This window comes from Saccharopolyspora rhizosphaerae (assembly GCF_003931915.1).
Taxonomy (GTDB): Bacteria; Actinomycetota; Actinomycetes; order Mycobacteriales; family Pseudonocardiaceae; genus Saccharopolyspora; species Saccharopolyspora rhizosphaerae.
In genome coordinates this window covers 398,655-454,809 of the sequence record NZ_RSAA01000015.1, presented here as the reverse complement: position 1 = coordinate 454,809, position 56,155 = coordinate 398,655, and the positions used below count along the sequence as shown (strand labels likewise).

Sequence of the window (56,155 nt, the reverse complement as noted above, 5' to 3'; positions counted from 1 at the left end):
CGGTGAAGGCGTCGTCGTAGGCGCGGGACCGGATCGTGGCGTCGGTGCCGATGACGCCCACGCGCCGGTTCCGGGTGGTGGCCACGGCGCGTCGGGTGGCCGGCAGCACGACCTCCACGACGGGGAGGGAGTAGCGCTCGCGGGCATCGCGCAAGCAGGCCGAAGAGGCGGTGTTGCAGGCGATGACCAGCATCTTCACACCTTCGTCGACCATCGCGTCGGTGATCGCCAGGGTACGGGAGCGGATTTCCGCCAACGGCATCGGCCCGTACGGGGCGTTGGCGGTGTCACCGACGTAGTGGACGGTCTCGCCGGGCAGCTGGTCCATGATCGCGCGGCTCACGGTCAGCCCGCCGACACCCGAATCGAAGATCCCGATCGGAGCGTTGGTCACCGGGCCAGTGTGCCAGGCTCGGCCCGCGACACCTTCCGCCGAGTGCTGCGCGCCACCAGCCAGGTGGCGACCACCCCACCGATCGCGCCGAAGAGGTGGCCCTCCCAAGAGATGCCGGGTTGTCCGGGCACCACGCCCCAGAGCATCCCGCCCCAGTAGAAGAACAGCACCACGGCCAGCAGGACCTGGGCGACGCTGCGCTGGGCGAACCCGCGCAGCAGCAGGAACACCATCCAGCCGAAGATGACGCCGGAGGCCCCGACGTGGAACCCGGGCGCGCCGATCAGCCAGGTCCCGGCTCCGGCGACGACCCACACCACGGCGGTGACGCCGACGAACTGCCGGAGCCCGCCGGCGAGCAGCAGCCAGCCGAGCACGAACAGCGGCAGCGAGTTGCTGATCAGGTGCGGCCAGCCGAAGTGCAGCAGCGGCGCCCAGAGGATGCCGTCGAGCCCGTCGACGGTGCGCGGCTGGATGCCGTTGGCGTCGAGGTCCATCGCCGGGGTGGGCGCCGGAGTGGCCACGTCGTAGAACTCGATCGCGAACAGCACCACGACGCAGAGGAGCATGCCGAGCGCCGCCCTCAACGGGTTCGCGGGCAGCACTCGCGGGCGAGGACGTTCCAACGGACGTGTCACACCACCGAGCCTAGCTGGCGGCACGGGGTGCGGGATCGGGGAACGACCCTGATTCCGGGTGCGCATCGCCCCGGTGTCGAGCAGGTTGCGGATCAGCGAGGTTTCCGCCATCTGGCCCTGTGCGGTGATCCTCGCGGTAAGGTCCCGGCCCGTTGGGTCGTGTGGTGGGAAGGTGGAGCATGCACCCTCAGGTCGACATCGCAGTTGCGGCTACGGCACGTTCCGGACAGGCGCCCACCTGGGACTTCGGCACTGAGACCCTGCTGTGGACGGATCCGCTCGCGGGCGGTGTGCACCGCTTCCGGCCGGGCGGCACCAACGCGACGATGACGCTCCAGCAGCGGCCCGGCGGCGCGAAGCCCCGCACCCGGGGCGGCCTGGTGCTCCACCTGGAGGAGGGCGTGGCGCTGTTCGACGCCCACGGTGAGCAGCGCACCTGGCTCGTCTACTGGGCCCGCGAGGGGATGACCGCGGCCGCCACGATGGTCGACCGCCGGGGCCGGATGTGGGCCACGACGATGCGCGAGGACGAGTCCGGCGACGGCTGGCTGGTCAGGGTTGGAGCGGACGGTTCAGCGGGCGTGGTCATCAAGGACCTCGAAGCCGGTCTCGGCTTGGCGACCAGCCCGGACGACGCGTGCTTCTACGTCGCCGACGCCGGCACCCACCGCATCGAGGTCCTCGACTTCGACGTGGAGGCGGGACTGCTGAGCAACCGGCGGACCCTCTGCGAGGTGGGCGGTCAGCCCTCGGGGCTCGCCGTGGACACCGAGGGCACGCTGTGGACGGCGGTCCGCGACAAGGGCGAGCTGCACCGCTACGCGCCGAGCGGAGAGCTCACCGGCACGATCCCGCTCCCGGCCCAACGCCCGACCAACCTCTGCTTCGGCGGCCAGGACCTCCGGGACCTCTACATCACCACGGCCCGCGACGGCCTCCCGTCGCCGACCGACCAGGACGGCAGCGTGCTCACCTTCCGCGCCCCGGCCGAAGGCCTCAGGACCTACGCCTTCACGGGTTGACCCCGGCCCCGAGCGCTGGTCGAGGCGGTTCCGCCACCTCTGGCGCCCGAACTGCCCGCAGCGAGCACCACACCCACTGCGGGCGACCCGAACCAGGTGCCCTGACACCGAGGTCGTCCGACGTCCAACCCGGGCTGCGGCGGGTCCACACCACACCACCACCCACAACGGCGTGTTTCGCCGTCGCGGCCGCGAGCAGAGGACCCGCGGGTGCGGACGCGAAGAACCCCGCCTCCTGAGCGGAGGCGGGGTTCTCCCGAGTACCGATCAGGCCCAGAGCTGGCCTTCGAGGCGTTGGGCGGCCTCGTCGAGGGAACCGCTGTAGGCGCCGGTGGAGAGGTACTTCCAGCCAGCGTCGGCGACCACGAACGCGATGTCCGCGGATTCCCCCGCGGCAGCGGCCTTCTCGCCGATCGTGAGGGCCGCGTGCAGGACGCCGCCGGTCGAGATCCCGGCGAAGATGCCTTCGCTCTCCAGCAGCTGGCGGGTCCGGCGCAGCGCGTCGTAGGACCCGACGGAGAACCGCCGCGTCAGCACGTCGGGGTCGTAGAGCTCCGGCACGAAGCCCTCGTCGAGGTTGCGCAGGCCGTAGACGAGCTCGCCGTAGCGGGGCTCGGCCGCCACGATCTGCACCCCGGGCTTCTTCTCGTGCAGGTACCGGCCCACACCCACGAGGGTGCCGGTGGTGCCCAGCCCGGCCACGAAGTGCGTGATCGTGGGCAGGTCGCGCAGGATCTCCGGCCCGGTGCCGTGCTGGTGCGCCTCGGCGTTGGCCGGGTTGCCGTACTGGTAGAGCATGACCCAGTCGGGGTTCTGCTCGGCGAGCTCCTTGGCCATCGCGACGGCCTGGTTCGACCCGCCGGCCGCGGGCGAGGAGATGATCCGCGCCCCGTAGGCCTGCAGCAGCTGGCGACGCTCCTCGGAGGTGTTCTCCGGCATGACGCACACCAGGCCGTAGCCCTTGAGCTTGGCGGCCATGGCCAGTGAGATGCCGGTGTTGCCCGAGGTGGGCTCCAGGATGGTGCAGCCGGCGAAGAGCCGGCCTTCCTTCTCGGCGGCCTCGATCATGTTCAACGCCGCCCGGTCCTTGATGGAGCCGGTCGGGTTGCGGTCCTCCAGCTTCGCCCACAGCCGCACGTCGGGCGCGGGCGACAGGCGCGGCAGCCCGACGAGCGGGGTCTCACCCAGCGCGTCGAGCAGCGAGTCGAAACGTGCCACGGGTTCCTCCCGCGTCAGCGCATGCCGCCGGCGACGGCCGGCAGGATGGTGACGTTGTCGCCGTCGGAGACCTCGGCTTCCAGCCCACCCGCGAAGCGGACGTCCTCGTCGTTGACGTAGACGTTGACGAACCGGTGCAGGTTGCCCTCCTTGACCAGCCGGTCCTTGAGGCCGTTGTAGTTGGCGTCGAGGTCGTCGATCACCGCGGCGAGGTTGTCGCCCTTGGCCTCCACGGACTTCTGACCACCGGTGTGGGTCCGCAGGATGGTGGGGATGGAAACGTTGACTGCCATGGGGAATCCTCCTGTCCACAAAGGACTACTTGGGGAACGCGAACAACGGTGTGCGGTCGAGCCGCGGATCAGTCGCGGTCAGGAACCTCGTCGCTACCGGTGTGGGCGAACATGTACGACTCCACGACCTCCACCGGCTCCTCGGTGACCTCGCCATCGAGGATGCGGTAGGAACGCAGCTCATGGGTCTGCGGGTCCCGCGTGGACACGAGCACGTAGTGCGCGTTGGGCTCCGAGGCGTAGGAGACGTCCGTGCGCGACGGGTAAGCCTCGGTCGAGGTGTGCGAGTGGTAGATGACCACCGGTTCTTCGTCGGCGGCGTCCATGGCCCGCCACACCTGCAACTGCTCGGCGGAGTCGAACCGGTAGAAGGTGGGCGAACGCTCGGCGTTGATCATCTCGATCAAGCGTTCCGGACGGTCGGACCCTTCCGGTCCGGCAATCACGCCGCACGCCTCGTCCGGGTGGTCCCGTCGGGCATGCGCGACCATCGCGTCCACGAGGTCGCGTCGGATCACCAGCACAGCAACCATCCTAGTAGGTGGGGCACCGGCCTCCCATCATGTGGAAGTCCTGCTCTCACCGGTGCGGCTTCGTCGTTACGGAGAACGACGCTCCACGATGATTCATTCCTGCGCGGAGGGGTAGAGGCGCGTGTAGCACGTCACCTCTCCGACCGGCTCCGCCGCGAGCACGCCGCGCACGACAGCCCGTTCGACGACCTCCGCCGCAGCGGCGCTGACCTGGTCCAACCGGCTCGACCAGCCCGGCTCGCCCGGCTCCGGCAGAGCCGCTCCGGTGCCCGTGGCCAGCGCGAACATGGTGTCGCCGTCGACCAGCTGGTGGGCGGGCCGGACGGCGCGGGCCAGCGCGTCGTGGGCGGCCACGGCCAGGCGCCGGCACTCGGCCTTGCTGAGCCGCAGGTCGGTGCCCACCACGCCGAGCGTGGTGTTGAGCGGCCGGTCCACCGCTCCGTGACGCCCAGGTCTCCCCGCGTAACGCGGACGTGCGGCTTCCACCTCCTCAGAGGTGGGTGCGCGGAGCCCGGGCGTGGGAGTCCAGGGCAGCCCGGTGTCGGGGTCGACGGGCGACCCGGCCGCGTTGACCACGACCAGCGCGCCGAGGGTGGTGCCGTCGGCCAGCACGGCGCTGGCGGTGCCGACACCGCCCTTGACCGGTCCGACCACCGCTCCGGTCCCGGCCCCCACGTTGCCCTGCCGGACCTCGGTGCTGGTGGCGTTCTCGCAGGCCCGGTAGCCGAAGTCGGCGTCGGGGCGGTTGCCCCAGTCGTTCATCGGCACGTCGAAGATGACCGCCGCGGGCACCACCGGCACGACCTCGCCGGGCCCACCCACCGGGACCCCGTGGCCGCGCTCACCCAACCAGCGCACCGCCCCGTCGGCGGCGGCCAGCCCGTAGGCGCTGCCGCCCGCCAGCACCACGCCGTTGACCGCCTGCACGAGGTGGTCGGGTTCGAGCACGTCGGTCTCCCGAGTGCCCGGCCCGCCGCCGCGCACGTCGACCGCTCCGGCGGCACCACCGGGGGCGAGCACGGCGGTCGCACCGGTCGCCCAGTGCTCGTCGAGCCGCTGGTCGTGGCCCACGAGCAGGCCCTCCACGTCGACCAGCGCGTCCAGGTCACCCGGCTGCAACGGCATCGCGCACCTCCTGCCGATCACGTTAGCCGCATGTAAAGGCGGACCGCCGGGTGTTGTCCACGCCACCCGGCCTGTTCATCGTCTTCTCCACTGGCACGACCTGGAGGCGTGAATGACGATCGCAGACCGCGATGTGGCGGTTCGCTCCGAACGCCGAGTGATCGGCAACGTGGTGCGAGGATCCATCGGGAACCTCATCGAGTGGTACGACTGGTACGCCTACACGGCGTTCAGCGTCTACTTCGCCGCGACCTTCTTCCCGAAGGGCGACTCGACGGCACAGCTGCTCAACACCGCCGCCGTGTTCGCCGTCGGCTTCCTGATGCGCCCGCTGGGCGGCTGGATGCTCGGCCGCTACGCCGACCGCTTCGGCAGGCGCGCCGCGCTGACCCTGTCGGTGACGCTGATGGCGTTCGGGTCCCTGGTCATCGCCCTGACCCCGGGCTACGACTCGATCGGCCTGGCCGCGCCCGCGCTGCTGGTGGCCGCACGGCTGCTGCAGGGCATCTCCGTCGGTGGCGAGTACTCGACCTCGGCCACCTACCTGTCGGAGGTCGCCTCCGAGGGCAAGCGCGGCTTCTACTCCAGCTTCCAGTACGTGACGCTGGTGTCCGGCCAGCTGGTCGCGCTGGGCGTGCAGATCGTCCTGCAGCAGGTCCTCACCAGCGACCAGATGGACGCCTGGGGCTGGCGGGTCCCGTTCGTCATCGGTGCGGTCGGCGCGCTCATCGTGATGTGGCTGCGCCGCGGCATGGACGAGAGCGAGAGCTACGAGTCCACCTCGAAGTCCGGTGCCGAGCAGGGCACGATCAAGGCGCTGCTGCAGTACCCGAAGGAATGCCTGCTGGTGGTCGGCCTGACCCTCGGCGGCACGGTGGCGTTCTACACGTACACCACCTACCTGCAGAAGTACATGGTCAACACCGGCGGCATCGACAAGCCCACGGCCGCCTGGATCAACTTCGCGGCGCTGCTGGTCTTCGGCGTCCTGCAGCCGCTCGCCGGAGCGCTGTCCGACCGGATCGGCCGCCGCAAGCTGCTGATGTTCTTCGGCGTCTCCGGCACCCTGCTCACCGTCCCGCTGATGACGGTGCTGGGCGGCACGCAGAACCCGATCGCCGCGTTCCTGCTGATGCTCGGCGGCCTGGTGATCGTCACCGGCTACACCTCGATCAACGCGATCGTGAAGGCCGAGCTGTTCCCGACGAACATCCGCGCCCTGGGCGTCGGCCTGCCCTACGCGCTGACCGTGGCGATCTTCGGCGGTACGTCCGAATACGTCGCGCTGTGGCTGAAGAAGGCCGGGATGGAGCAGGTGTTCTTCTACTACGTCTCCGGCTGCGTGCTGGTCTCGCTGCTGGTCTACCTGCGGATGCGGGAGACGTCGAAGGATTCCCGGATGGGAGGTTGATGGACGGCACCGGCCATACTCTCGGTCCGGAGGTGTGGCCGGTGCGGGTTCTGCTCGTCGAGGACGACGACGGCGTCGCGGAGGCGCTCGTCGACGTCCTCGACGCCCACGGGCACCGGACGACGCGCGTCAGCCGCGGCGCGGACGCCCTGCTGCGGCACCGGGAGCACGACCTGGTGCTGCTCGACCTCGGCCTGCCGGACACCGACGGCCTGGAGGTCCTGCGCAAGCTGCGGCGCATCGGCCCGATCCCGGTCGTGGTGCTCACCGCGCGCGGCGAGGAACGCGCGGTCGTGCGCGGGCTGCGCTCCGGCGCCGACGACTACCTGGTCAAACCCGTTCGGATGGCCGAGCTGATGGCCCGCATCGAGGCCGTCGTGCGGCGCGGGCGCCACCCCTCCCCCGGCTCCGAGCAGGTCGAGGTCGGGGACGTGCGGATCGACCTGCGGACCCGCCGGGTGCAGGTCGCCGAGCGCGAGGTGGAGCTCACGCCGAAGGAGTTCGACGTGCTGGCGGTCCTCGCCGCCGAGAGCGGCACGGCGGTGAGCAGGCAGCGGCTGATGGACGAGGTGTGGGGTGACGCCTACCTGGCGGTGTCGCGGTCGCTGGACGTGCACATCGCGCAGCTGCGCGCCAAGCTCGGCCGCCCGGACCTGCTGGTGACCATCCGAGGCTTCGGCTACCGGCTGGGCGGCGATGCGTAAGCGGCTGCTGCTGGTCCTGCTGACGTTCTCGGTGCTGGCCGTGGCCGGGTTCGCCGCTCCCCTGCTGCGCGCCACCGCCGCCGAGCGCACCCAGCAGCTGGTGCTGGCCCGCAACGCCGACCTGGACCACTTCGCGGGCCTGGCCGACCACGCCTTCAGCACCGGCGACGCGACCGTGCTGCGCGCCGAAGCCGGCCGGTACACCGACCTCTACGGCGAACCCCTCGTCGTGGTCGACGCGACCCGCTCGCCGGTGGTGGAGACCGGCGGGGTGCGCGCCGCCGACCTCGCCGGAGCGATCGACCAGGCCCTGCGCAACGAGCTCGCCGGATCCGTGCCGTGGCTGCGGCCGTGGTCCCAGGAGGAGCTGGTGCGCTACCGGCCGGTCGGCGATGGCACCCGGGTGACCGGCGCCGTGGTCCTGCAGGCCTCGGTCCGGCGGGCCACCGCCGACATCGCCGCGCACTGGGCGCTGATCGGTGCGGGCGCGCTGACCGCGCTGGTGGTGTGCGGGTTGGTGGCGCTGGTGCTGGCGCGCTGGGTGTTGCGGCCGCTGGCCGACCTGGGCGCCGGGGTGCGCGCGATCAGCGCCGGCTCGCGGCGCTCCCGGGTTCCGGTCGACGCCGGTCCCCCCGAGCTGCGCGAGCTCGCCGCGTCGTTCAACCGCATGTCGGAGGCGGTGGCCGAAGCCGACGAGCGGCAGCGGCGGCTGGTCGCCGACGCCTCGCACCAGCTGCGCAACCCGATGGCCGCGCTGCGGTTGCGGGTCGACGCGCTGGAGCGGCGCATCACCCCCGACGGCGAGCGCACCTACCGCTCCACCGTCGGCGAGGTCGACCGGCTGGAGGCGCTGCTGGACCGGCTCCTGGCGCTGGCGACCGCCGACCGGGCCGCGTCTCCCGGCGAACCGGGAGACGTGGCGGCGGTGGTCGCCGACCGGGTGCGGGCGTGGCGTCCGGCGGCCGAGGACGCCGGGATCTCGTTGTCCGCGCCCGAGATCGCTCCGGCCCGCGTCGCCCTGTCCACTGAGGAACTCGCGCAGGTCCTGGACGTGCTGCTGGACAACGCGGTGAAGTACGCGCCCGGCGCGTCGGTCGAGATCGGCTGGGACGAGCGCACCTTGAGCGTGGCCGACACCGGCCCGGGGTTGTCGGAGGAGGAGATCTCGTTGGCGGCGCAGCGCTTCTGGCGGGCCGATCACCACCGGGGCAGCCGGGGCAGCGGTCTCGGCCTGGCCATCGTCGGGCAGCTGCTCGCCGCGCACGGCGGTGCACTGCGCATCACCCGCACCGAACCGCACGGCCTGACCGCTCACCTCGACCTGCCGGAGGCGCGCTGATGCGGCGCCGGGCGTTCCTCGGGCTGGGGTTGCTGACCGCGTGCGGGAAGACCGAGCCGGTGCGCGAGCTGCGCATCGCCGCCGGTGAACCAGGCGGTTTCTACACGGCGTTCGGCGCGCTGCTGGGGGCGGAGATCGCCGCCGCCGAGCCGGGGGTGCACCCGGTGGTGCTGCCCAGCCAGGGCAGCGTGGACAACCTGGAGATGTTGCGCGACGGCCGCGCCGACCTGGGCATGGTGCTGGCCGATGCCGCCCACGCGGCGCTGGCCGGTGAGCTGCGGCCGATGGCGGGACTGCAAGCGGTCGGCCGCGTGTACGAGAACTACACCCAGCTCGTGGTGCCCGCCGACTCGCCCGCCCGGTCCGTGGACGACCTGCGCTCGGTGGCGATCGGTGCGCCGAAGTCCGGCACCGCGCTGATGGGCGCGCGCCTGTTCGCCGGTCGCCCGGGGCTGCGCACTGAGATGCTCCCGCTGGCCGAGGCCGTCACCGCGCTGGAGCAGGGCCGCATCGAGGCGTTCCTGTGGTCGGGCGGACTTCCGACGCCGGTGCTGAAGGTCCTCGACGACCGCATCGGGATCCGCCTGCTGCCGGTGAACGCGGCGAGCGCGCGCTGTACCCCGGTCTGCGACCAGCTCCCGGTGCCTCCGGGGGCCTACCGGCACACCGGCGGCATCCCGACCATCGGCGTGCCCAACCTGCTCGCCTGCTCCCCACAGCTTCCCGACGAGCTCGCCTCGGCGGTGGTCCGGGTGCTGGTGCGGCGCGCGCCGTTCCTGGTGCCGCGGGAGACCGTCGGCACCCAGTTCTTGGACGTGCGCACCCTGATCGGCACCGGCGACGTCCCCCTGCACCCCGGTGCCGCGGCCACCTACCGCGACCTGCACGGCTGACCGGCCTGGTCAGCCGAGCACCGCCCCCACGAGGGAGTCCTGGACCCAGGTGAGCCACTGGTAAACGCCGAGGTGCTCGCGGCGGAGGTCGTCCTCCGGGAGCTCGTCGGGCATGTCGTCCTCGACGTCCAGCGCCGTGCCCAGCGCCAGGCGCACGTCGTTGAGGGCCGTCAGCCAGTTGTCGGCCTGCTCGCTGGTGAGCTTGACCTTGCCGCCCATCGGCGGGCAGGTCTCCAGGACCAGCTGGGCCGCGGCGGTCTTGGCCTCCAGCAACTCCGGTTCGTGCAGGGACCGCATCGCGCCGGCGGCGTCGGTCTCCTCCTCGTCGGTGTCGCCGGTGACCGGGTCGCGCCGGTAGAAGTCCGGCAGCAGCCGCGCGACCACCCGGTCCTCCGGAGGGGTGGTCGGGCCGGTGCGGATCCCGGTCAGCTGCGCGAGCTCATCCTCGGGCGCTTCGTCCGCGCGGGCGGTGAGCATGTCCTTGATCTGCCCGACCAGGCCGCGGATGACGGCCGCCTCCTGCTGGGAGAGCTCGGCCTGCACGTGACCGTTCTTGCGGGTCCAGCCGTCCACTCACGAATCCTTCTGCATCGTCGCCCACAAGCCGGCGGCGTGCAGCTTCGCCACATCGCCCTCGACCTTCTCCTTCGAGCCCGAGGAAACCACCGCCTTGCCCTTGTGGTGCACGTCCAGCATCAACTTCGTCGCGTGATCCCGGGAATAGCCGAAGATCTTCTGGAGCACGTAGGTCACGTAGGACATCAGGTTGACCGGGTCGTTCCAGACCACGGTCACCCACGGCGTGTCCGCGGTGCCCTCGGCGTCCTGCTCGAGTTGCGCGCGCTCGATTTCAGCGGGCGAGGTCATGCCCCCATGGTCGCACGACCCCATAACAGGTGTGCCCACCGCACGAGCAATTCCGAACAACGCTCGGGAACACCGGAGGTTCCGGCGCACGGGCGTGGTCGTGGCGCGCCAGGGAGGACGCTGGTTCCCCCACAGGCACCACGTAATCTCTGCCCATGAGCTCTAGCACAGCGCTGCTGACCGACCACTACGAGCTGACGATGTTGGCCAGCGCACTGCGTGACGGAACAGCACACCGCGAGTGCGCGTTCGAGGTGTTCACGCGGCGGCTGCCGCACGGCCGCCGCTACGGCGTCACCGGTGGCATCGGCCGCGTGCTGGACGCGGTGGAGAACTTCCGGTTCGGCGAAGCCGAGCTCGCCCAGCTCGCCGAGCACCAGGTCGTGGACGACAGGACCCTGGAGTGGTTGCGCGACTACCGCTTCAGCGGGCAGATCGACGGCTACCCGGAAGGGGAGCTGTTCTTCCCCGGCTCGCCGTTGCTGACCGTGCGCGCCACCTTCGCCGAGGCGATCCTGCTCGAGACCGTGGTGCTGTCGATCCTCAACCACGACAGCGCCATCGCCGCCGCGGCCGCCCGCATGGTCTCGGCCGCCAACGGCCGCCGGATCATAGAGATGGGTTCGCGCCGCACCCACGAGGAGTCGGCCGTCGCCGCCGCCCGCATCGCCTACCTGGCCGGGTTCACCGCCACCTCGAACCTGGAAGCCGGGCGCCGCTACGGCATCCCCACCACCGGCACCGCCGCGCACGCCTTCACCCTGCTGCACGACTCGGAGGCCTCGGCGTTCGAGTCGCAGATCGCCGCGCTGGGCACCGGGACCACGCTGCTGGTCGACACCTACGACATCACCCGGGGCATCGACCTCGCCGTGCAGGCCGCGGGGGCCGGGCTGGGCGCGGTGCGCATCGACTCCGGTGACGTCGGCGTGCTGGCCCGCCAGGCCCGCGAACAGCTCGACAGGCTGGGCGCCACCGGCACCCGCGTGGTCGTCTCCGGCGACCTCGACGAGTACGCCATCGCCTCGCTGCGCGCCGAACCCGTCGACGGCTACGGCGTCGGGACGTCGCTGGTCACCGGTTCAGGCGCGCCCACGGCGGAGATGGTCTACAAGCTGGTGGAGGTCGAGGGCCGGCCGGTCGCCAAGCGCAGCTCGCACAAGGAGTCGCGCGGGGGCCGCAAGGCCGCGGTCCGCCGGTGCAAGGAGACCGGCACCGCCGTGGAGGAGGTCGTCCACGCGGTCGGCGCCGAGCCCGACCTCGGCCCGAACGACCGGCCGCTGCAGATCCCGCTGATCCGGGACGGCAAGCGGGTCGACGACCTGCCGACGCTGGAGCAGGACCGCGAACGGCTGCGCCGGGCGCTGGTGACCCTTCCGTGGGAAGGCTTGAAGCTCTCGCAGGGAGAACCGGCGATCCCCACGGTCTTCCTGGGAACCTGAACCTGCGGAAGAATCGGGCCGAACCCTCTGGTGGAGGTGAGGCGTGATGAGCAAGGCGCTGATCATCGTCGACGTGCAGAACGACTTCTGCGAGGGCGGGGCGCTCGCCGTTCCCGGGGCCAACGGGGTCGTCACGGCGATCTCGGAGTACCTGGCCGACTCCACCTACGACCACGTCGTGGCCACCCGCGATTACCACATCGATCCGGGCGCCCACTTCAGCGACGAACCGGACTTCGTGCGCTCCTGGCCGAGGCACTGCGTGGCGGGCACGGCGGGTGCGGGGTTCCACCCGGACCTGGACATCACGCCGATCATGGCGGTGTTCTCCGCGGGCCAGTACAACGACGGCTACTCGAGCTTCGAGGGCGTGGACCGCGCAGGCGTCGACCTCGGGAGCTGGCTGCGGGATCGGAACGTGCGCGCGGTCGACCTCGTGGGCATCGCCACCGACCACTGCGTGCGCGCCACCGCCCTCGACGCCGCGAAGGCCGGGCTGGAGACCACGGTCCGCCTCCCGCTCACCGCCGGCGTGTCGCGCACGACCGTCGACCAGGCCCTCGACGAGCTCAACGCAGCGGGGGTCACCCTCCTCGGTGAACCCGTCGTGCTCTCCTGACCACCGCGCGGCAGGGTTCCCGGCCCCGGGTGGGGGACCTGCCGCGCGAGCCCGGCGCGCCCGGCGGCGGGAGGCGGAGGTGTCGGAGGCGAGCGGTAGATTCGCCGCGTGCCCACCTCTGTCCCGCGATGGTCCGACCCGGTCGCGTTCGACACCGATGACGACGACGACCTCCCGCCGGAGATCGCCGCTGACCTGGAGCGCGCCGCCTGGGGCGCCGAGCAGGCGCCGGCGTTGGGCAGAGCGCGGAAGGACATCCCCGACCTCGCCACGCTGATGGAGGTGGCCGTGGCGGCGGTCGGCGGGGTGCCGCGCGAGGGCCAGGCCCGGATGGCCGAGGCCGTGGAGCACACCATCACCACCGGCGAGCACCTCGCCGTGCAGGCCGGGACGGGCACCGGCAAATCGCTGGCGTACCTGGTCCCGGCGATCCGGCACGCCGTCGCCGACGGCACGACCGTGGTCGTCTCCACCGCGACGATCGCGCTGCAGCGCCAGCTGGTGGACCGGGACCTGCCGCGGCTGTCCGACGCGCTCGCCGGAACCCTGGGTCGCAAGCCGACTTTCGCGATCCTCAAAGGACGCCGCAACTACCTCTGCCTGAACCGGGTCCAGGGCAACGCACCGTCCGAACCGGACGAGGACGCGCTGTTCGACGCCTTCGCCGCCTCCGCGCTGGAACGCCAGGTGCAGCGGGTGCAGGAGTGGGCCACCGAGACCGAGACCGGCGACCGCGACGAACTGGTACCGGGCGTGACCGACCAGGCGTGGCGGCAGCTGTCGGTCACGGCGAAGGAGTGCCTGGGCGTGCACCGCTGCCCGGTGGGCACCGACTGCTTCGCCGAGCGCGCCCGCGCCACGGCCGGACGCGCCGACATCGTGGTCACCAACCACGCCCTGCTGGCCATCGACGCCCTCGACGACCGGCCGGTGCTGCCCGAGCACGACGTGGTGCTGGTCGACGAGGCCCACGACCTCGTCGACCGGGTCACCTCGGCCGCCACCGGCGAACTCACCGCGGGCTCGGTCAAGCTGGCCGCGCGGCGCTGCGGCCGGGCGGTCGACGAGGAGACCGCCGACCGCCTCGACGAAGCCGCCGAAGGCCTGGAACTGGTCCTCGAGGACGCCGCCCCGGGCCGGCTCGAAGAGCTGCCCGAAGCGCTCGGCGGCGCGTTGACGGTGGTCCGCGACGCGGCCTGGGCCTGCATCTCGGCGCTGGGCCCGGAGCGCAAGGAGGACGTCGAGGGCAGCACGGCCCGCAAGCTCGCCCACGCGCTCACCGAGGACGTCCACGACACAGCGGTCCGGCTGCTGGAGGCCTTCGACGACGCCAAGCAGCACGACGTCGTGTGGGTGGCCGCCGAGCCGAACCGCCCGAAGGCGGTGCGGGTGGCACCGATCGGCGTCGGCGGCCTGCTGCGCGACCGGCTGTTCGGCCAGCGCACGACGGTGCTGACCTCGGCCACGCTGTCGCTGGGCGGCTCGTTCGACACGCTGGCCCACCAGTGGGGCCTGCCGCCGCAGCAGCAGGTCGAGCAGGTCCAGGGGATGGCCACCGCGAAGGGGGCGCCGTCCGACGGCGGGACGCTCAAGTGGACCGGGCTCGACGTCGGTTCGCCGTTCGAGCACCAGCGCAGCGGCATCCTCTACGTCGCCCGCCACCTGCCCCCGCCCGGCCGCGACGGTCTGCCGCCGAAGGTCCTGGACGAGATCACCGAGCTGGTCCAGGCCGCGGGCGGTCGCACGCTGGGGCTGTTCTCGTCCCGCCGGGCCGCCGAGCAGGCCGGTGAGGAGCTGCGCAAGCGGCTGTCCACCCCGGTGCTGTGCCAGGGCGACGACACCACGGCGCTGCTGGTCAAGCGCTTCGCCGAGGACCCGGCGACCTCGCTGTTCGGGACCCTGTCGTTGTGGCAGGGCGTGGACGTGCCGGGCGACTCGCTGCAGCTGGTGATCATGGACCGGATCCCGTTCCCGCGCCCCGACGACCCGCTGGCCTCGGCCCGGCAGCAGCGGATCTCCGAGAGCGGCGGCAACGGGTTCCTCACCGTCGCCGGCACGCACGCCGCGCTGCTGCTCGCGCAGGGTGCGGGACGGCTGCTGCGGTCGCAGAACGACCGGGGCGTGATCGCGGTGCTGGACCCGAGGCTCGCCACCGCCCGCTACGGCGGTTTCCTGCGGGCGTCGCTGCCTCCGTTCTGGACCACGCAGGACCCCGACGTGGTCCGGGGCGCGCTGAAGCGCCTCACCGCCGGCTGAGGTTGTGCTGCCCACATCCGCTCACACCGCGCTGGCCTGCGCAGGTAAGTTCATCCGGTCCCGACCTCGAACGTGGGAGTGCCGCCGTGTCCGAACGCCCGTCCTCGCCGGCCGCGCACCTGGCGCGCACCGTGGTGTTCGCCGCCTTCATCGCCGTGCTGGGGATCTTCCCCGGCTTCTACCTCGCCGGGGCGGCCGTCCCGGTCGTGCTGCAGAACGCAGGTCCGCTGCTGGCGGGCAGCATCCTCGGAGCCCGGCGCGGCACCGCCTCGGTGCTGCTGTTCGTGGCGCTGACGGCGATCGGCCTGCCGCTGCTGTCCGGCGGGCGCGGCGGCATCGCCCCGTTCCTCGGGCCCAGCGGCGGTTTCCTGCTGGGCTGGATCCTGTCCGCGCTGGTGGTGGGCTTGATCGTGCAGCGCTCGGCCAAGCCGGGCATCGGCGTGCTGCTGACCGCCACCGCCGCCGGTGTCGCCGCCGACTACCTGGTCGGCATCCCGTTCTGGGGCGTGATGATCGGCGACCTGCCGTCCGCGGCGGTGCAGTCCCTGGTGTTCCTGCCGGGCGACGCGGTGAAGCTGGTGGCGGTCTCGCTGATCGCCGTGGCCGTGCACCGCGCGGTCCCGCACACGCTGACCGGCGCCACGAGGCAACCCGCCGAGAGCTGACGTGCTGCCGATCCTCGGACGCGAACCCACCTCCGGCGTCGGTGAGCTGACCTGCCCGGAGCTGGCGGCGGCCGCGCGCCGGGTGGCCCGGCGGCTGCCCGCAGGGGCGCGGGTCGCAATCTCGGGGACCGACGAAACGGCTCGACTGGTCCACTTCCTCGGTGCTGACCTGGCCGGATGCGCTTCGCTGCTGGTCGACCCGTCCTGGCCGGACGTCGAGGTGGTGCTGGAGGACGCCCGCCCCGACGTGCTCCTCGACGTCGACGCACCCCCGGGCGAGGACCTGGGCACCGAGGTCCCGGTGGGCGACGAGTCGACGTGGTTTTCCCTGCCCACGACCTCGGGCAGCACCGGCCGGCCGACGGTGCTGGTGCGCTCGCGGGGCTCGTGGCTGCGCAGCTTCGCGGCGCTCGGCGTGCCGCTGGACGCCCGCGACCGGGTGCTCATCCCGGGGCCGCTGAGCTCGTCGCTGTTCCTGTTCGGCGCGCTGCACGCCCTGCACACCGGCGCGGACGTGGTGCTCCTCGGCCGCTGGTCGGCGCAGCGGGCCGCCGAGGCGGCGCGCGAGGCGACCGCGGTCCACATGGTCCCCGCCCAGCTGTCGGCCCTGCTGGCCGTGCTGGAGCACGACCCGCTGCTGCGCGCCGACTGCGCGCTGCGGCTGGTGGTCTGCGGCGGCGCGAAGGTCGACCCGGTGCTGCGCGAGCGCCTGGCCGCGGTGCTGCCGGACTGCCGGCTGGTCGAGTACTACGGTTCGGCCGAGCACTCGCTCATCGCCGTCCGCCACGACGCACGTCTGCTGCCGGTGGTCGACGTCGAGGTCACCGACGGCCGCCTGCTGGTCCGCTCCGACCTCACCTGCGACGGCCGACTGCAACGCGGTGAGTTCGTCCCGGGTGCACCCGAGGAGACCGGCGACCGGGCGGTCCAGCACCCCGACGGGTCCCTGGAGGTGCTGGGCCGGGAGGGTGCGGTGATCGACACCGGCGCCCGGCTGGTCGCGGCGGAGACCGTCGAATCGGTGCTGCGCGAGGTCGACGGCGTGCTGGACGTGGTCGTCGCCGCCACCCCGCACCCCCGCTTCGGTTCCCTGGTCACCGCAGTCGTCGAGGGCGACGCGCCGCTGCCGGAGCTGCGCGCCCGGGCGCGCGAGCGTCTGCACCCGGCCGAACGCCCGCACCGCTGGCTCGTCGTCGACGTGCTGCCCCGCACCTCCTCCGGCAAATCAGCCCGCGCGGTGATCGCCGACCGGCTGAGCAGCGGAGACCCGCTGTGACGCCGGTGGTCATCGCAGCCCGCCGCACGCCCATCGGCGAGGCCGGCGGAGTCCTCCGCGCCGTCGACGCCGACCGGCTCGCCGCTCCCGTGCTGCGCGCCGTCCTGGACGATGCCGGCGTCGAGGAGGTCGACGAGGTGCTGCTGGGCAACGTCCTCGGCCCGGGCGGCAACCCGGCCCGGGTGGCCGCGCTGCGCGCCGGACTCGGCGAGACGACCCCGGGAATGACCCTCGACCGGCAGTGCGCCAGCGGGCTGTCGGCGATCACCACGGCCGCTTCGATGGTCACCGACCGCGAGTTCTTCCTGGCCGGAGGCGTGGAGAGCCCGTCGACCGCGCCGTGGCGCGCGTGGCGTCCGCGCACCGCGGCCGAGCCGCCGCGCTTCTACCAGCGCGCCCCGTTCGCTCCTCCGGAGATCGGTGACCCGGAGATGGGCCCGGCCGCAGACCTGGTCGCCGCGGAAGCCGGCATCGGCCGGGAACGCCAGGACGCCTTCGCCGCCCGCAGCCACGCCCGCGCCGTCGCCGCCCACGAGGCGGGCCGCTTCGACGCCGAACTGGTGCCGATAGGCTCGGCGACCAGGGACGAACGCCCGCGCCGAGGTTTCACGCCGGAGCGCCTGGCCCGGTTCCGCCCGGCCTTCTCCGCCGGCGGCACCGCGACCGCGGCGAACTCCTGCGGCATCAGCGACGGTGCCGCTGCCGTGCTCATCACCAGCGAGGAGCGGCGCGCGGAACTGGGCGTGCCCGGACTGCGGCTCGTCGGCGCGCGGACCTCGGGCGTGGATCCGAACCGGCTCGGGCTGGGCGCGGTCCCGGCGATGCGCGCGCTGTGCGCGCAGCACGCGCCGGAGGTCGTGGAGTTCAACGAGGCGTTCGCCGGGCAGACCCTGGCGTGCCTGGACGCGGCCGGTCTCGACGAGGAGCTCGCCGAGCCGGACGGCGGGGCGATCGCCCTCGGGCACCCGTGGGGCGCGTCGGGAGCGGTGCTGGTGGTGCGGCTGTTCAGCCGGATGGTCCGGCAGGACGGGCCGCTCCTCGGCATGGCGGCGCTGTCCTCCGGCGGCGGGCTCGGCGTGGCGACGATGTGGGAGCGAGTGGGTTGATCGAGTTCGAAGGCGTCGGGCACAGCTACGACGAACGCACCGTGCTGGACGGCGTGGACCTGCGGCTCCCCGAGCAGCGGGTGGCGTTCGTCGGGGCCAACGGCTCCGGCAAGTCGACGCTGGCCCGCATGGTCAACGGCCTGGTGCGGCCGAGCCGGGGCCGTGTGCTGGTCGACGGGCTCGACGTGGCTCGCGAAGGCCGCGAGGTCCGGCGTCGTGTCGGTTTCGTCTTCACCCACCCCGACAGCCAGATCGTCATGCCCACCGCCGGCGAGGACGTGGCGTTCTCGCTGCGCAAGCAGGGCCTGTCGAAGGCCGAGCGGCAGCGCCGCGCGGCCGAGGTGCTGGCCCAGCACGGCCTGGAGGGCTACGCCGAGCACCCCGCGCACCAGCTCTCGGGCGGGCAGAAGCAGCTGCTCGCGCTGTGCTCGATGCTGGTGCTGGAGCCGGACGTCCTCGTCTGCGACGAGCCCACGACCCTGCTGGACCTGCGCAACAAGCGGCACTTCGCCGAGGTGCTGTCCGGCCTGCAGCAGCAGGTCGTGCTGGTCACCCACGACCTCGACCTGCTCAGCGGGTTCGACCGCGTCATCGTCCTCGACCAGGGCCGCGTCGTCGCCGACGACGTCCCGGAGGCCGCGGTCGGCTTCTACCGGGAGCTGGTCGGGTGAACCCGCTGGGACTCCACGAGCCGGGAACCAGCCCGCTGCACCGCCTCGGCGCGGGCTGGAAGCTGCTGGCGCTGCTCGCCTTCGCGATCGTCACCTTCGTGCTCAGCGCTCCGGCCGCGCTGGCGGCGTGCGTGCTCGCGGCGGTCGCGGGCTACGCGCTCGCCCGGATCCCGTTCCGCCGCGTGTGGCAGATCGCCCGGCTGCTGGTGCCCCTGGTGGCGGTCGTGTTCGCGCTGCAGTGGTGGATGCTCGACCTGCCGCGTGCCGAGACGATCAGCCTCCGGCTGCTGGCGACGCTGGCCGCCGCGAACCTGTTCACCCTGGTCACCAGGGTCGACGACCTCGTCACCTCGGTGGAGCGGGCCGCGACCCCGCTCGCCCGGTTCGGCCTGCGCCCGGAGCGGATCGGCCTGCTGGTGGGTCTCACCATCCAGGCCATCGCAGCGCTCTCCACGATCGCCGGCCAGGTTCGGGAGGCGCAGCGGGCGAGGGGCGCCGACCGCTCCCTCCCGGCCTTCGCGATCCCCTTCCTCGTCCGCACCCTCCGCCACGCCGACGACCTCGGCGACGCCCTAGCAGCCCGAGGCCTCGGCGACGACTAACCCTCCGCAGCGCTTCACCCTGCCCAAAGCGGTCCCGCTTCCCGGAACCCCCACACCCCACCAAGGTGGTCCCGCTCACGATCTCGCGCGACGTTCGAACGGAGCAGACTCGGCGCGAGGCGGTCGTGGCTCGCTGAGCCTCTGACCCGCCAGGGCACAGCCAGAGCTCAGACGTGTCTGGTCTGGTCAGAGCGTTGGTTCTCCGGGGCTTGTCGCCCCTTTTTCCCATGCGGGATCTGACGGGGTGCGTTCCGTCTCGTCGCGACGAGGTGGCGTCTCGGCCCGACGCGCACGAGCGCTTCGTGACCTTCCGCGTGTGGGACCTGGTCAGAGGGTTGCTGTTCCCACTTCGCGCGATATTCGAGTGCCGAAGTTCCCCCTCGAATTTCGCACGAGAGTCGAACGGAGAAGGTGCACCCCGCCCCGCGAGGGGGACGTGGTTGCCTCGGCCCTGACACGCGAAGGTCCTTCCTGACCTCCGGTGCTGGGCCTGACCAGGCGCTGGTGCACGGAGGGCTCGCCACGCTTCGCCTGCGAGACCCGACACGAGGCACGCCTCGCCGCGGCGAGGTCGTGGTCTCGGCCCGACGCACGCGGGCGCTTCGTGATCTCCCGCGTGTTGAGCCGGGCCAGAGGGCTGCTGTTCGAACTTCGCGCGAAGTTCGACCACCGAAGTTCCGTTCCCCCTCGAACCTCGCGCGAAGTCTCGAAGGGGGGACTCGGCTCGCGGGGGCCGCGGGAGCTAGGAGGGGGGCGACGGAGCCGGTCAGCTCTTGGTAGTCGGGAGCCGGTCAGCTCTTGGTAGTCGGGAGCCGGTCAGCTCTGAAGCCCGCGCCGGGAAGAGGCGCAGCAGGGGATCTGCTCTGCTGATCACCCCGTGGGCCACTGGGCTAGCACTGTGACCGTGCCCGGGTCCACCTCGGTGAAGCCGGCGTCGCGGACGACGGCGACGCGGTCCTTGCGCCAAGCCGTCTCCGGGTCGGTGCCGGGGTGGAGGTCGCTCCAGGTCTCGGCCGATGCCTGGCGGACCGCGCAGCGGTAGCCCTCGGCCGCCCAGCGTTCCAGCTCCTCGCCCGAGCCGTCGCCGTGCAGCTGGGCCGCGAGGAGCATCGAGGCGTGCCCGACCTGAGCCGCGGCTTTGCCCGCGCTCATGGGGACGTCGGGGTGGAGCCACAGGACGGGGACGCCGTCGGCGGCCGGGCCGGGCGAGTCGGGTTCGAGGTCGCTGCCGGAGATCTGCAGGCGGCTGAGCTCCTTGGGCATGTCGGCGACCCGCATCGGCAGCAGCGCGCGGACCTCGGCGCCGTCGACCTCCACGGTGATGCCGGGCAGCGACTGGACCGCTTCCCAGTGCGCGCCGCGGGCGCGGCGGGTGACCTTGCGGATGCGGCCGGAGATCCAGCCGTGCATCGCCTCGTGCCACTCGCCGCCGGGAGCGCAGCGCTCGTCGAGGCAGACCGCGAGCGCTGCGGCGGCCGCCGCCTCCAACAGCGCCGTGCGGGCCGGTGGTTCGCGGCGCTCGATGCGCAGCACCACCGGCATCAGCACGACGTCGTCAGGGTCCTCGTCCGAGGTGTCGGCCGTGGCCTCGCTGACCAGCGAGAGCCACTGGGCGTAGCGGGAGACGAGCGGGTCGAGCACGTTGAGGGGCAACACGTCCTGCTCAACTCCCGCCACGCCAGAGGTGTTCCGCGCTCACTGCTCGAGTGGCACCCGCCGCAGCACACCGTCCTCGGCGTCGGCCGCCTCGATCTCGGCGCGCGTCACGCCGAGCACGAACAGCACGGTGTCCAGGAACGGGTAGGACAGCGCGGTGTCGGCGACCTCGCGCAGCGCGGGCTTGGCGTTGAACGCCACGCCCAGTCCCGCGGCGGTGAGCATGTCGATGTCGTTGGCGCCATCGCCGACGGCCACGCACTGGGCCGACGGGACGCCGAAGGACTCGGCGAAGCGCCGGAGCGCCTTGGCCTTGCCCGGCCGGTCGACGATCTCGCCGATGACGCGGCCGGTCAACTTGCCGTCGACGATCTCCAGCTCGTTGGCGGCGCTGAAGTCCAGCCCCAGCTCGTCCACGAGGTGGTCGATGATCTGCGTGAAACCACCGGAGACGACACCGGTGTGGAAGCCCAGCCTGCGCAGCGTGCGGATGGTGGTGCGCGCGCCCGGCGTGAGCTCCAGCTCCCCGGCGACCTCGTCGAGGACGGTGGCGGGCAGGCCTTCGAGGACCGCGACCCGCTGGCGCAGCGACTCGGCGAAGTCCAGTTCGCCGCGCATCGCGCGCTCGGTGACCTCGCGGACCTGGTCCTCGCAGCCCGCGCGGCGGGCCAGCATCTCGATGACCTCGCCCTGGATCAGCGTCGAGTCGACGTCGAAGACCACCAGCCGCTTGGCACGGCGGGACAGACCCGTGCGCTCCACGGCCAGGTCGACACCGGTGCTGGCGCCCAAGGCCGCCATCGCTTCGGTCAGCTGCTCGTCGTCCACCGCGCTCGGCGCCGTGACCTGCAGCTCCAGGCCCGTGACCGGGTAGTCGGCCACGCGGCGGATCGAGTCGATGTTGATGTCGATCTCCGCCAGCGCCCGGGAGACGTCGCTGAACGCGCGAGCGGTCACCGGCTGGCCCAGCACCACCACTGCGTGCGTGGACCCGAGCTTGGCGGCGTCACCGTCCTCGGCGCCGATCTCGACGTCGACGGTCATGCCGACCGTGGCCATCGCCTGTTCGACGGCCTCCTGCAGCTTCTCGGGATCGATCTCGGTGGACACCAGCACGCCCAGCACGAGGCGGCCGCGGATCACCACCTGTTCGACGTCGACGATGTCGACGCCGTGGCGGGTCAGCGCGGCGAAGAGCACCGACGTGACGCCGGGTTTGTCCTTGCCGGTCACGGTGATCAGCACGGTGGTCGCATGCGAGCTCACGACTGCGGTGGTTCCTCTCTAGACGAGAAAGGTGGGCTCAGGAGGCGTGCGGAGCGGGCGCGGCTGAGCCGCCGGCCCGGTCCCCGCTGCGCGGAGGCCACGACGTCCGCCATGTCCTCACCTCCTGTGAACGCAACGAGCCCCGGCAGGCACCAGGCCCGCCGGGGCTCGCCGTCGAGCTAGCCCTACCCTGGCACAACCGTGCCGTTCGGGGCTATCGACGAGGTCACTTGTCGGTGGTGTCGTCCCGAGCCGACTCCTCCTTGGTCTTGGGCGGCTGCAGGGTGGCGACGCCACCTTCGCCTTCGCCGCCCTCGTGCTTGTGCGCCAAGGTCTTGCCGGTCAGCGACAGGTGCGCCTCGAGCCGCATCCGCTCGGAGATGTGCGGGTAGTGCAGCTCGAACGCCGGCCGCTCGGAGCGGATCCGCGGCAGTTCGGTGAAGTTGTGCCGCGGCGGCGGGCAGGAGGTCGCCCACTCCAGCGAGTTGCCGTAGCCCCACGGGTCGTCGACCTCGGCGACCTCGCCGTACCGGTAGCTCTTGAACACGTTGTAGATGAACGGGAGCATCGAGGCGCCGAGGATGAACGCGCCGACCGTGGAAACGGTGTTCAGCGCGGTGAACCCGTCGGACTCCAGGTAGTCGGCGTACCGGCGCGGCATGCCCTCGTTGCCCAGCCAGTGCTGCACCAGGAACGTGCCGTGGAAGCCGATGAAGGTCAGCCAGAAGTGCAGCTTGCCCAGCCGCTCGTCCATCATCCGGCCCGTCATCTTCGGGAACCAGAAGTAGATGCCGGCGAAGGTGGCGAACACGATCGTGCCGTAGAGGACGTAGTGGAAGTGCGCGACCACGAAGTAGGTGTCGGACACGTGGAAGTCGACCGGCGGCATGGCCAGCAGGACGCCGGTGAGACCACCGAAGAGGAAGGTGACCAGGAAGCCGACGCTGAAGATCATCGGCGACTCGAAGGTCAGCTGCCCCTTCCACATCGTGCCGATCCAGTTGAAGAACTTCACACCGGTCGGAACGGCGATCAGGAACGTGGTGAACGCGAAGAAGGGAAGCAGCACGGCGCCGGTGGCGTACATGTGGTGCGCCCACACGACGACGGACAGCGCGGCGATGCCGATGGTCGCGTAGACCAGGCCGGAGTAGCCGAACAGCGGCTTGCGGCTGAAGACCGGGAAGATCTCCGAGACGATGCCGAAGAACGGCAGCGCGACGATGTAGACCTCGGGGTGGCCGAAGAACCAGAACAGGTGCTGCCACAGGATGACGCCGCCGTTGGCCGGGTCGAAGACGTGGGCACCCAGGTGCCGGTCGGCCATCAGGCCGAGCAGCGCGGCGGTCAGGATCGGGAACGCCATCAGGATCAGCACGCTGGTGATCATGATGTTCCAGGTGAAGATCGGCAGGCGGAACATCGTCATGCCCGGCGCGCGCAGGCAGATCACGGTGGTCAGCATGTTGACCGCACCGAGGATCGTGCCCAGACCGGAAACGGCCAGACCGGCGATCCACAGGTCCGCGCCGTGGCCCGGCGAGTGCAGGGCGTCCGACAGCGGGGTGTAGGCGAACCAGCCGAAGTCGGCGGCACCGCCCGGCAGCAGGAAGCCGCTGACGACCATGAGGCCGCCGAAGGCGTAGAGCCAGTACCCGAAGGCGTTCAACCGCGGGAACGCGACGTCGGGCGAGCCGATCTGCAGCGGAAGGATGTAGTTCGCGAAGCCGAACAGGATCGGGGTCGCGTAGAGCAGCAGCATGATCGTGCCGTGCATCGTGAACAGCTGGTTGTACTGCTCCTGCGACAGGAACTGAAGTCCCGGAACGGCCAGCTCACCGCGGATCAGCATTGCCATCAGACCGCCGATCAAGAAGAACGCGATCGAGCTGACCAGGTAGAGGATGCCGATTTGCTTGTGGTCCGTGGTGCGGAACATCCGCGCCAGGAACGACCCCTTGACCGTTTTGCGCACCGGATAGGGGCGCGTGGCGATCGGCTGTGGCGCGACGGCCGTCACGGTGCCTCCTGCACTCCCTTGAAGCCTTCTCGGACCCGGACGGATCCGCCCCGACCCGGGTGGGCCGGGGACAGCTTGCGACGCCCCCGCAGGAACCCTGCACGACGAGCCGGTCGCAATGCCGCCGACAGCGGATACTAGTCCTGGCCTCCGGCCGTAGTTCGGCCGGGCCGTAGTCACCCTATTCATCCGGGCCTGCGCAGTCACGCCCGGTGAGATCCATCGAACACAGCGCAGCCGGGAAGACGTCGGCCGCACTGCGCACGAGGCGGGCAGATAACCTACGTGGCAACAGGTCCGGCAGCCCACCTTGCGTTCGCACCGGGCAGCCCTGGGACGACGTCCACCAGATCCTGGAGGGGAAGCACGTGCGGAAGAGCACGATCATCGGCGCTGTGCTGGTCGGCGGTATCGCACTCGCGGGCTGCACACCGGCCGAGTACGACAGCGACCAGCCGCCGGCCCCGGGCACCCCGCCCGCGGACGCGCCGAAGATGGCCGGTCAGGCCTCGTCCGGCGAGCACGGCGCGAGCGGCCCGGCCGCTCAGCTGCTGAGCAACCGCCAGCAGGTGCTGTCGCTGGCCCAGCTCGCCACCACCAAGGCCACCAGCCCGCAGGCCAAGGAGGTCGCCTCGGAGCTCCAGCAGTCGGCGACCGAGCAGATCTCGGAGCTGCAGCAGCACGCCGGTGGCGGCGCCGCGCAGTCCGAGCCCGCCGACGCCTCGCTGTCGGCCCTGAGCGGCCCGGCCTTCGACGCCCAGTGGAAGCAGAAGGTGCTGGCCCTGGTCGACGAGGCCGCCAACCTGGCCCGCTCGGCCCAGAGCGATGCCCAGCTCAAGGAGCTCGCCGGCGAGATCGCCAACGAGCAGCAGGAGATCACCGCGAAGCTCAACTCGACCTCCTGATCTCGGCTTCCTGGGCCGAGCCGTTGGCGAGGTGGTCCCCACCGCGCGGCTGCGCTCACAGCTAGGTCCACTCGCGCAGAAGGCACCCGCGACTCCGGTCGTGGGTGCCTTCTTCTTGGTCTTCCCGGGACAACCTACCGGGAGTAGGCTACTGCGGAGTAGATAGCGGGTTGACTCGAGGGAGAGCAGATGCCGAACGTGTCCGGCAAGGTCGTCCTGATCACGGGCGCCGCCAGGGGGATCGGCGCCGAGACCGCACGCGAGCTGGCCCGACGCGGCGCCAAGCTCGCCCTGGTGGGCCTGGAGCCCGAGGAGCTGGCCAAGGTCACCGCCGAGCTCGGCGAGGGTCACTTCTGGGCCGAGGCGGACGTCACCGCCCCCGACTCGCTGCAGACGGCCGTGGACGCGGCGGTCGAGAAGTTCGGCCGGATCGACGCCGCGATCGCCAACGCCGGCATCGCCCCGCTGGGCAGCGTCCGCGAGAGCGACCCGCGCGGCTTCCTCAAGACCATCGACGTCAACGTCAACGGCGTGTTCCACACCGCCCGCGCCGTGCTGCCGCAGCTGGCCGAGACGAAGGGCTACCTGCTGGTGGTGTCCTCGCTGTCGGCGTTCGCGCCGATCGGCGGGATGGCCGCCTACACCGCGAGCAAGGCCGCCTCCGAGGCGTTGGCCTCCGCGCTGCGGATGGAGGTGCTGCACCTCGGCGTGTCGGTGGGGTCGGCGCACCCGTCGTGGATCGACACCGACCTGGTGCGTGAGGTCGCCGGCGACCTCACCACCTTCACCGAGATGCGCAAGCGCCTGCCGTGGCCGATGCGCGCCATCACCACGCCGGACGCGTGCGCCCGGGCGTTCGCCGACGCCGTCGAGCGGCGCAAGCGCCGCGTCTACGTCCCGCGCGGGGTCATGCTGATGCACTGGCTACGCAACCTGCCGGGCTCGGCACTGGTGGAGCACTTCATGCGCCCGCAGCTGATCAAGCTCATCCCCCAGCTCGAGCAGGAGGTCCGATCCCTCGGCCGCTCCATGAGCGAACGCAACCAGAAGCTCAACTCCTGAGTTCGACGGACACCTCGCTCAGCAGCGCGGGCAGCCGGACCTGCGTCACCGCCGCGGATCCGCGCGCCACGCCTGATGCCTGGCCGATGCACCGGCGTTGGCGGCCCGACACTCTCGCGTCCCAGCGCCCTCGACGGCTGCCGCTGGAGGTCTTCAGCGGCACCACGTCGTCTGAGTCGAGCCCCTCCCCCGTCGAACTTCGCGCGAAGTTCGACGGCACCTCCCGCGGCGCGGGGCCTGGGCAGCGGTCCCGCGACATTCCCTCGCAGCCCCTGGAGGTTCGCCCTGGGTGTCCGGCCGACAGCGGTGTCTCCGGTGGAGTCCAGGTCGGCCCGCTCATCGACGCCGTGCAGATGGCCGAGGCGCGGCGGTGTTCGCGTGCCGGGGGAGGAGGGCCGGTGGTCGGGAGCGCACGGGAAGGACCCGACCACCGGGGCTTCAGCCGGAGCGCTGCTGGCCGACGAGAGGTGGCCGCTGCGCCGCCTGCTGGCACGGAACGCTGGGCACCTGGTGGAGCACCTCCTGCCCGGCGAGGGCCGGGCGCTTGGTGAGCACCGGCTCCTGCGGCAGCGACGGGCGGCGGCGCGGCAAGCTGCGGCGGCTCTGGGCCGCCGCCTGGTAGCACTGGCGCTCGTGCTCGATGCGGGCGATGAGCAGCCACACCGTCGGATCGCCCTCGCCGCTGGTGCGGTGCTGCGGGCGGCCGGCGGGACTGATCCAGTACGGGAGCCGCACCAGCATTCCGCCGAGGGTCGCGCCGACGGTGTTGCAGACGATGTCGTCGGTGGAGCAGACCCGGCCGCTGATCGCCACGAACTGGATGGCTTCTACGCAGGCCGAGCACGCCAGGCCGCCGAGCGCGATCTTCGCGACGTTGTCGAACCACAGGAGCCGTTGCGGCACCAGCACGCTCAGGGGCAGCAGCAGCACGAGGTTCCCGGCGAGCTGGAGCCACGGGTACGAGTCGCCCGGGGCGGCGGCCAGCGCCTGCGAGACGTCGTTGCCGAAGTCAGGCCGGAACGGCTCCAGCGTCGGCACTTGCGGCGTGAAGACCAGGTAGCCCACGACGAGGACCGAGTAGGCCAGCGCTCCGTCGATCAGCGGTTCACGCATCACGAACGGCTCCGTGGAACAACCGCGGAGCACTCCTGATCCGAATCCGACAGCGACCGCGATCAGGAGCAGTGTCGTCACTACCGGAACGAATCCGTCGAAAGCCACGAGAATCTGCTGCACGTCCGCCGCACTTCCTCTGGCAGTCAGCGCCAGTGAGTCAAGGCGCGCGATGAATCCGCACGGATTCCCCGCGCACCTGGAAACCGTTGGGAATTGTCATTTCCAGCGGTCGGCGTTGACCGAGGTCTCCTGTGGTCTGCTTCGGCCGGTGGCGGCCGGACGCCGCCTCGGGGTTTCGCGACGTCCGGCCGCCGGACCCCCGTCGCCAGCGGGGCGACGGGGCGGGGTTTCGCAAGGTGGGAGGCCATTCGGCGGAGCGTGGGGCCCTCGTCGGGGTACGGGTCCCCACCACCGTCCGGCCGACCACGACGCGGTCCCCGCGACTGGTCTGGTGGTGTCCACCTGAATCGACTCCGTTCACCGTGGAACGTACCGGCGACCCCGGCCCCACGACAGCAATGGCAAGAAGACGCCATGCTTGTCGAGGCGCTCCACGATGGGCCAGGAATACGGGAGATGACCGTTGTGATCTGCGATTCCACTCCCGCCCGAGCGCGAGAGGTCGAACCGTGTTGAATAATTCACACAATTCCCAGCGCGCGGAAATCGTTTAATTGTGCGTAACCCCACATGAAGGATGCGTTTTTGAACGGGAACAACGGGGAATCACGTCGTGAACCGCGTGCGCGCGAGAACTCGTGCCCAGGCGCGAAGACCGGTCGCGCAGCGGGCCTCCCGACGCACGACGGCCCACCGGTGCGCAACCGGTGGGCCGTCGCGGGGTCGCTCGGTTCAGTCCTGTTTCTTCCGGAACAGGCGCAGGATCGGGTCGTAGCGGCGGTCGGCCACCCGCTCCTTGAGCGGGATGAGCGCGTTGTCGGTGATGTGGATGTTCTCCGGGCAGACCTCGGAGCAGCACTTGGTGATGTTGCACATCCCGAGGCCGTGGTCACCCCTGGACTGCTCCGGGCGTCCCTCTGCCTCGTCCAGCGGGTGCATATCCAGCTCGGCGACGCGCATCAGCAGGCGGGGCCCGGAGAACGCCTGCTTGTTCTCCTCGTGGTCGCGGATGACGTGGCAGGTGTTCTGGCACAGGAAGCACTCGATGCACTTGCGGAACTCCTGCGAGCGCTGCACGTCGACCTGCTGCATCCGGTACTCGCCCGGTTCGAGGCCGGCGGGTGGCGTGAACGCCGGCACCTCGCGGGCCTTGGCGTAGTTGTACGAGACGTCGGTGACCAGGTCCTTGACCATCGGGAACGTTCGCATCGGGGTGACCGTGATGGTCTCGTCCTCGGTGAAGGTGGACATCCGGGTCATGCACATCAGCCGCGGCCGCCCGTTGACCTCGGCCGAGCAGGAACCGCACTTGCCCGCCTTGCAGTTCCAGCGGACCGCCATGTCGGGGGCCTGGGTGGCCTGCAGGCGGTGGATGATGTCGAGGACGACCTCGCCTTCGTTGACCTCCACGGTGTAGTCCCGCAGCTCGCCTTCCTCCGCGCCGCGCCACACCCGGAAGTGCGCCTGGTACCCCATCACAGCTCCTTCGCCAGAACGTCCGCGAGTTCTTCCTCGGTGTAGTACTTGCGCAGCTCCTCCTGCTTGAACAGCTCCAGCAGGTCGGGGCGCATCGGCACCTGCGGCTGCTCGGTGACCTCGATCCCGTCACCGGACTGTTGGCACACCAGCAGCTTCCGGCGCCACTGGGCGTCCATCGCCGGGTGGTCGTCGCGGGTGTGCCCACCGCGGCTCTCGGTGCGCAGCAGGGCGGCGCGGGCGACGCACTCGCTGACCAGCAGCATGTTGCGCAGGTCGATCGCCAGGTGCCAGCCGGGGTTGAACTGCCGGTTCCCCTCGACCTCGAGGTGTTCGGCCCGCGCGACGAGCTCGCGCAACCGGTCCAGGGCTTGGCGCATCTCCTCGCCGCGCCGGATGATGCCGACCAGGTCGTTCATCGCCTGCTGCAGTTCGGAGTGCAGCGCGTAGGGGTTCTCGCTCTTGCCCTCCACCGGGTTGAACGGGTCGGCGGCCCGCTGCGCGGCCGCGTCCACATCGGACTGCGTGATCGACGGCCGGCCGGGCAGGCCTCGCACGTAGTCGGCCGCGCCCGTTCCCGCGCGGCGGCCGAAGACGAGCAGGTCCGACAGCGAGTTCCCGCCGAGCCGGTTCGAGCCGTGCATGCCGCCCGCGACCTCGCCCGCGGCGAAGAGCCCGGGCACCCGCGACGCCGCCGTGTCCGGGTCGACCTCGACGCCACCCATCACGTAGTGGCAGGTCGGTCCGACCTCCATGGACTCGGCGGTGATGTCCACATCGGCCAGTTCCTTGAACTGGTGGTGCATCGACGGCAGCCGCTTGACGATGGTCTCGGCGGGCAACCGCGTTGCCACGTCGAGGAAGACGCCGCCGTGCGGGGAACCGCGGCCCTCCTTGACCTCGTTGTTGATGGCGCGGGCGACCTCGTCGCGCGGCAGGAGTTCCGGCGGCCTGCGGTTGTCCTCCGGGTTGTCGTACCAGCGGTCGGCTTCGGCCTCGTTGTCGGCGTAGTTGTCCTTGAACACCTCGGGGATGTAGTCGAACATGAAGCGGCTGCCTTCGGAGTTGCGCAGCACGCCTCCGTCACCGCGCACCGATTCGGTGACCAGGATCCCCTTCACGCTGGGCGGCCACACCATGCCGGTCGGGTGGAACTGGACGAACTCCATGTTGATCAGCGACGCCCCGGCGCGCAGCGCCAGCGCGTGCCCGTCGCCGGTGTACTCCCAGGAGTTCGAGGTGACCTTGAAGGACTTGCCGATGCCGCCGGTGGCGAGGATGACGGCGGGCGCGTCGAAGAGCACGAACCGCCCGGACTCGCGCCAGTAGCCGAAGGCACCGGACACCGCGGAACCGTCCTTGAGCAGCTCGGTGACCGTGCACTCCTGGAAGACCTTGAGCCGCGCCTCGTAGTCGCCGAACTCGGCGTGGTCCTCCTGCTGCAGCGAGACGACCTTCTGCTGCAGCGTGCGGATGAGCTCCAGGCCGGTGCGGTCGCCGACGTGCGCGAGCCTCGGGTACTCGTGGCCGCCGAAGTTGCGCTGGCTGATCCGGCCGTCCGGGGTTCGGTCGAACAGCGCCCCGTACGTTTCCAGCTCCCACACCCGCTGCGGCGCCTCGCGGGCGTGCAGCTCGGCCATCCGCCAGTTGTTGAGGAACTTCCCGCCGCGCATGGTGTCGCGGAAGTGCACCTGCCAGTTGTCGCGGGAGTTGACGTTGCCCATCGAGGCGGCGATGCCGCCCTCGGCCATGACGGTGTGCGCCTTGCCGAACAACGACTTGCACACCACCGCGGTGCGCAAGCCCGCCTGCCTGGTCTCGATCGCCGCGCGCAGACCCGCGCCACCGGCGCCGATCACGACTACGTCGTACTCGTGCCGTTCGATCTCCACATTCCATCCTTCGAGGTTCGTCGGGAAGCGGCCGAGCCGCTGTCTCTACCGTCGACCGCCCTCGCCGCTGTGCACCGCCGACCACGCTCCGGCGCGGGGCCGGCTCCGGCGCGGTGGACCGGTGTTGACGAGGTGGTCCCGCAGCCGGGGGCGCGTCAGGGTCCCCACCTGCACCGCAACGCGGATCACCCCGGACCATCAGTTGAACAACCTGGGATCGGCGATGGCGCCGCTGGCCACCAACATCACGTACAGGTCGACCAGCGCGACCGAGACCAGCGAGCTCCAGGCCAGCAGCATGTGCCTGCCGTTGAGCCAGCTGATCTTCGTCCACAGCCAGTAGCGCACCGGGTGGCGGGAGAAGTGGGTGAGCCGGCCGCCGATGAGGTGGCGGCAGGAGTGGCAGGACAGCGTGTACGCCCACAGCAGGGACACGTTGACCACCATCAGCAGCGTGCCCAACCCGATCCCGACCCCACCGTCGGTGCCCTTGAAGGCGATCACGGTGTCGTAGGTCAGCACCGCCGCGACCAGCATGGCCACGTAGAAGAAGTAGCGGTGCGCGTTCTGCAGGATCAGCGGGAACCGCGTCTCGCCGGTGTAGCGGCTGTGCGGCTCGCTCACCGCGCAGGCCGGCGGCGACGCCCAGAACGACCGGTAGTAGGCCTTGCGGTAGTAGTAGCAGGTCAGCCGGAACCCGAGCACGAACGGCAGCACGAAGATCGGCGGCGGTACCAGCCAGCCGAGGTCCGGGAAGGGCTGCCCGAAGTGGCTCGCGCCCGGCACGCAGGCCGCCGACAGGCAGGGCGAGAAGAACGGCGCCAGGTAGTTGTGCTCCGGGACCCAGTACCACGCGTTCATGAACGTGCGGATCAAGCCGTAGACCACGAAGGCCATCAGGCCGAGGAAGGTCGCCAACGGCGGGAGCCACCAGCGGTCGTCGCGCAAGGTGCGCGCACCGATGCGGGGGCGGCCGGTGGCGGCGCTAGCGGGTGCGGACATGCGTTGACCTCGTTGTCGTGAGTCGTCCGACGTGCTCACCATGAGGCCGATCATTGTGGATCAGGTCACAGGCCGCCAGGTAGTCCCCCATCCGGTGCAACCTCGGAGGCCGCGCGGTGCTCCGGCGCGGCCTCACGGGTGGAACGGGCGGCTCGTCAGCGCCGCGGGTGGCCCCCGAGCCCCTCGTCGTCGGCGTCCTGCCACAGCGACGGGTCGTAGGGCGTGTCCGGCACGATCACCACGTCGGTGTTGATCTCCTCGCTGTGGCGGGGCGCCGGCAGAACGGTGGAGAGTTCAGCGGTGTCGATGTCGAGCCGCTCGATGTCGTTGTGGATCCGGCGGACCACGGCCGCGTCGCCGTAGCGCTGCCGCAACGCCCCGGCACGGGCCTTCAGCTGCGTCAGGACCCGCTGGAACTCGGCCAGTTCGGTCGTCGTCGAGGCCATCGGCGAACACCTCTCACGCCTAGGTGGGGAAGCTCAGCCTCGACTCTGCCCGCCACGGCGGAATGTGACAAGTGCCACATAGAACGATCACCCGCTCGTCCCCCGAAAGGGCGCTAGGACGCCTCGGTGGCGAGCCGCGAGCCCGGCTGGTCGCGTTCGGCGCAGGGCGGGCCGGAGATGGCCCGGCCGATGCGCTGACCGCCCCAGGCCAGCGCGAGCACGTAGGCCAGTGAGCCGGCCACGACCACCGACGAAGCCGCCGGCCACAGCCAGCTCGGAACGCCGGGAGCGGTTTCACGCCGCAGCAGCTGGTACTCCGGCATCGCCTCGCGGGTGAACTGGGAGGGCGTGGCGACACCGGGCTTGCCGCGTGCCGGGTCGGGGGGGAAGTGCACCGGGGTCGCGAGAATCGCGCGTCCGGAGTGCAACCTGATGATCGTCTTCCACGGACCGTGCGCCGGCACCGGTTCGTTGGTGCGGTAGACACCGGGAGCGACCTCGGTGAGCCGGTCGACGTGCAGCGCACCGCCTTGCCAGCCGGTGATGGTCAACCAGGTGGGGTGCTGAGCGATCGGTGCGGGCTCGATGCGCACCTCGGCCTGCGAGGTCAGCTCGTCGATCGCGACGGTCGCGCGGACGTCGCCCGGCGCGGCGCCGACCAGCCCGTTGACGACCGCGGCCGCGATGCCGGTCAGGGCCACCGCGAACACCCCACGGCGCACCCTCGCGGGCGGCAGCTCCCCGCGCAGCGCTCGCACCAGCAACGCGCCGAGCAGACCGCCGCAGACGCCGCCGAGCAGCGACATCAGCACGCCTTCGGGCAGCATGTCCGGCGACCAGGGCAACCGGTAGGCGGCCGCGGTCCACACGTACTCGCTGGTGTAGCCGATGGTGCCGATCAGCAGACCGGAGAACACCCCCAGCACGAGTGGTCGTCGCGCCAACGCCACCGCGGCGATCTCCACGCACAGCGCCTCGACCACGTACAGCGGCACCGCCTGCGCGGGCCCGGCGAGCACCGGGCCGACCAGCAGCGCGATGCCGCCGCGGGTCAGCAGGAACAGCGCCACGGCGAGCAGCGCTCCGCCGCGGCCGACCCACAGCCGGGCGGCCACCAGCGCGCAGCCCGCGGCCACGGCGATCAGCAGCGGCTGGAAGACCATCCGGAACTGCGGGACGCCGAAGTCCCACTCGGCCTGGAACAGCGACAACCCGACCAGCAGCGCCCCGCACAGCAGGCCGCGCCGGACGTAGAGCGCGCGCATGGTCTCGGCGCGCCCGGTGCGCACGAACCGGCCTTCGCGCTCCAGCAGGGCCATCGCCACCAGCGACAACGAGACGCCGCCGATGATGATCAGCCGCGCGGGTCCCCACAACGTGACGTCCTGGCCGAAGAGCCGCTGCCACACGGCGTCGAGCGGGAAGCCCAGCAGCGAGAAGAACCCCGCGAGCCCGAGCAGCAGTCCGCTGGTGGGCGCTTGCCAGCACCCGGAGAGGCGCAGGGCCGCGCGGCCGGGGTGCTCGCCCACCGGCAGCACCATCGCCAGCGTTCCGGCGACGCAGAGCCCGAAGAGTCCGAACAGGATCGGGTAGTGCGCGGAGTTGGCCAGCGGGCCGGCGCCGCGTCCCTGGGTGATGCGCAGCGCGATGTCCCAGTAGAGGCCCACCAGCGTCACCAGCTGCGAGAGCAGCGCGAGCCGCAGCGGCAGCGCCGACCAGCCGGGCAGTCCTCGTAACAGCCAGGAGTGCTCGGAACGCTCGGCGAGCGCGGCCAGCACCCTGATCTTCCCCGTCCGGTGGCCGTAGCCGAGCGCGCACAGCACGACGGCCAGCAGACCGGCACTGCCGGAGGCGATGAGGATCTGTCCCAGATCCGCGCCCGCCGGGGAGGTTCCCGGCGCCTGCTGGAGGAACGAGGTCATACCAAGATCGAACACCACACCCTTGGAGGTTGTCAGGCCGTACTGTGACATCCAACGTTGTCACAGTGCTGGTTCACTCGAACGGCCCACACGCGGGTCGCTCTCCTCGTCCCGCGAAATCCACGACACGCTGATTCTTCGCGCGTCAAGTCTTGTGGCTCACAGTCCGGAGCACAAGACTCCTGTGTGGTTCCCGAACTTCTGATCCTGTTGACTGCGAGGCAGCTTTGAGCATTCTCGGCACCCGGGTCCAACGTGTCGAAGACCCACGCCTTCTCACAGTCGGCGGCACCTACGTGGACGACCTGCGTGAACCCGCCCTGCAGGGCGCACTGCACGTCCTGTTCGTCCGCAGTCCGCTGGCCCACGCCACCATCACCGAAGTGGACGTCGACGAGGCCAAGGCGGCTCCCGGCGTGCACGGCGTGTTCACCGCCGACGACGTCGACCTGCCGCCCTACGCCTCGGGCGGCAGCCTCTCCGGCCCGACACCACCCGGGCTGGACCGGCCGCACCTCGCCAAGGGCGTGGTCCGCTACGTCGGCGAACCGGTCGTGGCCGTCGTCGCCGAAACCCTGGGCCAAGCCGAGGACGCGGCGGAGGTGGTCTCCATCGACTACGACCCGCTGGACCCGGTGATCGACCTCGACGAGGCGCTGGCCGGCGAGAAGCTGGTGTTCCCGGAAGCAGGCACCAACGTCATCGGCACCGCCGGGGAACTCGACGACTCGCTCTTCGACGAGTGCGAGGTCGTGGTCAGCAAGCAGGTCGTCAACCAGCGCGTCGCCGCGGCCTCCCTGGAAGGCCGCTCGGCCGCCTGCGCCTGGGAGGGCGAGAAGGTCACGCTCTGGCTGTCCAACCAGAACGCGCAGTCCTGCCGCGACGAGCTGATGGCCAACCTCGGCCTGCCGCAGGAGAAGCTGCGGGTGATCACGCCCGACGTCGGCGGTGGTTTCGGCGCGAAGATCGGCTCCGAGCAGGAGGCCGCGCTGCTGTCGCTGGTCTCGAGGAAGATCGGCAAGCCGGTCAAGTGGGTCGAGACCCGCAGCGAGAACCTCGTGGCGATGACCCACGGCCGCGCGCAGCGGCACGTGGTCACCATCGGCGGCCGGCGCGACGGGACGGTCCAGGCCTACCGGCTGGAGATCGTGCAGGACGTCGGCGCCTACCCGCGGATGGGCGCGTTCCTGCCGGTGTTCACGCAGATGATGGCCAGCGGCGTCTACGACATCCCGAAGGTGGAGTCGCGGGCGCAGACCGTGGTCACCAACACCACGCCGATCGGCGCGTACCGGGGCGCGGGACGCCCGGAGGCCACCGCCGCGATCGAGCGGGCGATCGACCTCTTCGCCGCCGAGATCGGCGCAGACCCGGCCGACGTGCGGCGCACCAACCTGGTCAAGCCCGACCAGTTCCCGTACCAGACGCCAGGCGGGATGCTCTACGACAGCGGCGAGTACATCAAGGGGCTCGACTCCGTGCTGGAGGCCGCCGACTACGCCTCGCTGCGCGAGGAGCAGGCCAAGCGCCGGGCCGAGGGGGCCACCAAGCAGCTGGGCATCGGCCTGGCCAGCTACGTGGAGATCACCGCGCCGAACAACACCGAGGGCGAGACCGGGCACGTCGAGATCCGCCCGGACGGCAGCGCCCTGGTCCTCACCGGCAGCTCCGCGCACGGCCAGGGCCACTGGACGTCGTTCGCGATGCTGGTGTCCGAGCAGCTGGGCATCGACCTGGACAAGATCGAGGTGGTGCACGGCGACACCGACCTGATCCCCAAGGGCGTCGGCACCATGGGCTCCCGCTCGCTGCAGCTCGGCGGGACCGCGGTGCACCGCGCGGCGGTCGACGTCAAGGAGAAGGCCCGCAAGCTGGCCGCCGAGGTGATCGAGAGCGACGAAGCCGACATCGAGCTCACCGACGGCACGTGGCAGGTGCGCGGCGCCCCCAACGTCGCCGTCTCGTGGGCCGAACTGGCGCAGAAGGCCGACGAAGGCCTGGCCGCCGACGTGCACTTCGTGGAGGACCGCCCGACCTTCCCGTTCGGCAGCCACCTCGCGGTGGTCGAGGTCGACGTGGAGACCGGCAAGGTCGACTACCTGCGGCACGTCACGGTCGACGACGCCGGTGTGATCGTGAACCCGGTCCTCACCGAGGGCCAGCGGCACGGCGGCATCGCGCAGGGCGCGGCGCAGGCGTTGCTGGAGGAGGTCTCCTACGACGCCGACGGCAACCCGCAGAACGCCAGCTTCGCCGACTACGCGATCGTCACCGCCGCCGAGCTGCCCAGCTTCGAGCTGCTGACGATGGAAACGCCCACCACCCTGAACCCGTTGGGTGTCAAGGGCATCGGCGAGGCCGGGACCATCGGGGCGACTCCCGCGGTGCACAACGCCGTGATCGACGCCCTGTCCCACCTCGGCGTCCGGCACATCGACATGCCGACCACCCCCGAAAAGGTGTGGAACGCCATCAACCAGGCGTAGAACAACCGCTGATCGTCCAGGTGCCGAGCACCTGAGAAGCCTGAGGAGTTCCTTCGTGCAAGTTTCGATCAACGTCAACGGCGAGCAGCGGACCCACGAGGTGGAGGACCGCGCCCTGCTCGTCCAGTACCTGCGCGACGGCTGCGAGCTGACCGGCACCAACATCGGCTGCGACACGACGTCGTGCGGTGCGTGCACGGTCCTGCTCGACGGTGAGTCGGTGAAGTCCTGCACCGTCCTGGCCGCCCAGGCCGAGGGCCACGAGGTCACCACGATCGAGGGCCTGTCGGACGGCGAGCAGCTGCACCCGATGCAGCGCGCGTTCCAGAAGAACCACGGCCTGCAGTGCGGTTACTGCACGCCGGGCATGGTGATGGCCTCGGTGTCGCTGGTGGAGGAGAACCCGAACCCGAGCGAGGCCGACGTGCGGTCCGGGCTGGAGGGCAACCTCTGCCGCTGCACCGGTTACCACAACATCGTCCAAGCCGTGCTCGACGCGGCCCAGGAGAAGCAGGGGGCCGCGGAATGATCCCTGCGACGTTCACCTACAAGCGAGCCACGACCGTCGACGAGGCGCTGAACCTGCTCTCCGAGCACGGTGACGACGCGAAACTGCTGGCGGGCGGCCACTCCCTGCTGCCGCTGATGAAGCTGCGGCTGGCGGTGCCGGAGGTCGTCATCGACGTCGGTGGGCTGCGCGACCTGTCCTACATCCGCGAGGAGGGTTCGCAGATCCGCATCGGTGCCCTGACGCGGCACCACGACGTCGAGCACTCGGAGCTGCTGCAGCGGGAGGTCCCGCTGCTGGCCCACGCCGCGGGCACCATCGGTGACCCGCAGGTCCGCCACCGCGGCACCATCGGCGGTTCCCTGGTCCACGGCGACCCGGCGTCGGACCTGCCGGCGGTGGCGCTGGCGCTGGACGCTGTTCTGGTGGCCCAGGGCCCGTCGGGTACCCGGGAGATCGCGATCACGGAGTTCTTCACCGACTTCTTCGAGACCTCGCTCGGCGAGGACGAGCTGCTGGTGGAGATCCGCGTCGAGAAGAACCCGAAGCAGGGCTGGGACTTCCAGAAGTTCACCAAGCGCGCCATCGACTGGGCGGTCGTCGGCGTGGCGGTCGCGGGTGACCGCGTCGCCCTGGTCAACATGGGCCCCACCCCGATGCGCGCCGCCGGCGTCGAGGAAGCCCTCGCCGCCGGCGCCAACCCCGCCGAAGCAGCGCAGCGCGCGGCTGAGAACACCTCTCCCCCGGACCAGCCCACGGCCAGCGCGGACTACCGCCGCCACCTGGCCCAGGTGCTCGTCCGCCGGGCTCTCGAGGCCTCCGCCGCACGCAGCAGCTGAGCACCAGGTTCGAAGGGCACCTCCGGCACCAGCCGGAGGTGCCCTTCTGCTCGTTCAGCCGCTTCCGGCGGGGACGTGGCCGTGGGTCTGCGGATCCGGCGCTCGCGGGGCGAACTCCGCGCGGATCTTCGCCGCGAGGTCGCCGTGCCCGCGCACCTCGAGCGTGGAGGCGGTGCTGTCGGACAGCAACGCCCGTTCGTCCTCGTCGTCGGGCTGCAAGCCCCGGACAAGTGCGAGGAGGTGCTCCTCGGGACCGCGCTCCAGCTCGGGAACCCGGTCGTCGTGCGCGGCGGCCGTGAGCGTGCGCAGGTTCGGGATCTTCGCGACCGCGTCGTCGACCTGGCTCTCGTCGCGGGCCAGCCACCACACCAGGGCGCTGCCCGTGCTCTTGAGCACGTCCTCACCGAGGGAGAGCGTTTCGCGCGCTCGTGGTCGCGCTCGTGCTCGCAGACCTCCTCCTCCTTGCGGACATCGGCGAGCCGCCGCAACCTGTCGGCGTGGGGCTCCGGCAGCCGCAACCCCACGTCGGCCGCCCACACCTCCACGTGCCCTGTCGGATCCGTGCGCACCACGCCCAGGTACGAGGTGAGCTTCGTCCGGGCGATCTCGACCTCCTCCGGTGGCACGGGTGCGGCCAGCTGGCGCGCCTGCTCCACGACCACGTCGATCGCCAGGCCGCCCGGGTCCGCGTGCGGGATGCCGGGCTCGGGCGACGTCCGGCGCCACCACGCGGTGCACGAGAAGTCGTACCGGTAGTCGGGTTTCGCGCTCGACAGGGACGCGTGCGCGATCGCGCACCGGCTCGGTGCCGGAGGTTCGACCACTGCGACGGGAGTGGGAACCGGCTGGGGCGTGGCGAGTCGTCGCCGGTGCAGCCCTTCGCTGATCGGCCCGGCCAGCAACCAGCTCGAGGGCGGTCCCCACGGCCAGGGGCACCCACACCGCCGCAGGCCACCCGAGCACCAGACCGAGGACCACCCACAGGACCCGCCGATCACCGACACAGCTCCGACCGCGCTGCGCTGTTCCCCGCTCATGCCGTCACGACCTCTCCGCGCACGCACGTGCCGCCTCACCCGCCCGGGACAGCGCCGCCGGACGGCTCCCGGGAACGGGCTTCCGCAGCGCTCACGAGGACTTCCGCACCGGGTCAGCGTCGTGGCGCGCGAGTGTTCCGCGGGCCACCGCTCGGGAGAGCAGACCCGCCCACCGGACGTTCACGCCCTCTCACCCGAACGGTGTTGGCACTCCGAGGTGTTCCGAGAGGAGGTGCGGTGCCCGGCAACCAGGTCTCGATCGGGTTAGCGTGGGGCGGTGGCGGGTCAGGTTCGAGTGGGCACCTCGGGGTGGGTTTACGGGCCGTGGCACGGGCCGTTCTACCCGGAGGGGTTGCGGCGCGGGCAGGAGTTGGCGCACCTGGCCGAGCGGATGAACAGCGTGGAGATCAACGGCTCGTTCTACTCGTTGCAGCGGCCGGAGAACTACCGGAAGTGGGCCGAGCAGACCCCCGACGAGTTCGTGTTCTCGGTGAAGGGCAGCCGCTACATCACGCACATGAAGCGGCTGCGCGACGCCGAGGTCCCGCTGGCGAACTTCCTGGCATCCGGTGTGCTGGCGCTGGGCGACAAGCTCGGCCCGATGTTGTGGCAGCTGCCGCCGACCTTGCAGTGCGAACCGGACCGGCTCGTGGAGTTCTTCTCGCTGCTGCCGCGCAGCAGCGGGCAGGCTGCGGAACTGGCCGCGCGGCACGACGAACGGCTGGACGGGCGCGCGTTGACCGAGACCGACGCGGACCGGCCGATCCGCCACGCCCTGGAGGTCCGGCACCCGAGCTTCGCCACACCCGAGGCCGTGGACTTGCTGCGGGAGCACGACATCGGTCTCGTCGTCGCCGACGCCGCCGGGAGCTGGCCGTACCTGGAGGACGTCACCAGCGACTTCGTCTACCTGCGCTTCCACGGGGCCGAGGAGCTCTACGCCAGCGGCTACGGCGAGGAGGCCCTCCGCGGCTGGGCCGAGCTGATCCAGGCGTGGCGCCGCGGCGGTGCGCCCACCACCGACCACACCGTCGCCGAGCCGGCCCCCAAGACCAGGGGGCGCGACATCTACGCCTACTTCGACAACGACATCAAGGCCCACGCGCCGCACGACGCCATGACCCTCCGACGCCTGCTGCGACCGGTCACCCGGCGTCGGTGACCCAGTGGACGACCGTGGCGTCGTCGTGGAACTTGGCCCTGCGCGGCGGGGTCGCGGTGGTTTCAGCGTTCCGGACCTCGGCGAGCAGCGCGCTCGGACCTCGGTCGTCGAGGAGGTCGAGCAGGCCCGCCCAGTCGGCGAAGCCGAAGTGGTCGACGTAGCGGGACGCTCCGTCGGTGAGCAACGCAGCCCTGCGGAACGGGGCCGTGGTGCCGGTCACGGCGTGCTGCGCCGCTTCGGGATCGGTCGACGCGACCCAGAAGCCGTCCGGGGAGTTGCGAAGTCCGGCGACCGCATCGCGGGTGTAGCTCGGGAGGCGGTCGATGCGGTCGTCGACGATCGGGCGGACCTCACCGTCGACGTCGAGCACCAACGGGCTGTCGGCGAGCACCAGGTACTCGGCCTGCTCGCGCAGCCGCAGCAGCGTGGCCGTCGAGGACGGGCTGTTCGGGTTGTTCAGGTCGCAGGTGTCGGCGTGCGCCGCGCGGGCCCGGTCGATCGACTCGGCGAGGACGTCGGCGAGCGGGGCGTCGCTGGTGGTGAGCAGGTCCGCCAGTGCTCCGCCGAGCTGCCGCACGAGCCAGACGACGTCGTGGGCGCACCCGCTGTCGACCCCCGAGGGAGCGGTGGCACCGTCGAGGACGAACGCCCAGTTCGGGCCGATCGCGAAGTGGTCCTCGTTGCGGCGGCCCGGGGTCGCGATGGTCGCCGCGGTCGCGGGCATCCGCTACGCCTCCTCAACTGCTCCGTCTGGTGGCCACCATAAGCGTTCCGGCCCCGGCCGGCTGATCCGCGTGCCATCCTCGACAGGTGGTTGACCTGCAGGGACTGATCGCGTTCTGCGCGATGTCGTTGGTGCTGTCGGCCGTTCCCGGGCCCAGCGTGCTCTTCGTCGTCAGCCGGGCTCTCGCGCACGGCCGCCGTGCCGCGCTGGCTTCGGCTCTGGGCAACGCGCTGGGCGGGTACGTGCTGGTCATCGCGGTGGCCTTCGGGCTGGGCACTGTGGTGGCGCAGTCCGCGCTGGTGTTCACCGCGGTCAAGCTGGCCGGTGCCGCCTACCTGGTCCTGCTGGGCGTGCAGGCCCTGCGTGCCCCGCGGCCTGAGAGGGGTGACGTGTCGCCGGTTCCCGGGCAGCGCCGGGTCTGGGAAGGCGTGCTGGTCGGGGTCAGCAACCCGAAGAGCATCGTGTTCCTCATGGCGGTGCTGCCGCAGTTCGTCGACCGCGAGGCGGGCGGCGTCATCGCGCAGATGCTCGTGCTGGGCCTCGCGGGTGCGTTGCTGCAGCTGGCCTCCGACGGCACCTGGGGCCTCACCGCGTCCGCCGCGCGCAGCTGGTTCGGCCGCTCACCGCGGCGGATCACGCAGCTGAACCGCACCGGCGGCGCCGCGATGGTCGGCCTGGGTGTCACGGTCGCCATCGCCGGACGCCCCGACTGACCGGCACGCTCAGTGGTCGTCCTCGCGGAAGAACACCTCTTCGAGGTGGTCGGCGGTTTCGGCGACGAAGTTCAGCGGGTCGACGAACTCGTTGATGTCGAGGTTCAGCAGCGGGACCGCGTGCCGGAGCACCAGGTGCTCACCGATGAGCACCGCCCCGCACACCACCGAGGTCTGCCCCAGCTCCGCGAGGACTTCGTGCAGGTCGACCTGATCGGCGCGGCCGATCACCGAGACCACCTGGACCCAGTCCTCGCTGTCGTCGAGGCGTTCGCGGGCCACGATGACGATCTGGCTGCGGTCGTCCTCGTACTCGACGAGGATGCGGATCTCCTCGTCGCTGAACTCGATGATCCGGTACTCCGGCTCTTCCTCGAGGTCGTCGTCATCGTCCTCCGGCGCCGGCAGGTACTCGGACCGGATGAACGTGCTCAGGTCTTCCCAGGTCGCCACGTGCCCTCTCCCCGCTCGGCGCGCATGTCGCGGCGAAGTGTAGGTGATCAGCAGCCGCACGCGGGCCGTTTCCGCCCGGCCTCCTGCGTGTACGCCTCCGCTCTCGCCGGAAGACCCCCGCGACGCCCCCCGGTCCGCCGGCCCGGAACCAGATCCACTGTGGAGTGCTCGAAAGTTTCGGCGACACAAGGGTTCACGGCCGAACGGACCACAGACCCGCACTGCGAAAGGCTGATTGACCGGTGGCGCGCCGCTCCCGTAGCGTGCCGAACGATGTTCGACAGTTCGAACACCCGCAGCGACGAACGGGATGGGAACCATGGTGCTGGCAGCGGGCGACCTCAGGTTGTCGATGAACTGGCTGGACACGCTGATCCTGGTCATCTACTTCGCCGTGGTCCTCGGCATCGCCCTGGCCGCCCGGCGCAGCGTCAGCAACAGCCTTGACTTCTTCCTGGCGGGGCGAGCACTTCCCGCGTGGGTCACCGGGCTCGCGTTCGTCTCGGCGAACCTCGGTGCCACCGAGATCCTGGGCATGGCGGCCAACGGCGCCCAGTACGGCGCCTACACCGTGCACTGGTACTGGATCGGCGCGATCCCGGCCATGGTCTTCCTCGGCCTGGTGATGATGCCCTTCTACTACAACTCGAAGGTGCGCAGCGTCCCGGAGTTCCTGCTGCTGCGGTTCAGCCGCTCGTCGCACCTGCTCAGCGCCGTGATCTTCGCGGTCGCCTCGGTGCTGATCGCCGGGGTGAACCTCTACGCGCTGGCGATCGTGCTGCGTGCGCTGCTGGGCTGGCCGCTGCCGATCTCGATCCTGCTGGCCGGTGTCTTCGTCCTCGCCTACATCGTCATCGGCGGGCTGTCCTCGGCGATCTACAACGAGGTCCTGCAGTTCTTCGTCATCGTCGCCGCGCTGGTCCCGCTGACCGCGCTCGGCCTCGCCCGCGTCGGCGGGGTCTCCGGGCTCGTCGAGAAGGTGACCGCGCAGCAGGGCGACATGTTCCTGTCCACCTGGGCCGGGACCGGGTTCGGCGAGACCAACCCGCTGGGCACCAACTGGCTGACCATCACCCTCGGGCTCGGTTTCGCGATCTCCTTCGGCTACTGGACGACGAACTTCGCCGAGGTGCAGCGGTCGCTGTCGGCCAAGAACCTCTCCGCAGCGCGGCGGACTCCGCTGATCGCGGCGTTCCCGAAGATCTTCATCCCGCTGATCGTGGTGCTGCCGGGCATCATCGCGCTCGTCGTCGAGCCGACGATCGGCAAGACCGGGGGCTACGACTACAACGACGCGATCCCCATCCTGATGCGCGACCTGCTGCCCAACGGCGTGCTCGGGCTCGCGGTCACCGGCCTGATGGCCTCGTTCATGGCGGGGATGGCGGCCAACGTCTCCAGCTTCAACACGGTGTTCACCACCGACATCTGGCGCGCCTACATCAAGCCGCACATGCCCGACGCGCACTACCTGCGGGTCGGCCGGGCCATCACCGCGATCGGCGTGGTCATCGGCATGGGCACCGCGTTCCTGGCGGCCTCGTTCAGCAACATCATGAACTACATGCAGACGTTGTTCGCGTTCTTCAACGTCCCGCTGTTCGCCACGTTCATCCTGGCGCTGTTCTGGAAGCGGATGACCGCCAAGGCCGGTTTCTGGGGCCTGCTGCTGGGCACGGCCGCACCGATCGCCTTCTACTTCGCCTACCAGGCCGGGATCGTCGAGATGGGCTCGGACCAGGGCGCGAACATGACCGCATCGATGATCGCGTTCGCGGTGGACCTGCTGGTCAGCGTGCCGATCGCGCTGGCCACCACGCCGAAGCCGGACGCCGAGCTCGAAGGCCTGGTCTACACCCGCGCCGCCGCACGCGACGAAGGCGTGGCGGCCGCCGGGGACGACGCCTGGTACCGCAAGCCGGCCGTGCTCGGCTGGGGCGCGCTGGTGCTGTCCGCAGCCTGCTACGTCCCGTTCACCCTCTAGGAACGGGGGCGCAGGGCTCAGCTCGCACCGCGAGCAGGCGCTGCCACCCGCACCGCGGAGCAAAGCGATCCCTCACCAAGAACTAGGAGCTCGCGATGGCTGAAAACCCGCACCAGGACACCGAAATCGCGCACCACGCGGCTGAGATCGCCGACCTGGAGCGGCAGTCCGGCACGGCGTCGCGGTTGTTCGACGTCCGCACGGTGATCGGCGCGCTGTTCCTCGTCTACGGCGTGCTCATCGGCGGCGCGGGGCTCTTCCCCGACGCCGCCGAGCTCGAGAAGGCGCAGGGCGTCAACATCAACCTCTGGACGGGGCTGTCGATGCTGGTCGTCGGCGGGCTCTTCCTGCTGTGGCTGCGGTTGCGACCGCTGCGCGCACCGCAGCTGGAGTGATTCCCGGATTGGTGCTTTCGGTTGATCTCGCGTTTCGGGCCAGTGGATCTCCGGGTAGTGCCTCGGGTGAGGAGAGGAGACGCCCGATGGCATCGTTGATGACGTTCGTGCTCGCCGGAACACTCCTGGTCGCGGTGGACGGACATCTGCTGCGGCGCAGCGGAACCGCCTACCTGCGTGAACTGGGTGACAACGCGGGTCCGCTGAACCAGCTGGTCACCGTGGTGTTCCACCTGGCAGCCCTCGGGTTGGTCGCGCTCATCGCGATCCTGCCGATGGACCTGGGTGGCGAACCCAAGACCGTGGTCGGTCGGCTCGGCGTGCTCCTGCTGGCGTTGGCCGCGGCGCACGCGGTGACGATCTGGAGCTTCGGCAAGATCCGCACGCGCCACGAGTCCGAAGTGCTCACCGCCGAGGTCGCGCGCCGCACCAGCTGATCCTCAGCCGGGGTCGCCGTACTCGCCGAACCAGTGCGCGAGGCGGCCCTTGCGGCTGACGGCGCGCAGCCGGTTCTCGGTGGCCTGCCGCTGGGCGACGGTGGTGACGATGAACAACTCGTCACCCGCCTCGATGGTCGTCTCCGGGCTGGGCACGAAGGTGCTGCGGTCGCGGATGATCAGCGTCACCACGCCGGGCTCGGGAAGCCGGAGTTCGCGGACCGAGACCGCGTGCATCGCCGAGCCCGGTGGCACCGCCATCGACAGCAGTTCCGCGTCGAGCACGTCCAGGGGAGCCGCTTCGACCTGGACCTCCCGGGTGGACTCGCGCGGGATGATCCGCAGCCACCTCGCCAGCGGCCGCAGGCTCGGACCCTGCACGATCGTGAACACCATGACCAGCACGAACACGACCTCGAGCAGCCGCTCGCTGCCCGGAACGCCCTGCGTGACGGGGAAGGTGGCGAGCACGATCGGCACCGCCCCGCGCAGGCCCGCCCAGGACAGGAAGGCCTGCTGCCGCACCGGGAGCCGGAACGGCAGCAGGCACAGCACGACCGACACCGGCCGCGCGAACAGCAGCAGCACCAGACCGACGATCGAGGCGGGCAGGACCTCCTCGACCAGCCCGGACGGCGTGACGAGCAGCCCGAGCAGCACGAACAACCCGATCTGCGCGAGCCAGCCAAGACCTTCGGCGAACGACCGGGTCGCCGACCGGTGCGGCAGCCCGCTGTTGGCCAGGACCAACCCGGCGACGTAGGCGCCGAGAAAACCGCTGGCACGCACGGTCCCGGATGCCGCGAAGGCCACGAACCCGAGCCCGAACGCCGCCAGCGGGTAGAGCCCGGAGGCAGGCAGGGCGATGCGCGGCAACGTCACCGAACCCACCCACCCGACGCCCATGCCGATCAGCGCGCCGACCGCCAACTGGTAGACGAGTTCCAGGAGCTGGTGCCCCGGGTCGAAGACCAGCGGTGTCGCGCTGAAGAGCATCACCAGGATCACCGACGGAGCGTCGTTGAACCCCGACTCGGCCTCGAGCAGCCCGGCCACGCTTCGCGGCAGCGGGAGCACGCGCAGGACCGAGAAGACCGCGGCCGAGTCGGTGGAGGACACGATCGCCCCCAGCAACAGCGCCAGCTGCCAGTTCATGCCCAGCAGGAAGTGCGCTCCGGTCGCGGTGACCACCACGCTGATGGCGACGCCGAGCGTGGCCAGCACTCCGGCCGGCGCGACGAGCTTGCGCACGTCCGACCACTCCGTGGTCAGGCCACCTTCGACGAGGATGATCCCGAGGGCGGCCGTGCCCAGGTTGCGGGCCAGCTCGGCATCGCCGAACTGCACCCCGATGCCTTCCTCGCCGAGCAGAACGCCGAGCGCGAGGAAGAGCAGCAGGCTGGGCAGTCCCGCTCCGTGCGCGACGCGGGTGCCCGCCACACCCGCCAGCAGCACCAACCCGCCAGCGAGCAGCGCCAGGTAGAGCTGCTCAAGCGACATGTGACCCCCGCTACAGAACCGGCCAGTGATACTAACCGCTCGCTTCACGCGCGCGAACCAGCGACGGGCGGTCCGGCGGAGCCGGGGACCCCAAACCATCCGCGGGGCGGAAAAGCAAGCAAGCCGTGATCGAGGTCTCTGGCGCGGCGGTGCCGGGACGCGTTATTTTACTCGTCAGTAGGTAATGCCCGGCCGTTGCCGGCCGATTGGAGACGCACCGTGTCAAACGCCCAACGCGGACAGGCAGGCGGCGCCCGGAAGCGCGACGCCATGGGCCTCGGCCTCGCTGCCCTGACCAAGATCGCCAGCGCGCCGATCATCGACAAGTTCGGCCTGCGCAAGCAGTTCGAGAACCTGGTGCAGAACGGCACCCGGACCGGCTTCCGGGCCGCCGGCGCTGCCACCAGGTCCTTCAAGAAGATCCAGGGCCACAACAAGCCCGCCCGGCTCACCCCGGCCCCGGCCAAGGACCTCTTCGACCTGGAACCCGACGAAGAGCAGTCGCTCATCGCCGAGACGGTCCGCGAGTTCGCCGCCGAGCAGCTGCGCCCGGCCGCCGTCGACGCCGACGCGCAGCTCAGCCCGCCGGAGGGCCTGCTGGAGCGCTCCGCCGAGCTGGGTTTGAGCGTCGTGGGCATCCCCGAATCCCTCGGCGGTATCGGCACCGAACGCTCCGCGGTGACGAACGTGCTGGTCACCGAGGCCCTCGCGCACGGCGACATGGGCCTGGCCGTCGCCGTGCTCGCGCCGTCGGCGGTGTCGACCGCGCTGACGCTGTGGGGCGACGAAGACCAGCAGGCCACCTACCTGCCCGCCTTCACCGGTGAGAACGTGCCCGCCGCGGCCGTGGCGCTGCAGGAGCGCACCGCGCTCGCCGATCCGTTCAAGCCGGCCACCACGGCCACCCGCACGCCGCAGGGCTACCAGCTCACCGGCGTGAAGTCGCTGGTCCCGCGGGCCGCTCAAGCCGAGCTGTTCCTCGTCTCGGCGAACCTCGACGGCAGCGCCGCGCTGTTCCTGGTCGAATCCTCCAGCTCCGGGCTGTCCGTCGAGTCCGAGCCCGCCATGGGCCTGCGCTCGGCCGCGACCGGCAAGGTGCACCTGGACCAGGTCAACGTTCCGAAGACCGCGCTGCTCGGCGGCGCCGACCAGGCCGTGTTCACCGACCTGGTGCGGCTGTCCCGGTTGGCCTGGTCCGCGCTCGCGGCCGGCACCGCCAAGGCCGTGCTCGACTACGTGATCCCCTACGTCAACGAGCGCACCGCCTTCGGCGAACCGATCAGCCACCGCCAGGCCGTGGCCTTCAGCGTCGCCGACATCGGCATCGAACTGGAGAGCATCCGCCTGACCACGCTGCGCGCTGCGGCCCGCGCCGAGCAGGGCAAGCCGTACGCCCGCGAGGTCGCGCTGGCCCGGAAGCTGGCCACCGACAAGGGGATGGCCATCGGCAGCGCCGGTGTGCAGCTGCTCGGCGGCCACGGCTACACCAAGGAGCACCCCGTGGAGCGCTGGTACCGAGACCTGCGCGCCATCGGCGTGATGGAAGGCGCGGTCCTCGTCTGAGGGCTTCCGAGACGCGAAGGACTTGAACCATGATCAACCTTGAGGTCCCGAAGAAGGCGACCGCGCTGGTCAACCAGGCCTACCAGGCCGCTTCCGAGGTCTTCCGCCCGATCTCGCGCAAGTACGACCGGGCGGAGCACGAGTACCCGAAGGAGCTCGACACCCTCGCGGCGCTGCTTGACGGGCTCAACTCGTCCGGCGAGGGCGGCGCGGGCGCGGCCGGCGTGCGCAAGAGCGGTGACGACAGCCAGAAGGGCAACCGCAACGGCGCCAACCTCAACCTGGTGCTGGGCACCATGGAGATGTGCTGGGGCGACGTGGCGATGCTGCTGGCCATGCCGCGCCAGGGTCTGGGCAACGCGGCGATCGCCTCGGTCGCCAACGAGGAGCAGGCCAAGCGCTTCGCCAACGTGTGGGCCGCGATGGCCATCACCGAGCCTCACACCGGCTCGGACTCCGCCAACATCGGCACCACCGCGGAGCTCGACGGCGACGAGTACGTCCTCAACGGCGAGAAGATCTTCGTCACCTCCGGCGCCCGCGCCGACACCGTCGTCGTGTGGGCCACGTTGGACAAGTCGCTCGGCCGCGCTGCGATCAAGTCCTTCGTGGTGGAGAAGACCCGACCGGGCATCAAGGTCGAGCGGCTGGAGCACAAGCTCGGCATCAAGGCCTCCGACACCGCCGTCATCCGGCTCGACAACTGCCGGGTGCCGAAGGAGAACCTGCTCGGCTCGCCGGAGATCGACACCAAGTCGGGCTTCGCCGGGGTCATGCAGACCTTCGACAACACCCGTCCGCTGGTCGCCGCGATGGCCATCGGCGTCGCGCGCGCCGCCCTCGAGGAGACCGCGAAGGTCCTCGCCGAGGCGGGCGTGACGGTCGACTACGACCGGCCGGCCAACTCCCAGCACGCCGCTGCCGCCGCGTACCTGCAGCTGGAAGCCGACTACGAGGCCGCGTACCTGCTGACGTTGCAGGCCGCGTGGATGGCCGACAACCGCAAGCCGAACTCGTTGCAGGCGTCGATGGCCAAGGCCAAGGCCGGCCGCTCGGTCGTCGACATCACCCTGCGCTGCGTCGAGCTCTGCGGCACCGTCGGCTACACCGAGGAATCGCTGCTGGAGAAGTGGGCCCGCGACTCGAAGATCCTCGACATCTTCGAAGGCACCCAGCAGATCCAGCAGCTCATCGTCGCTCGTCGCCTGCTCGGGAAGTCCAGCGCTGAGCTCAAGTGACCCTCCCCCTCGACCGGCCCTGAACCGTCCTCGGTGGACGGTCCAGGGCTGGTTCCGCCCGGGACCGGGCGGCGCCCCGCCCCATCCACAGGGGAGGGACCGAGTGGACCTGACGCCTCGGGAACGAGCGCAGTTCCCACGGGGCTGCGCCACCCGTCGACGTGCGGAGGTGAGCACTGGTCGGGTGGTGGGACGTGCACAGCGCCCTTTCGGACGCGCCGTTTCAGGCTTGGGCGCAGTCTCCGAGGGTGTTGCCGATGAGGCTGTAGAGGGTTTCGGCGAGCTGCGTGAGGCCCGGTTCCTCGGCCGGGTAGTGGCCGCAGTTCTCCAGCACCACCAGCGTTGTGGGCGCTTTGACCCGGTCCAGGAAGCGGGTGCTGAGCTCCGGTGGCGTCCAGTCGTCGGCTGCGGGATGGGTGAGGACCACCGGCGTGTCCGTGAAGTTCTCGGGTGGGGTGTGCTCGAAGCGCGCGAAGCTCGTGAGCAGTCCGAGCGGGGTCGCCGCACCACCGCCCTTCGGATCGGCGGCGCACAACGCCGACAGCTCGGGGTTCCGACTCATCTTGTGCTCGTCGGCCAACCAGCGCATCGGCACCCGCACGCTTCCCGCGATCCGCTCCAGCAGAGCCAGCGCCGGGAGCGGGACCGAGCCGACGGCGCCGCGGGCGGCGTGTCGCCGGGCGACCGGATCGCTCGGGTCGAGCAGGCAGGTCGCCACCACCGCCGAAGCCAGGCCGGTGCGGGCGGCGACCTCGTAGGCCAGCATCCCGCCCATGCTCGCGCCGACGAGCACCAGCGGCCGGTTGTCGCGCCGGCTCTCGACGAGGACGAGCTCGCACAGCAGCTCCACCCAGTCGCCGTAGCGGATGCGCCCCGGGCGCGGGACGACGCTGCTGCCGTAGGGCGGGAGGTCGGGCATCAGCACCTCAGCCATGCCGGCGATCGGCGCGCACACCGGCCACAGCGCTGCCGAGTACCCGGCGGCTCCGTGGACGACCAACGCCCGCGCGGACGCCTCCGGCGCCGCGGCGCGCGCGATGTGCACACGACCGCCCCGCCAGTTCCACCACGTCGACGTCGGTGCCACTTCGGAGGCCCGCCGCCGGTAGGAAGCCGGGAGGAAGCGGGCATAGCTCTCGCTGTCCACGTCACCAGGGTGAGCGCGCAACCCCGCGCCCACAACTCCCCACCCGCACACGAGATCCGCACCTGCGCCACTGCCAGGCTGATCAACCCGCAACTGCGGTCAGCGGCGTGCAGTTCCCCATCGCCTGCGGTGCGCGAACTCCTTTCAGAACCCGCCCGCTCCCAACAAACCCCACTCCCCGACGCACACGCCCACACCCCGCAGGAACGTGAACACGATCGCGACCACACCACCCCCCTTCGACATTCGCGCGAACCTCGAGGGCCACGGCCCGAGGTCGACATTCGCGCGAAGTTCGAAGAACCCGTGGCGGAGCCGACGCCCACGAGTCACCCCTGACGAGTCCGCCGCCACGGCCCGAGCGGGTGCACTGACGCACCACCGCAAGCCGACGCAGCACACCCAGCCCACACCCCCGGTGCTCCAGCCAGAGCCCGGGAAGCCGAGCGTTCCGCGTTCCTTGCCTGGTCATTGAGGCTTCCTGCAACGTTCCCGGGCCTCACCACCCACAGGCCGACGAATACCCCACGAACCATGGACGTCACCTGAGCCACCGCGCCGAGTCCCGCACTCGCGGGCCCGTGCGCGAGCGGGCCGTCTCCGAACTTCGCGCGAATTCCGAGGGCCACAGTCCAGGGTCGAACTTCGCGCGAACTTCGAGCGGGCCTGGTGGCGAGGGGCGACACGCGAGTCATCCTCGACCGAGGCCGCCGCTGTCACCGCCCGGGTGGTGACAGGGCCTCGGCACCGGCCGTGCGGTCTCCGCCGGCACCCGGTGTTGGTCAACCTGCGCTCGGCCGGTGAGATCAGGGCACCTGCGCAACCGACGCTTGTGAGGGAGCTTGCTCTGCAACCGCGTTCGCGAGCAGTTCTCAGAACTCCGGTGGAGCGTGGCGGTCTCGGGCTCGGAAGAGCACCGCGTGCTCGACGCCCAGGAGCTTGCCGTTGGCGGCGAGGATCTTCGGGATGAAGTCCGCCGGGGCGGGGTGGTCCGGGAGGGCGGCGAGGTAGGCGGCGTGGGCTTCGAGGGAGGCCACGCCCGTCTGCACCGGCCTGCCGGAGACGTCGACGCCGTGGGTGGCGTCCAGGTCCCCGGCCATCCCGGGCATCAGGAACCACCGAGGGGAGCAGGTTTCCAGCCCTTCGTCCTCGATCTGCTCGGGGAAGATCCACCGGTTTCCCGCGTCGTTCAGGGCGTCGATGGTCGCCACCCCGGCGACGCGGTGGTCGGACTGGTTGAAGCCCATCGGGGTCTCGATGTCGTAGGGCATGCCGAGCACGGCGTCGGGCTTGAACCGGCGGATCTCGCGGCAGATGTCGCGACGCAGGTCCAGGCCTTCGACGAGCACGCCGTCGGGGTGCTGCAGCACCGTGAGGTGCTCGACGCCGACGAGTGCGCACGCGGCCTGCTGCTCGGCGAGGCGGAGTCGCGCGGTCTCGTCCGGAGGGTTCGGCATCCCGGCCTCACCGCGCGTGAGCAGCAGGTATCCCACGTCGATCCCGCGGTCCGCCCAACGGGCGACGGCGGCGGACGTGCCGTACTCCATGTCGTCCGGGTGGGCGACGACGCAGAGCACGCGCTGGAAGGTGTCGTCGGGCAGAGCGGGCAACAACATGCGCAAGCCCCCTAGGTCGGCCGTCCCCCGATTCTGCGCTCGTGCAAGCCGAGGCGCTCGGAGTTCCCTGCGGCGACCCCGGCACGGCACACCGGCGCGCACGCCACTGGCTTCCGCTCGCCCGCGACGCCTCCACTCGCATCATCGAAGTGGAGCACGCCCGGCGAGCCGGCGGACATCGCCCGCGGCGCGGCAACTAGGCGACCTCTGGCGTTGCCGCGACACCACGATCCGAGGCGGGGCCGCGGGCAGGGGGCCCGCGGCCCGTCCCGTCACGGCTGTTCGGGCAGGGTGTTGCAGTTGTTGATCGCCGCGGCTCCGTTGAACCGGTCGGTGAGCCACGAGATGGCCTTGCCCTGGTCGGTCAGCAGCGGGACCAGGTGGTTGGTCAGCAGTCCCTTGCCCAGGTCGGGGATCTGGACGGCCTCGTAGGTCACCTCACCGCCTGCGGCACACCAGTCGACGGCGAGCTGGCGGGCCTGCTCGTGCGGCACGATGTCGTCCTGCACGCCGGTGGCGACGCGGACGGAGGTGGCGGGCCTGGTCGTGCCGAGCAGCTGGTCGTCGAGGACCTCGCGCACCGCCGGTTCGGCTTCGACGACCTCACCCAGGCTCTGACCCGTGGTGGTGGTCCAGTTCTTGCTGCTGCCGAAGGCGTGGTCGAGGATGCCGTCACCGATGCACGCGGTGGACACGTCCTCCAGCGCCTCCCGGCCTTCGTCGTTGAGGTACTCCTCGGCGACCGGCCGCAGGTCTGGGTGGGCCTGGAGGAACCCGTTGAGCGCCCAGCCGAGCGCCCCGACCAGGGCGCTGCCGTCGATGCCGTCGATGACCTCGGTGAGGTTCGCAGGCGGGGCTCCGACGTAGGCGCCGGCCAACGGGACGTCCGGTGCGTACTCGGGCTGCAGCTCGGCCGCGGAGGCGGTGGCGCCGCCGCCCTGGCTGTATCCGTAGAGGCCGACGCGCGAGTCGGGAGTGATCGACGCGTCGGGCAGCGCGCGGGCCGCTCGCACCGCGTCGAGCAGCGCGTGACCACCGTCGATCCGGTTCACGTAGGTGTGCAGCCGGTCGGTGGTGCCCAGCCCGACGTAGTCGGTGACGACCACGGCCGCGCCTTCGGCCAGCAGCCGGTAGATGCCGATGTCTTCGTACCCGACCGACACCGAGTCCCCGTTGAGCGAGATCGGACGCTCCAGGCCCATCGACGCCGAGCACGAGTCGCCTTGGCCCATGGTTCCGGGCGCCACGGCCACCAGCGGACGCGGACCAGCGCCGCGCCACTCGGCAGCCGGTTCGATGTAAGCACCGGTCACGGCCGCGGGTTGACCGGTGGAGTCGGTGGTCTTGTACATCAGCCGGGTCGCCGTGCCCGGCAACCGCTGCCCGCCGATGCTCGGCAGGCTCAGCGCGAGCGGCAGCGGCTCGGTGCGCACCAGCGCGCCGTCGGCAGCGGGGAGATCGGCGGGCGGGTCGTAGAAGCCGGCGCTGACCAGCGGCGGCGTGTTCGGTGGGGTGTTGGGTTCCTCGGCGGCTGCGGGCGCGGCGTGCGCGCACGCGAAGACCAGTGACAACGCGGTGGTGGTGATCAGGCTTCGCGCTGCGGAAGGCGGGCGGAGGACGGTTCGGCGCATGCGGGTCGCTCCCTGCGTCATTGGATGGTGCGAACTGAACTGCGCGAGTCGATCGGGTCAGCGGCAGGTCACCGCGACCCGGATGGAGGGCGGAGTCCGCCCCGGCACGACGTTTCCCGCCGACGCGCGGTTCGTGGCCGCGCTCGCCGGCTGGACTGCTATCTACTCCGGAGTAGCTTATGCAGCATGTCACTCAGTGACAAGACGTCGTTCGACGACGGTTCGCCGCGCGCCTATGCTCCTCCACCCGGGCGGCACAGGAGGACGAGTGGACCAGGACGCGACACCGGCGGCGGCCAAGCCGTCGCTGACCGACCGGCGCAAGGCCGCCCTGCGACTGGAGATCGCCCGCGCGACCGTCGACCTGTTCGCCTCGCAGGGTGTCGCCGCCACCAAGGGCGAACAGATCGCGCGCGCCGTGGGCATCTCGACGCGCACCCTGTGGCGGCACTTCCCGTCCAAGCAGAGCTGCGTCCGCCCGCTGCTCGCCGAAAGCCTCGACGCCGCCACGGAACAACTGCGCCACTGCCCGCCGGACACCGGGCTCCTGACGTTCCTCATCGACACCTGCGAACGCGGCACGCTTCCCGAAGCCGACCCGGCCGTGCTCGACCTGATCCGGATGACCGGGACCGACCCGGCACTGCGCGCGGTGTGGCTGCAGGCGCACGACGAGGCGTTGCCGGTGTTGCGCGAGCTCCTCGCCGAACGCGCCGGGGCGAGCCCCGACGACCTGCGCATCAAGGTCCACGCGGCGACGATCAACGGCGCCCTGCGCGCCGCCGCCGAGGAGTTCGCCCAGCGCAGCGCCACCGAACCCGACATGGGTCCGGCCGACCTGGCCGCCATCCTGCGCTCCGCCCTGCGCACCGCAGCCGAAGGCCTGCCGTACTAAGAGCTGTCGAGGAACCGCTCCGCTCGGCGCTGCCGACTGCTCCGGAAGGAGCAGACACAACAGCTCCGCGCGATCGGTGCGCCGCTCCTGACGTGTGCCACTCACACGGGTCCCGGGGGTACTCACCACGTACCGCTGGAGGACTGCGGTGGTGCCGGCTGAGCCCCCTGGTCGAACTTCGCGCGAAGTTCGACGGGGCGTGCACGGCGCGGGGCTCTGACCAGCACTCTTCAGCACGTTCCCGAACGGTGCTCAGGTGACGGAGGCGACCTGGGCCTGCGCGGCTTCGGCAAGCCGCTGGGGTGCGGCGGGGAAGACCGCCCGCGGCGTTCCCGCGGCGGCCCACACGACGTGGAAGCGCAGCAGGTCCTCGTCGACGACGGTGGTCAGCGGCTCCAGGTGTCCCAGTGGCGGAACTCCGCCGACGGCGAACCCCGTTCGCTCCTTCACCCACGACGCGGGAGCCTGCTCCACGGTCCCGCCGACGACCTCGGCGAGCTTGGACTCGTCGACCCGGTCCGAGCCGGAGGCGAGCACCTAGACCGGGCGGTCGGCTGGAACCTGCCGGAAGACGAGCGATTTCGTGATCTGGGCGAGCTCGCAGCCGATCGCCGAAGCAGCGTCCCGAGCACTGCGCGTGCTGTCGGGGAGCTCTCGGACGTCGGTCTCGATGCCGTGCTCGGCCAGCGCGGCGGCGACGGTGCGGGCGCTTCGGCTCAACTCGGTCATGCGCCCAATCTTCTCAGCGGAAAGCCGCGCTGTTCACGGGGAAGTCGAAGTACCCGTTCGGGTAGGGCTCTTGCCGGAGGCTGAAGTGCCACCACTCGCCCGGGTAGTTCCGCAGGCCCACCGCGGAGAGCCCGTCGCGCAGCACGTCGCGATGGGCGCGGACGTCGCCGGGCACCTGCGGATCGTCGGTGTGCGCGAGGGCGTCGAAGCAGTCGAAACCGGTGCCCATGTCGACGCTGTTGTCCGAGAACCGCTTCCCGGCCGGCTCGGTGCAGGGCACCAGCGGTTCGCCCGGCACGTAGGCGCGCTGCGGCGGAGCCGGCAGCCGCACCAAGGTGAGGTCGACCGAGCTGCCCCGGCTGTGCCCGGAGTTCTCCGCGATGTAGCCGGCGGAGTACAGCTGGGACTTGTCGAAGTCCGGGTAGAACTCCGCCTTCATCCGCTGGTCGTCGAGGTCCTGCGCCCACTCGACGAAGCGGTCGTCGGCCTGCTGCGGCCGGTAGCAGTCGTAGACCTTGAGCGTGTAGCCCTGGCGGAGGAACCGCTGCTGCGCCTCGTGCAGCGCCTCGGCCAGCGGCCGTGTCAGCACGCACATCGGTTCGTCGTAGCCGGGGACCGGGTCTCCGGTGAAGTTGTGCGGCGTCGCGTACCGCACCTCCTCGAGGATCGAGGAATCGACGTCCCGCAACCGCACGAAACCTTCCGGAGCCTTCTTCACCTCGGACGTGGGTGCGGGCGGCGGAGCGGGACTCGGCGCAGGCACGCTCGGCGGTGGTGCGGGCGGCTGGGCAGGCGGCGGGGGCGCGGGCGGTGCGGCCGTCCCGCACCCCGCCGCCACCAGCACCAGCACGGCGCAGATCACTCCGCGGACCGCGCCGGTCATGACCGCCTCGGCTGTGCGGGGCGGTCGGTTCGCGCGAGGTCAGCCACGCGCGGTGCCACCCGGGGCATCGCCCTCGGGTTCCTGAGGAACCGCTTGCACGACGTCGTCCTTGTTGGCGAACTGAGTGGCGGGCAGCGACCGGAGTGCGGCGAGGGTCTCGGCATCGGCTCCGCGGTCGGTGGCGAAGTCGATGATCTGGTCGCGGTCAGCGGGGAAGTCAAGCCCCTGCAGCGCCTTGTCCACCCTCAACTCATCGCG

Annotated in this window: 55 protein-coding genes (2 of these 55 only partly in view); 27 read left to right on the top strand and 28 right to left on the bottom strand. The window is 71.0% G+C overall.

What is annotated here, in order from left to right; all coding sequences use genetic code 11:
* Both murI and EIL87_RS17020 read right to left on the bottom strand, forming a co-directional pair.
* Positions 1–394, bottom strand: partial view of a glutamate racemase gene (gene murI / locus EIL87_RS17025; protein ID WP_125091502.1) — the start only. 422 nt of this gene lie to the left of the window's left edge; the window shows 394 of its 816 coding nt (coding positions 1–394); the start codon lies at positions 392–394; the stop codon falls past the left edge of the window.
* Positions 391–999: a rhomboid family intramembrane serine protease gene (locus EIL87_RS17020; protein WP_233576331.1), complete on the bottom strand. Its 609-nt coding sequence runs from the start codon at positions 997–999 to the stop codon at positions 391–393. The genes murI and EIL87_RS17020 overlap by 4 nt, the downstream gene beginning before the upstream one ends.
* Before the next feature lie 212 nt (positions 1,000–1,211).
* Between EIL87_RS17020 and EIL87_RS17015 the strand changes: the two genes are divergently transcribed.
* Positions 1,212–2,054 (top strand): SMP-30/gluconolactonase/LRE family protein, encoded by an 843-nt coding sequence (locus tag EIL87_RS17015; RefSeq protein WP_125091501.1) that lies wholly within the window; start codon positions 1,212–1,214, stop codon positions 2,052–2,054.
* A gap of 267 nt (positions 2,055–2,321) precedes the next feature.
* On the opposite strand, the gene EIL87_RS17010 is transcribed toward EIL87_RS17015, so the two are convergent.
* The 4 genes from EIL87_RS17010 to EIL87_RS16995 form a co-directional block, all read right to left on the bottom strand.
* Positions 2,322–3,272, bottom strand: coding sequence for a PLP-dependent cysteine synthase family protein (locus EIL87_RS17010; RefSeq protein WP_125091500.1), 951 nt, complete (start codon positions 3,270–3,272; stop codon positions 2,322–2,324).
* A 14-nt stretch (positions 3,273–3,286) separates the two neighbouring features.
* A complete protein-coding gene (locus EIL87_RS17005; RefSeq protein ID WP_125091499.1) occupies positions 3,287–3,565 on the bottom strand; it encodes a MoaD family protein in 279 nt (92 codons plus the stop codon).
* Positions 3,566–3,633: 68 nt separating this feature from the next.
* Entirely contained in the window at positions 3,634–4,089 is a 456-nt protein-coding gene (locus EIL87_RS17000; protein WP_125091498.1) for a Mov34/MPN/PAD-1 family protein, read from the bottom strand.
* Between the two features lie 102 nt (positions 4,090–4,191).
* A complete protein-coding gene (locus EIL87_RS16995) occupies positions 4,192–5,223 on the bottom strand; it encodes a P1 family peptidase (protein WP_125091497.1) in 1,032 nt (343 codons plus the stop codon).
* Between the two features lie 112 nt (positions 5,224–5,335).
* Here EIL87_RS16995 and EIL87_RS16990 point away from each other — a divergent pair, with 112 nt between their 5' ends.
* From EIL87_RS16990 to EIL87_RS16975, 4 genes are read left to right on the top strand one after another with little or no spacing between them, the layout of a single operon-like run.
* Positions 5,336–6,634 (top strand): MFS transporter, encoded by a 1,299-nt coding sequence (locus tag EIL87_RS16990; RefSeq protein WP_125091496.1) that lies wholly within the window; start codon positions 5,336–5,338, stop codon positions 6,632–6,634.
* Between the two features lie 41 nt (positions 6,635–6,675).
* Positions 6,676–7,338, top strand: a complete 663-nt coding sequence (locus EIL87_RS16985; protein ID WP_125091495.1) for a response regulator transcription factor — start codon at positions 6,676–6,678, stop codon at positions 7,336–7,338.
* A complete protein-coding gene (locus tag EIL87_RS16980; protein WP_125091494.1) occupies positions 7,331–8,677 on the top strand; it encodes a sensor histidine kinase in 1,347 nt (448 codons plus the stop codon). The genes EIL87_RS16985 and EIL87_RS16980 overlap by 8 nt, the downstream gene beginning before the upstream one ends.
* The gene (locus EIL87_RS16975) at positions 8,677–9,570 is read left to right on the top strand and encodes a TAXI family TRAP transporter solute-binding subunit (protein WP_125091493.1); all 894 of its coding nucleotides are present in this window, start codon (positions 8,677–8,679) and stop codon (positions 9,568–9,570) included. The genes EIL87_RS16980 and EIL87_RS16975 overlap by 1 nt, the downstream gene beginning before the upstream one ends.
* Before the next feature lie 9 nt (positions 9,571–9,579).
* Here EIL87_RS16975 and EIL87_RS16970 read toward each other — a convergent pair whose 3' ends face one another.
* Together EIL87_RS16970 and clpS are read right to left on the bottom strand one after the other, a co-directional pair.
* On the bottom strand, positions 9,580–10,143 hold the full coding sequence (locus tag EIL87_RS16970; protein WP_125091492.1) for a DUF2017 domain-containing protein: 564 nt from the start codon (positions 10,141–10,143) through the stop codon (positions 9,580–9,582).
* Positions 10,144–10,437 carry an ATP-dependent Clp protease adapter ClpS gene (clpS, locus tag EIL87_RS16965; protein ID WP_125091491.1) on the bottom strand — a complete coding sequence of 98 codons (294 nt, stop codon included), beginning with the start codon at positions 10,435–10,437 and terminating at the stop codon, positions 10,144–10,146.
* 155 nt (positions 10,438–10,592) lie between these two features.
* On the opposite strand from clpS, the gene EIL87_RS16960 reads away from it, so the two are divergent.
* The 8 genes from EIL87_RS16960 to EIL87_RS16925 all read left to right on the top strand — a co-directional run bounded on the left by EIL87_RS16960 (position 10,593) and on the right by EIL87_RS16925 (position 19,074).
* Positions 10,593–11,879, top strand: coding sequence for a nicotinate phosphoribosyltransferase (locus tag EIL87_RS16960; protein WP_125091490.1), 1,287 nt, complete (start codon positions 10,593–10,595; stop codon positions 11,877–11,879).
* A 46-nt stretch (positions 11,880–11,925) separates the two neighbouring features.
* A complete protein-coding gene (locus EIL87_RS16955) occupies positions 11,926–12,498 on the top strand; it encodes a nicotinamidase (protein WP_125091489.1) in 573 nt (190 codons plus the stop codon).
* 276 nt (positions 12,499–12,774) lie between these two features.
* Positions 12,775–14,754: an ATP-dependent DNA helicase gene (locus EIL87_RS16950; RefSeq protein WP_125091615.1), complete on the top strand. Its 1,980-nt coding sequence runs from the start codon at positions 12,775–12,777 to the stop codon at positions 14,752–14,754.
* Positions 14,755–14,840: 86 nt separating this feature from the next.
* The gene (locus tag EIL87_RS16945) at positions 14,841–15,419 is read left to right on the top strand and encodes a biotin transporter BioY (RefSeq protein WP_125091488.1); all 579 of its coding nucleotides are present in this window, start codon (positions 14,841–14,843) and stop codon (positions 15,417–15,419) included.
* A gap of 1 nt (position 15,420) precedes the next feature.
* Positions 15,421–16,695, top strand: a complete 1,275-nt coding sequence (locus tag EIL87_RS16940) for an AMP-binding protein (RefSeq protein ID WP_233576316.1) — start codon at positions 15,421–15,423, stop codon at positions 16,693–16,695.
* A 5-nt stretch (positions 16,696–16,700) separates the two neighbouring features.
* Positions 16,701–17,801 carry a thiolase family protein gene (locus EIL87_RS16935; RefSeq protein ID WP_199740468.1) on the top strand — a complete coding sequence of 367 codons (1,101 nt, stop codon included), beginning with the start codon at positions 16,701–16,703 and terminating at the stop codon, positions 17,799–17,801.
* Positions 17,798–18,472, top strand: coding sequence for an energy-coupling factor ABC transporter ATP-binding protein (locus EIL87_RS16930; protein WP_125091486.1), 675 nt, complete (start codon positions 17,798–17,800; stop codon positions 18,470–18,472). Before EIL87_RS16935 ends, EIL87_RS16930 begins: the two co-directional genes overlap by 4 nt.
* The gene (locus tag EIL87_RS16925) at positions 18,469–19,074 is read left to right on the top strand and encodes an energy-coupling factor transporter transmembrane component T family protein (RefSeq protein WP_125091485.1); all 606 of its coding nucleotides are present in this window, start codon (positions 18,469–18,471) and stop codon (positions 19,072–19,074) included. Before EIL87_RS16930 ends, EIL87_RS16925 begins: the two co-directional genes overlap by 4 nt.
* Positions 19,075–19,944: 870 nt before the next feature.
* Here EIL87_RS16925 and EIL87_RS16920 read toward each other — a convergent pair.
* The 3 genes from EIL87_RS16920 to ctaD form a co-directional block, all read right to left on the bottom strand.
* Positions 19,945–20,730, bottom strand: a complete 786-nt coding sequence (locus tag EIL87_RS16920; protein ID WP_125091613.1) for a peptidyl-tRNA hydrolase — start codon at positions 20,728–20,730, stop codon at positions 19,945–19,947.
* 39 nt (positions 20,731–20,769) lie between these two features.
* Positions 20,770–21,996: a phosphoserine phosphatase SerB gene (gene serB / locus EIL87_RS16915; RefSeq protein ID WP_125091484.1), complete on the bottom strand. Its 1,227-nt coding sequence runs from the start codon at positions 21,994–21,996 to the stop codon at positions 20,770–20,772.
* A 226-nt stretch (positions 21,997–22,222) separates the two neighbouring features.
* Positions 22,223–24,016 (bottom strand): aa3-type cytochrome oxidase subunit I, encoded by a 1,794-nt coding sequence (ctaD, locus tag EIL87_RS16910; RefSeq protein WP_233576315.1) that lies wholly within the window; start codon positions 24,014–24,016, stop codon positions 22,223–22,225.
* Positions 24,017–24,384: 368 nt separating this feature from the next.
* Between ctaD and EIL87_RS16905 the strand changes: the two genes are divergently transcribed.
* Together EIL87_RS16905 and EIL87_RS16900 are read left to right on the top strand one after the other, a co-directional pair.
* On the top strand, positions 24,385–24,921 hold the full coding sequence (locus tag EIL87_RS16905; protein ID WP_125091483.1) for a DUF305 domain-containing protein: 537 nt from the start codon (positions 24,385–24,387) through the stop codon (positions 24,919–24,921).
* Between the two features lie 189 nt (positions 24,922–25,110).
* Positions 25,111–25,983, top strand: coding sequence for an SDR family oxidoreductase (locus tag EIL87_RS16900; protein WP_125091482.1), 873 nt, complete (start codon positions 25,111–25,113; stop codon positions 25,981–25,983).
* Between the two features lie 438 nt (positions 25,984–26,421).
* On the opposite strand, the gene EIL87_RS16895 is transcribed toward EIL87_RS16900, so the two are convergent.
* The 6 genes from EIL87_RS16895 to EIL87_RS16870 form a co-directional block, all read right to left on the bottom strand.
* Positions 26,422–27,096, bottom strand: a complete 675-nt coding sequence (locus EIL87_RS16895) for a VanZ family protein (RefSeq protein WP_233576314.1) — start codon at positions 27,094–27,096, stop codon at positions 26,422–26,424.
* An 855-nt stretch (positions 27,097–27,951) separates the two neighbouring features.
* On the bottom strand, positions 27,952–28,695 hold the full coding sequence (locus EIL87_RS16890; protein WP_125091480.1) for a succinate dehydrogenase/fumarate reductase iron-sulfur subunit: 744 nt from the start codon (positions 28,693–28,695) through the stop codon (positions 27,952–27,954).
* Positions 28,695–30,587 (bottom strand): fumarate reductase/succinate dehydrogenase flavoprotein subunit, encoded by a 1,893-nt coding sequence (locus EIL87_RS16885; RefSeq protein ID WP_125091479.1) that lies wholly within the window; start codon positions 30,585–30,587, stop codon positions 28,695–28,697. The genes EIL87_RS16890 and EIL87_RS16885 overlap by 1 nt, the downstream gene beginning before the upstream one ends.
* 198 nt (positions 30,588–30,785) lie before the next feature.
* Positions 30,786–31,589 carry a hypothetical protein gene (locus tag EIL87_RS16880; RefSeq protein ID WP_125091478.1) on the bottom strand — a complete coding sequence of 268 codons (804 nt, stop codon included), beginning with the start codon at positions 31,587–31,589 and terminating at the stop codon, positions 30,786–30,788.
* Positions 31,590–31,744: 155 nt separating this feature from the next.
* Positions 31,745–32,035 (bottom strand): hypothetical protein, encoded by a 291-nt coding sequence (locus tag EIL87_RS16875; RefSeq protein ID WP_125091477.1) that lies wholly within the window; start codon positions 32,033–32,035, stop codon positions 31,745–31,747.
* Between the two features lie 113 nt (positions 32,036–32,148).
* Positions 32,149–33,957 (bottom strand): hypothetical protein, encoded by a 1,809-nt coding sequence (locus EIL87_RS16870; protein ID WP_233576313.1) that lies wholly within the window; start codon positions 33,955–33,957, stop codon positions 32,149–32,151.
* Between the two features lie 227 nt (positions 33,958–34,184).
* On the opposite strand from EIL87_RS16870, the gene EIL87_RS16865 reads away from it, so the two are divergent.
* From EIL87_RS16865 to EIL87_RS16855, 3 genes are read left to right on the top strand one after another with little or no spacing between them, the layout of a single operon-like run.
* Positions 34,185–36,443 (top strand): xanthine dehydrogenase family protein molybdopterin-binding subunit, encoded by a 2,259-nt coding sequence (locus tag EIL87_RS16865; protein ID WP_125091475.1) that lies wholly within the window; start codon positions 34,185–34,187, stop codon positions 36,441–36,443.
* 55 nt (positions 36,444–36,498) lie between these two features.
* Positions 36,499–36,972 (top strand): (2Fe-2S)-binding protein, encoded by a 474-nt coding sequence (locus EIL87_RS16860; protein ID WP_125091474.1) that lies wholly within the window; start codon positions 36,499–36,501, stop codon positions 36,970–36,972.
* Complete coding sequence (locus EIL87_RS16855; protein ID WP_125091473.1) at positions 36,969–37,790, top strand: FAD binding domain-containing protein; 822 nt, start codon at positions 36,969–36,971, stop codon at positions 37,788–37,790. Before EIL87_RS16860 ends, EIL87_RS16855 begins: the two co-directional genes overlap by 4 nt.
* A gap of 54 nt (positions 37,791–37,844) precedes the next feature.
* Here EIL87_RS16855 and EIL87_RS16850 read toward each other — a convergent pair whose 3' ends face one another.
* Positions 37,845–38,186 carry a hypothetical protein gene (locus EIL87_RS16850; protein WP_125091472.1) on the bottom strand — a complete coding sequence of 114 codons (342 nt, stop codon included), beginning with the start codon at positions 38,184–38,186 and terminating at the stop codon, positions 37,845–37,847.
* Positions 38,187–38,375: 189 nt separating this feature from the next.
* Here EIL87_RS16850 and EIL87_RS26855 point away from each other — a divergent pair, with 189 nt between their 5' ends.
* Positions 38,376–38,546 (top strand): hypothetical protein, encoded by a 171-nt coding sequence (locus EIL87_RS26855; RefSeq protein WP_158628654.1) that lies wholly within the window; start codon positions 38,376–38,378, stop codon positions 38,544–38,546.
* A gap of 558 nt (positions 38,547–39,104) precedes the next feature.
* On the top strand, positions 39,105–39,989 hold the full coding sequence (locus EIL87_RS16845) for a DUF72 domain-containing protein (RefSeq protein ID WP_125091471.1): 885 nt from the start codon (positions 39,105–39,107) through the stop codon (positions 39,987–39,989).
* On the opposite strand, the gene EIL87_RS16840 is transcribed toward EIL87_RS16845, so the two are convergent.
* Positions 39,973–40,713 (bottom strand): protein phosphatase 2C domain-containing protein, encoded by a 741-nt coding sequence (locus EIL87_RS16840; protein WP_125091470.1) that lies wholly within the window; start codon positions 40,711–40,713, stop codon positions 39,973–39,975. The genes EIL87_RS16845 and EIL87_RS16840 overlap by 17 nt on opposite strands.
* 86 nt (positions 40,714–40,799) lie before the next feature.
* Here EIL87_RS16840 and EIL87_RS16835 point away from each other — a divergent pair, with 86 nt between their 5' ends.
* Positions 40,800–41,426, top strand: coding sequence for a LysE family translocator (locus tag EIL87_RS16835; RefSeq protein ID WP_407690546.1), 627 nt, complete (start codon positions 40,800–40,802; stop codon positions 41,424–41,426).
* Between the two features lie 9 nt (positions 41,427–41,435).
* Here EIL87_RS16835 and EIL87_RS16830 read toward each other — a convergent pair whose 3' ends face one another.
* Complete coding sequence (locus EIL87_RS16830; protein WP_233576312.1) at positions 41,436–41,879, bottom strand: hypothetical protein; 444 nt, start codon at positions 41,877–41,879, stop codon at positions 41,436–41,438.
* 319 nt (positions 41,880–42,198) lie between these two features.
* Here EIL87_RS16830 and EIL87_RS16825 point away from each other — a divergent pair, with 319 nt between their 5' ends.
* The 3 genes from EIL87_RS16825 to EIL87_RS16815 all read left to right on the top strand — a co-directional run bounded on the left by EIL87_RS16825 (position 42,199) and on the right by EIL87_RS16815 (position 44,695).
* On the top strand, positions 42,199–43,863 hold the full coding sequence (locus tag EIL87_RS16825; protein ID WP_125091469.1) for a sodium:solute symporter family protein: 1,665 nt from the start codon (positions 42,199–42,201) through the stop codon (positions 43,861–43,863).
* Between the two features lie 95 nt (positions 43,864–43,958).
* Complete coding sequence (locus tag EIL87_RS16820; protein WP_125091468.1) at positions 43,959–44,258, top strand: hypothetical protein; 300 nt, start codon at positions 43,959–43,961, stop codon at positions 44,256–44,258.
* Between the two features lie 86 nt (positions 44,259–44,344).
* On the top strand, positions 44,345–44,695 hold the full coding sequence (locus tag EIL87_RS16815; protein ID WP_125091467.1) for a hypothetical protein: 351 nt from the start codon (positions 44,345–44,347) through the stop codon (positions 44,693–44,695).
* A 3-nt stretch (positions 44,696–44,698) separates the two neighbouring features.
* Here EIL87_RS16815 and EIL87_RS16810 read toward each other — a convergent pair whose 3' ends face one another.
* Complete coding sequence (locus tag EIL87_RS16810; protein ID WP_125091466.1) at positions 44,699–46,195, bottom strand: potassium/proton antiporter; 1,497 nt, start codon at positions 46,193–46,195, stop codon at positions 44,699–44,701.
* A gap of 270 nt (positions 46,196–46,465) precedes the next feature.
* On the opposite strand from EIL87_RS16810, the gene EIL87_RS16805 reads away from it, so the two are divergent.
* Positions 46,466–47,758, top strand: a complete 1,293-nt coding sequence (locus tag EIL87_RS16805) for an acyl-CoA dehydrogenase family protein (RefSeq protein WP_125091610.1) — start codon at positions 46,466–46,468, stop codon at positions 47,756–47,758.
* A gap of 29 nt (positions 47,759–47,787) precedes the next feature.
* Entirely contained in the window at positions 47,788–48,996 is a 1,209-nt protein-coding gene (locus EIL87_RS16800; RefSeq protein WP_125091465.1) for an acyl-CoA dehydrogenase family protein, read from the top strand.
* 223 nt (positions 48,997–49,219) lie between these two features.
* On the opposite strand, the gene EIL87_RS16795 is transcribed toward EIL87_RS16800, so the two are convergent.
* From EIL87_RS16795 to EIL87_RS16785, 3 genes are all read right to left on the bottom strand, one after another.
* Positions 49,220–50,143, bottom strand: coding sequence for an alpha/beta fold hydrolase (locus EIL87_RS16795; RefSeq protein WP_125091464.1), 924 nt, complete (start codon positions 50,141–50,143; stop codon positions 49,220–49,222).
* A gap of 872 nt (positions 50,144–51,015) precedes the next feature.
* On the bottom strand, positions 51,016–51,759 hold the full coding sequence (locus EIL87_RS16790; protein WP_125091463.1) for a PIG-L deacetylase family protein: 744 nt from the start codon (positions 51,757–51,759) through the stop codon (positions 51,016–51,018).
* Positions 51,760–52,031: 272 nt separating this feature from the next.
* Positions 52,032–53,390 carry a lipase family protein gene (locus tag EIL87_RS16785; protein WP_233576311.1) on the bottom strand — a complete coding sequence of 453 codons (1,359 nt, stop codon included), beginning with the start codon at positions 53,388–53,390 and terminating at the stop codon, positions 52,032–52,034.
* 268 nt (positions 53,391–53,658) lie between these two features.
* On the opposite strand from EIL87_RS16785, the gene EIL87_RS16780 reads away from it, so the two are divergent.
* Positions 53,659–54,285 carry a TetR/AcrR family transcriptional regulator gene (locus EIL87_RS16780; RefSeq protein ID WP_199740449.1) on the top strand — a complete coding sequence of 209 codons (627 nt, stop codon included), beginning with the start codon at positions 53,659–53,661 and terminating at the stop codon, positions 54,283–54,285.
* A gap of 252 nt (positions 54,286–54,537) precedes the next feature.
* Here EIL87_RS16780 and EIL87_RS27110 read toward each other — a convergent pair whose 3' ends face one another.
* The 4 genes in view from EIL87_RS27110 to EIL87_RS16765 are tightly spaced (at most 39 nt apart) and all read right to left on the bottom strand, a layout consistent with a single transcriptional unit that may run on beyond the window.
* Entirely contained in the window at positions 54,538–54,822 is a 285-nt protein-coding gene (locus EIL87_RS27110; protein WP_199740448.1) for a YbaK/EbsC family protein, read from the bottom strand.
* Positions 54,823–55,014 carry a YbaK/EbsC family protein gene (locus EIL87_RS27105; RefSeq protein ID WP_199740447.1) on the bottom strand — a complete coding sequence of 64 codons (192 nt, stop codon included), beginning with the start codon at positions 55,012–55,014 and terminating at the stop codon, positions 54,823–54,825. It lies immediately after the preceding gene.
* 13 nt (positions 55,015–55,027) lie between these two features.
* Positions 55,028–55,897 carry a M15 family metallopeptidase gene (locus EIL87_RS16770; protein WP_125091460.1) on the bottom strand — a complete coding sequence of 290 codons (870 nt, stop codon included), beginning with the start codon at positions 55,895–55,897 and terminating at the stop codon, positions 55,028–55,030.
* A gap of 39 nt (positions 55,898–55,936) precedes the next feature.
* Positions 55,937–56,155, bottom strand: partial view of a DUF2795 domain-containing protein gene (locus EIL87_RS16765; RefSeq protein ID WP_125091459.1) — the 3' portion only. It continues 9 nt past the right edge of the window; the window shows 219 of its 228 coding nt (coding positions 10–228); its start codon lies off the right edge, out of view; its stop codon occupies positions 55,937–55,939.

What these genes read in the sequence shown, in the direction of transcription:
- EIL87_RS16785 (WP_233576311.1), bottom strand. Translation starts at nt 53,390, where the DNA reads ATGCGCCGAACCGTCCTCCGCCCGCCTTCCGCAGCGCGAAGCCTGATC.
- EIL87_RS16840 (WP_125091470.1), bottom strand. Translation starts at nt 40,713, where the DNA reads ATGCCCGCGACCGCGGCGACCATCGCGACCCCGGGCCGCCGCAACGAG.
- EIL87_RS16960 (WP_125091490.1), top strand. Translation starts at nt 10,593, where the DNA reads ATGAGCTCTAGCACAGCGCTGCTGACCGACCACTACGAGCTGACGATG.
- EIL87_RS16815 (WP_125091467.1), top strand. Translation starts at nt 44,345, where the DNA reads ATGGCATCGTTGATGACGTTCGTGCTCGCCGGAACACTCCTGGTCGCG.
- EIL87_RS16980 (WP_125091494.1), top strand. Translation starts at nt 7,331, where the DNA reads ATGCGTAAGCGGCTGCTGCTGGTCCTGCTGACGTTCTCGGTGCTGGCC.
- EIL87_RS16880 (WP_125091478.1), bottom strand. Translation starts at nt 31,589, where the DNA reads ATGTCCGCACCCGCTAGCGCCGCCACCGGCCGCCCCCGCATCGGTGCG.
- EIL87_RS16995 (WP_125091497.1), bottom strand. Translation starts at nt 5,223, where the DNA reads ATGCCGTTGCAGCCGGGTGACCTGGACGCGCTGGTCGACGTGGAGGGC.
- EIL87_RS16825 (WP_125091469.1), top strand. Translation starts at nt 42,199, where the DNA reads ATGGTGCTGGCAGCGGGCGACCTCAGGTTGTCGATGAACTGGCTGGAC.
- EIL87_RS16855 (WP_125091473.1), top strand. Translation starts at nt 36,969, where the DNA reads ATGATCCCTGCGACGTTCACCTACAAGCGAGCCACGACCGTCGACGAG.
- EIL87_RS16800 (WP_125091465.1), top strand. Translation starts at nt 47,788, where the DNA reads ATGATCAACCTTGAGGTCCCGAAGAAGGCGACCGCGCTGGTCAACCAG.
- EIL87_RS16890 (WP_125091480.1), bottom strand. Translation starts at nt 28,695, where the DNA reads ATGGGGTACCAGGCGCACTTCCGGGTGTGGCGCGGCGCGGAGGAAGGC.
- EIL87_RS16990 (WP_125091496.1), top strand. Translation starts at nt 5,336, where the DNA reads ATGACGATCGCAGACCGCGATGTGGCGGTTCGCTCCGAACGCCGAGTG.
- EIL87_RS27105 (WP_199740447.1), bottom strand. Translation starts at nt 55,014, where the DNA reads ATGACCGAGTTGAGCCGAAGCGCCCGCACCGTCGCCGCCGCGCTGGCC.
- EIL87_RS17005 (WP_125091499.1), bottom strand. Translation starts at nt 3,565, where the DNA reads ATGGCAGTCAACGTTTCCATCCCCACCATCCTGCGGACCCACACCGGT.
- EIL87_RS16950 (WP_125091615.1), top strand. Translation starts at nt 12,775, where the DNA reads ATGGAGGTGGCCGTGGCGGCGGTCGGCGGGGTGCCGCGCGAGGGCCAG.
- clpS (WP_125091491.1), bottom strand. Translation starts at nt 10,437, where the DNA reads ATGACCTCGCCCGCTGAAATCGAGCGCGCGCAACTCGAGCAGGACGCC.
- EIL87_RS16770 (WP_125091460.1), bottom strand. Translation starts at nt 55,897, where the DNA reads ATGACCGGCGCGGTCCGCGGAGTGATCTGCGCCGTGCTGGTGCTGGTG.
- EIL87_RS16975 (WP_125091493.1), top strand. Translation starts at nt 8,677, where the DNA reads ATGCGGCGCCGGGCGTTCCTCGGGCTGGGGTTGCTGACCGCGTGCGGG.
- EIL87_RS16820 (WP_125091468.1), top strand. Translation starts at nt 43,959, where the DNA reads ATGGCTGAAAACCCGCACCAGGACACCGAAATCGCGCACCACGCGGCT.
- EIL87_RS17015 (WP_125091501.1), top strand. Translation starts at nt 1,212, where the DNA reads ATGCACCCTCAGGTCGACATCGCAGTTGCGGCTACGGCACGTTCCGGA.
- EIL87_RS16790 (WP_125091463.1), bottom strand. Translation starts at nt 51,759, where the DNA reads ATGTTGTTGCCCGCTCTGCCCGACGACACCTTCCAGCGCGTGCTCTGC.
- EIL87_RS16875 (WP_125091477.1), bottom strand. Translation starts at nt 32,035, where the DNA reads ATGGCCTCGACGACGACCGAACTGGCCGAGTTCCAGCGGGTCCTGACG.
- EIL87_RS16805 (WP_125091610.1), top strand. Translation starts at nt 46,466, where the DNA reads ATGGGCCTCGGCCTCGCTGCCCTGACCAAGATCGCCAGCGCGCCGATC.
- EIL87_RS16810 (WP_125091466.1), bottom strand. Translation starts at nt 46,195, where the DNA reads ATGTCGCTTGAGCAGCTCTACCTGGCGCTGCTCGCTGGCGGGTTGGTG.
- EIL87_RS16895 (WP_233576314.1), bottom strand. Translation starts at nt 27,096, where the DNA reads ATGCGTGAACCGCTGATCGACGGAGCGCTGGCCTACTCGGTCCTCGTC.
- EIL87_RS16870 (WP_233576313.1), bottom strand. Translation starts at nt 33,957, where the DNA reads ATGACCTCGTTCCTCCAGCAGGCGCCGGGAACCTCCCCGGCGGGCGCG.
- EIL87_RS16955 (WP_125091489.1), top strand. Translation starts at nt 11,926, where the DNA reads ATGAGCAAGGCGCTGATCATCGTCGACGTGCAGAACGACTTCTGCGAG.
- EIL87_RS16900 (WP_125091482.1), top strand. Translation starts at nt 25,111, where the DNA reads ATGCCGAACGTGTCCGGCAAGGTCGTCCTGATCACGGGCGCCGCCAGG.